This is a genomic window from uncultured Dechloromonas sp. (assembly GCF_945957265.1).
GTDB lineage: Bacteria > Pseudomonadota > Gammaproteobacteria > Burkholderiales > Rhodocyclaceae > Azonexus.
Genome location: NZ_CAMFKO010000006.1, coordinates 1 through 57,367 on the forward strand (window position 1 = coordinate 1; position 57,367 = coordinate 57,367).

Annotated in this window: 50 protein-coding genes (1 of these 50 cut by a window edge); 30 read left to right on the top strand and 20 right to left on the bottom strand. The window is 66.2% G+C overall.

The genetic code is table 11. The annotated features are described in order from the left end of the window. From Q0P59_RS04895 to Q0P59_RS04905, 3 genes are all read left to right on the top strand, one after another. Positions 1-480 (top strand): peroxiredoxin (locus Q0P59_RS04895; RefSeq protein WP_295004166.1); only part of this gene is annotated, 480 nt, incomplete at its 5' end. A 141-nt stretch (positions 481-621) separates the two neighbouring features. After that, positions 622-1,209, top strand: a complete 588-nt coding sequence (locus tag Q0P59_RS04900) for a response regulator (protein WP_295004168.1) — start codon at positions 622-624, stop codon at positions 1,207-1,209. Positions 1,210-1,395: 186 nt separating this feature from the next. Continuing rightward, positions 1,396-2,913, top strand: coding sequence for a methyl-accepting chemotaxis protein (locus tag Q0P59_RS04905; RefSeq protein ID WP_295004170.1), 1,518 nt, complete (start codon positions 1,396-1,398; stop codon positions 2,911-2,913). Between the two features lie 58 nt (positions 2,914-2,971). Here the strand turns inward: Q0P59_RS04905 and Q0P59_RS04910 are convergent, their stop codons facing one another. From Q0P59_RS04910 to Q0P59_RS04920, 3 genes are all read right to left on the bottom strand, one after another. Further along, positions 2,972-3,469 carry a WbuC family cupin fold metalloprotein gene (locus tag Q0P59_RS04910; RefSeq protein WP_295004172.1) on the bottom strand — a complete coding sequence of 166 codons (498 nt, stop codon included), beginning with the start codon at positions 3,467-3,469 and terminating at the stop codon, positions 2,972-2,974. Next, positions 3,466-6,939, bottom strand: a complete 3,474-nt coding sequence (gene dnaE / locus Q0P59_RS04915) for a DNA polymerase III subunit alpha (protein ID WP_295004174.1) — start codon at positions 6,937-6,939, stop codon at positions 3,466-3,468. The genes Q0P59_RS04910 and dnaE overlap by 4 nt, the downstream gene beginning before the upstream one ends. Before the next feature lie 111 nt (positions 6,940-7,050). Further along, positions 7,051-8,010: an SGNH/GDSL hydrolase family protein gene (locus Q0P59_RS04920; protein WP_295004176.1), complete on the bottom strand. Its 960-nt coding sequence runs from the start codon at positions 8,008-8,010 to the stop codon at positions 7,051-7,053. A gap of 251 nt (positions 8,011-8,261) precedes the next feature. Here Q0P59_RS04920 and Q0P59_RS04925 point away from each other — a divergent pair, with 251 nt between their 5' ends. Next, positions 8,262-9,050 (top strand): enoyl-CoA hydratase, encoded by a 789-nt coding sequence (locus Q0P59_RS04925; RefSeq protein WP_295004178.1) that lies wholly within the window; start codon positions 8,262-8,264, stop codon positions 9,048-9,050. 19 nt (positions 9,051-9,069) lie between these two features. Here the strand turns inward: Q0P59_RS04925 and Q0P59_RS04930 are convergent, their stop codons facing one another. Together Q0P59_RS04930 and Q0P59_RS04935 are read right to left on the bottom strand one after the other, a co-directional pair. Then, entirely contained in the window at positions 9,070-9,756 is a 687-nt protein-coding gene (locus tag Q0P59_RS04930; RefSeq protein ID WP_295004180.1) for a 2-phosphosulfolactate phosphatase, read from the bottom strand. A gap of 75 nt (positions 9,757-9,831) precedes the next feature. Then, positions 9,832-11,286, bottom strand: a complete 1,455-nt coding sequence (locus Q0P59_RS04935; protein WP_295004182.1) for a phage tail sheath C-terminal domain-containing protein — start codon at positions 11,284-11,286, stop codon at positions 9,832-9,834. A 274-nt stretch (positions 11,287-11,560) separates the two neighbouring features. On the opposite strand from Q0P59_RS04935, the gene Q0P59_RS04940 reads away from it, so the two are divergent. Genes Q0P59_RS04940 through Q0P59_RS04955 form a run of 4 tightly spaced genes read left to right on the top strand, consistent with a single transcriptional unit; the run spans position 11,561 to position 20,124 of the window. Then, complete coding sequence (locus Q0P59_RS04940) at positions 11,561-12,394, top strand: caspase family protein (protein ID WP_295004184.1); 834 nt, start codon at positions 11,561-11,563, stop codon at positions 12,392-12,394. 44 nt (positions 12,395-12,438) lie between these two features. After that, positions 12,439-17,853 carry a CHAT domain-containing protein gene (locus Q0P59_RS04945; protein WP_295004186.1) on the top strand — a complete coding sequence of 1,805 codons (5,415 nt, stop codon included), beginning with the start codon at positions 12,439-12,441 and terminating at the stop codon, positions 17,851-17,853. Further along, positions 17,850-18,539 (top strand): D-Ala-D-Ala carboxypeptidase family metallohydrolase, encoded by a 690-nt coding sequence (locus Q0P59_RS04950; protein WP_295004188.1) that lies wholly within the window; start codon positions 17,850-17,852, stop codon positions 18,537-18,539. Before Q0P59_RS04945 ends, Q0P59_RS04950 begins: the two co-directional genes overlap by 4 nt. A gap of 7 nt (positions 18,540-18,546) precedes the next feature. Further along, on the top strand, positions 18,547-20,124 hold the full coding sequence (locus Q0P59_RS04955; protein ID WP_295004190.1) for a hypothetical protein: 1,578 nt from the start codon (positions 18,547-18,549) through the stop codon (positions 20,122-20,124). 20 nt (positions 20,125-20,144) lie between these two features. Here the strand turns inward: Q0P59_RS04955 and Q0P59_RS04960 are convergent, their stop codons facing one another. Beyond that, complete coding sequence (locus tag Q0P59_RS04960) at positions 20,145-20,378, bottom strand: hypothetical protein (protein ID WP_295004192.1); 234 nt, start codon at positions 20,376-20,378, stop codon at positions 20,145-20,147. A gap of 80 nt (positions 20,379-20,458) precedes the next feature. Continuing rightward, positions 20,459-20,869: a nucleoside diphosphate kinase regulator gene (rnk, locus tag Q0P59_RS04965; RefSeq protein ID WP_295004194.1), complete on the bottom strand. Its 411-nt coding sequence runs from the start codon at positions 20,867-20,869 to the stop codon at positions 20,459-20,461. A 116-nt stretch (positions 20,870-20,985) separates the two neighbouring features. Here rnk and Q0P59_RS04970 point away from each other — a divergent pair, with 116 nt between their 5' ends. Further along, the gene (locus tag Q0P59_RS04970; protein ID WP_295004196.1) at positions 20,986-21,897 is read left to right on the top strand and encodes a LysR family transcriptional regulator; all 912 of its coding nucleotides are present in this window, start codon (positions 20,986-20,988) and stop codon (positions 21,895-21,897) included. Positions 21,898-21,921: 24 nt separating this feature from the next. Here Q0P59_RS04970 and Q0P59_RS04975 read toward each other — a convergent pair whose 3' ends face one another. Together Q0P59_RS04975 and gdhA are read right to left on the bottom strand one after the other, a co-directional pair. Continuing rightward, positions 21,922-22,140, bottom strand: coding sequence for a hypothetical protein (locus tag Q0P59_RS04975; protein ID WP_295004198.1), 219 nt, complete (start codon positions 22,138-22,140; stop codon positions 21,922-21,924). 24 nt (positions 22,141-22,164) lie between these two features. Further along, positions 22,165-23,508: an NADP-specific glutamate dehydrogenase gene (gene gdhA, locus Q0P59_RS04980; protein ID WP_295004419.1), complete on the bottom strand. Its 1,344-nt coding sequence runs from the start codon at positions 23,506-23,508 to the stop codon at positions 22,165-22,167. Between the two features lie 343 nt (positions 23,509-23,851). Here gdhA and Q0P59_RS04985 point away from each other — a divergent pair, with 343 nt between their 5' ends. Next, positions 23,852-24,754: a LysR family transcriptional regulator gene (locus tag Q0P59_RS04985; RefSeq protein WP_295004200.1), complete on the top strand. Its 903-nt coding sequence runs from the start codon at positions 23,852-23,854 to the stop codon at positions 24,752-24,754. A 33-nt stretch (positions 24,755-24,787) separates the two neighbouring features. On the opposite strand, the gene Q0P59_RS04990 is transcribed toward Q0P59_RS04985, so the two are convergent. From Q0P59_RS04990 to Q0P59_RS05020, 7 genes are all read right to left on the bottom strand, one after another. Beyond that, on the bottom strand, positions 24,788-25,444 hold the full coding sequence (locus Q0P59_RS04990; RefSeq protein ID WP_295004202.1) for a phosphoglycolate phosphatase: 657 nt from the start codon (positions 25,442-25,444) through the stop codon (positions 24,788-24,790). Position 25,445: 1 nt separating this feature from the next. After that, entirely contained in the window at positions 25,446-26,147 is a 702-nt protein-coding gene (gene rpe / locus Q0P59_RS04995; RefSeq protein WP_295004204.1) for a ribulose-phosphate 3-epimerase, read from the bottom strand. 71 nt (positions 26,148-26,218) lie between these two features. Then, complete coding sequence (gene fba / locus Q0P59_RS05000; RefSeq protein WP_295004206.1) at positions 26,219-27,256, bottom strand: class II fructose-bisphosphate aldolase; 1,038 nt, start codon at positions 27,254-27,256, stop codon at positions 26,219-26,221. 9 nt (positions 27,257-27,265) lie between these two features. Continuing rightward, positions 27,266-28,273, bottom strand: a complete 1,008-nt coding sequence (gene gap, locus Q0P59_RS05005) for a type I glyceraldehyde-3-phosphate dehydrogenase (RefSeq protein WP_295004208.1) — start codon at positions 28,271-28,273, stop codon at positions 27,266-27,268. A 109-nt stretch (positions 28,274-28,382) separates the two neighbouring features. Continuing rightward, on the bottom strand, positions 28,383-30,428 hold the full coding sequence (gene tkt, locus Q0P59_RS05010; RefSeq protein WP_295004210.1) for a transketolase: 2,046 nt from the start codon (positions 30,426-30,428) through the stop codon (positions 28,383-28,385). 10 nt (positions 30,429-30,438) lie between these two features. Beyond that, a complete protein-coding gene (locus Q0P59_RS05015) occupies positions 30,439-31,311 on the bottom strand; it encodes a phosphoribulokinase (protein ID WP_295004212.1) in 873 nt (290 codons plus the stop codon). Between the two features lie 81 nt (positions 31,312-31,392). Next, positions 31,393-32,460, bottom strand: a complete 1,068-nt coding sequence (locus Q0P59_RS05020; protein WP_295004214.1) for a class 1 fructose-bisphosphatase — start codon at positions 32,458-32,460, stop codon at positions 31,393-31,395. Positions 32,461-32,638: 178 nt separating this feature from the next. On the opposite strand from Q0P59_RS05020, the gene Q0P59_RS05025 reads away from it, so the two are divergent. The 4 genes from Q0P59_RS05025 (at position 32,639) to Q0P59_RS05040 (ending at position 35,242) form a co-directional block, all read left to right on the top strand. Next, positions 32,639-33,337 (top strand): HAD family hydrolase, encoded by a 699-nt coding sequence (locus Q0P59_RS05025; RefSeq protein WP_295004216.1) that lies wholly within the window; start codon positions 32,639-32,641, stop codon positions 33,335-33,337. A 163-nt stretch (positions 33,338-33,500) separates the two neighbouring features. Further along, positions 33,501-34,175: a CsgG/HfaB family protein gene (locus Q0P59_RS05030; RefSeq protein ID WP_295004218.1), complete on the top strand. Its 675-nt coding sequence runs from the start codon at positions 33,501-33,503 to the stop codon at positions 34,173-34,175. A gap of 15 nt (positions 34,176-34,190) precedes the next feature. Continuing rightward, complete coding sequence (locus Q0P59_RS05035) at positions 34,191-34,568, top strand: DUF4810 domain-containing protein (RefSeq protein WP_295004220.1); 378 nt, start codon at positions 34,191-34,193, stop codon at positions 34,566-34,568. Further along, complete coding sequence (locus Q0P59_RS05040) at positions 34,565-35,242, top strand: DUF799 domain-containing protein (protein ID WP_295004222.1); 678 nt, start codon at positions 34,565-34,567, stop codon at positions 35,240-35,242. Before Q0P59_RS05035 ends, Q0P59_RS05040 begins: the two co-directional genes overlap by 4 nt. Positions 35,243-35,321: 79 nt before the next feature. Here the strand turns inward: Q0P59_RS05040 and Q0P59_RS05045 are convergent, their stop codons facing one another. Beyond that, positions 35,322-38,861 carry an EAL domain-containing protein gene (locus Q0P59_RS05045; RefSeq protein ID WP_295004224.1) on the bottom strand — a complete coding sequence of 1,180 codons (3,540 nt, stop codon included), beginning with the start codon at positions 38,859-38,861 and terminating at the stop codon, positions 35,322-35,324. 305 nt (positions 38,862-39,166) lie between these two features. On the opposite strand from Q0P59_RS05045, the gene Q0P59_RS05050 reads away from it, so the two are divergent. The 10 genes from Q0P59_RS05050 (at position 39,167) to Q0P59_RS05095 (ending at position 50,212) form a co-directional block, all read left to right on the top strand. After that, the gene (locus tag Q0P59_RS05050; protein WP_295004226.1) at positions 39,167-39,742 is read left to right on the top strand and encodes a DUF4337 domain-containing protein; all 576 of its coding nucleotides are present in this window, start codon (positions 39,167-39,169) and stop codon (positions 39,740-39,742) included. Between the two features lie 14 nt (positions 39,743-39,756). Next, entirely contained in the window at positions 39,757-40,854 is a 1,098-nt protein-coding gene (locus Q0P59_RS05055) for a hypothetical protein (RefSeq protein ID WP_295004228.1), read from the top strand. 13 nt (positions 40,855-40,867) lie between these two features. Next, entirely contained in the window at positions 40,868-41,482 is a 615-nt protein-coding gene (locus Q0P59_RS05060) for a TRIC cation channel family protein (protein WP_295004230.1), read from the top strand. Positions 41,483-41,489: 7 nt separating this feature from the next. Further along, positions 41,490-42,065, top strand: coding sequence for an ACP phosphodiesterase (locus Q0P59_RS05065; protein ID WP_295004232.1), 576 nt, complete (start codon positions 41,490-41,492; stop codon positions 42,063-42,065). Positions 42,066-42,222: 157 nt separating this feature from the next. Next, positions 42,223-43,602: a ribulose-bisphosphate carboxylase gene (locus Q0P59_RS05070; protein WP_295004235.1), complete on the top strand. Its 1,380-nt coding sequence runs from the start codon at positions 42,223-42,225 to the stop codon at positions 43,600-43,602. A 29-nt stretch (positions 43,603-43,631) separates the two neighbouring features. Then, positions 43,632-44,435 carry a CbbQ/NirQ/NorQ/GpvN family protein gene (locus Q0P59_RS05075; RefSeq protein ID WP_295004237.1) on the top strand — a complete coding sequence of 268 codons (804 nt, stop codon included), beginning with the start codon at positions 43,632-43,634 and terminating at the stop codon, positions 44,433-44,435. A 3-nt stretch (positions 44,436-44,438) separates the two neighbouring features. After that, the gene (locus tag Q0P59_RS05080) at positions 44,439-46,736 is read left to right on the top strand and encodes a hypothetical protein (RefSeq protein ID WP_295004239.1); all 2,298 of its coding nucleotides are present in this window, start codon (positions 44,439-44,441) and stop codon (positions 46,734-46,736) included. A gap of 70 nt (positions 46,737-46,806) precedes the next feature. Continuing rightward, positions 46,807-47,757, top strand: a complete 951-nt coding sequence (locus Q0P59_RS05085) for a LysR family transcriptional regulator (RefSeq protein WP_295004241.1) — start codon at positions 46,807-46,809, stop codon at positions 47,755-47,757. Positions 47,758-47,789: 32 nt separating this feature from the next. After that, positions 47,790-49,124, top strand: a complete 1,335-nt coding sequence (locus Q0P59_RS05090; RefSeq protein ID WP_295004243.1) for a DUF3422 domain-containing protein — start codon at positions 47,790-47,792, stop codon at positions 49,122-49,124. A gap of 155 nt (positions 49,125-49,279) precedes the next feature. After that, complete coding sequence (locus Q0P59_RS05095) at positions 49,280-50,212, top strand: phosphoribosylaminoimidazolesuccinocarboxamide synthase (protein ID WP_295004244.1); 933 nt, start codon at positions 49,280-49,282, stop codon at positions 50,210-50,212. An 85-nt stretch (positions 50,213-50,297) separates the two neighbouring features. On the opposite strand, the gene Q0P59_RS05100 is transcribed toward Q0P59_RS05095, so the two are convergent. Then, on the bottom strand, positions 50,298-50,732 hold the full coding sequence (locus Q0P59_RS05100) for a hypothetical protein (RefSeq protein ID WP_295004246.1): 435 nt from the start codon (positions 50,730-50,732) through the stop codon (positions 50,298-50,300). A 2-nt stretch (positions 50,733-50,734) separates the two neighbouring features. After that, complete coding sequence (locus Q0P59_RS05105; RefSeq protein ID WP_295004248.1) at positions 50,735-51,361, bottom strand: ORF6N domain-containing protein; 627 nt, start codon at positions 51,359-51,361, stop codon at positions 50,735-50,737. Between the two features lie 123 nt (positions 51,362-51,484). Between Q0P59_RS05105 and Q0P59_RS05110 the strand changes: the two genes are divergently transcribed. The 6 genes from Q0P59_RS05110 to Q0P59_RS05135 all read left to right on the top strand — a co-directional run bounded on the left by Q0P59_RS05110 (position 51,485) and on the right by Q0P59_RS05135 (position 56,585). Continuing rightward, positions 51,485-52,258 (top strand): DUF2189 domain-containing protein, encoded by a 774-nt coding sequence (locus Q0P59_RS05110; protein WP_295004250.1) that lies wholly within the window; start codon positions 51,485-51,487, stop codon positions 52,256-52,258. Between the two features lie 60 nt (positions 52,259-52,318). After that, a complete protein-coding gene (locus tag Q0P59_RS05115) occupies positions 52,319-54,376 on the top strand; it encodes a M3 family metallopeptidase (RefSeq protein ID WP_295004252.1) in 2,058 nt (685 codons plus the stop codon). A 24-nt stretch (positions 54,377-54,400) separates the two neighbouring features. After that, entirely contained in the window at positions 54,401-54,886 is a 486-nt protein-coding gene (locus Q0P59_RS05120) for a glutaredoxin family protein (RefSeq protein WP_295004254.1), read from the top strand. Beyond that, complete coding sequence (gene xth / locus Q0P59_RS05125) at positions 54,883-55,647, top strand: exodeoxyribonuclease III (protein WP_295004256.1); 765 nt, start codon at positions 54,883-54,885, stop codon at positions 55,645-55,647. Before Q0P59_RS05120 ends, xth begins: the two co-directional genes overlap by 4 nt. 6 nt (positions 55,648-55,653) lie before the next feature. Continuing rightward, entirely contained in the window at positions 55,654-56,322 is a 669-nt protein-coding gene (locus tag Q0P59_RS05130; protein WP_295004258.1) for a Crp/Fnr family transcriptional regulator, read from the top strand. Between the two features lie 74 nt (positions 56,323-56,396). Continuing rightward, the gene (locus Q0P59_RS05135) at positions 56,397-56,585 is read left to right on the top strand and encodes a DUF2892 domain-containing protein (protein ID WP_295004260.1); all 189 of its coding nucleotides are present in this window, start codon (positions 56,397-56,399) and stop codon (positions 56,583-56,585) included. 66 nt (positions 56,586-56,651) lie between these two features. Here Q0P59_RS05135 and Q0P59_RS05140 read toward each other — a convergent pair whose 3' ends face one another. After that, positions 56,652-57,367: the 3' portion of a transporter gene (locus tag Q0P59_RS05140; protein ID WP_295004262.1), read on the bottom strand. 280 nt of this gene lie beyond the right edge of the window; the window shows 716 of its 996 coding nt (coding positions 281-996); its start codon lies off the right edge, out of view — the gene reads right to left on this strand; its stop codon occupies positions 56,652-56,654.

Genomic DNA, 57,367 nt, shown 5'->3' on the forward strand with positions numbered 1-57,367 from the left:
TATCCGCTGGACTTCACCTTCGTCTGCCCGTCCGAACTGATCGCCTTCGATCATCGCCTGGAAGAATTCAAGCAACGCGGCGTCGAAGTCATCGGCGTTTCCATCGACTCCCAGTTCACCCACCTGGCGTGGAAGAACACCGCCGTCAAGGAAGGCGGCATCGGCCAGGTCGGCTACCCGCTGGTTGCCGACGTCAAGCACGAAATCTGCCGCGCCTACGACGTCGAACTCGAAGCCGCCGGCGTCGCCCTGCGCGGTTCCTTCCTGATCGACAAAAACGGCACGGTCATGCACCAAGTCGTCAACATGCTGCCGCTGGGCCGCAACATTGACGAGATGCTGCGCATGGTCGACGCCCTGCAGTTCTTCGAAGAACACGGCGAAGTCTGCCCGGCCGGCTGGAACAAGGGCAAACCGGGCATGGTCGCTTCGACCGAAGGCGTTGCCGCCTACCTGGCCAAGAACGCCAAGAAGCTGTAATTCATCCGCTGCGCGCCCCGCTCGAGGCGCCAATGCAAAAAACCTCGGACTTTTTTGCCCGAGGTTTTTTTTCGTTGAAGTTTCCTCCGATATCAGGATAGAATTTGCTGAATTTGCAATTTCATAGAAGACGATCTGATCATGGCGGAATCCGAATACCTCAGTACCCGGCAAGCAGCCCTGCGCTTGGGCGTTTCCCTTGGGACCGTTCAGAACATGGTGGAAAGCGGCGCACTTGAAGCCTGGAAAACCGCTGGCGGCCACCGCCGGATCCCGGTCGCCTCGGTCGAAGCCCTGCTCGCCCGTCGCCGCAACCTGACGCCGAGCGCCCAGGAAAACGGCGGTCAACTCGACATCCTGGTCGCCGAGGATGACCAGACCCTGCAGATGCTCTATCAAATGACCATCGACAGCTGGGGCCTGCCGATCAAGCTGCGCATCGTCGCCAACGGTTTCGACGGCCTGCTGCAGGTCGGCCAGCGCGTGCCGGACATCCTGATCGCCGACCTGATGATGCCGGGCATGGACGGTTTCGAAATGATCCGCCGCCTGCGCGCCAACCCGGACCTCGCCCGCATGGACATCATCGTGGTCAGCGCCATCGACCGCGAGGAAGTCCTCAAGCGCGGACTGCCGGCCGACATCACCATCTTCGGCAAGCCGATCCCCTTCCACGAGATCAAGGGCTTCCTGCTCGGCCGCATCGCCTCCCGCCAGCGCATCGCCTGAGAGCCATCCCTGCCGGCACGATCGCCAAAAGGCCCGGGTCATTCCCGGGCCTTTTCCTTTTGGGGCGCGGCTACACGCTTCAGATTCGTGCAACAGTGTGGCAAGCCCCTTGTCGAAAGCGTATGATCCTGCTGGTTTTGCCCCATCCCGGCAGACGATAAAAACTACACCAGGAGGAGATATTCAATGGGATTTTTCGGACGCAACGCGTCACTCGACAAGGTAGATCGGGATATCGCGGCGATCGCCGAAGGACAGGCCGACCTGTCGCATTCGGTCGGCGCTTCCGGCAGCGATGCGGCGGGACGGATATCCGCCAACATCAACCGCCTCTTCGCCCGTGTCCGTTCGCTGATTTCGCATGCCCGCGAACGCAGCGTGAGCATCGCCGCCGATGCGGCGCGCATGAATCAGCTGGTGCAGCTGACCGACGAGGCCGTGCGGCGCCAGGAAACGCTCGCCGCCAACGTCTTCGAGTCGAGCAACCGCGTGAACCTGGCGGTGGCCGAAGTGGCCATGAATTCCGACGCCATCCAGGCATCGACCCGCAACAATCTCGACCTCGCCCAGCGCTCGCTGGAGCAGATGGAAACCGTTGCCTCGACCATGCGCTCGACCAACGCCCACATCGAGCACTTCTCCTCGACGGTCACCGAGCTGCACACCAGCTCGATGAAGATCAACGAGATCGTCTCGCTGATCAACGATATTTCCGACCAGACCAACCTGCTCGCCCTCAACGCCGCCATCGAAGCCGCCCGCGCCGGCGAGGCGGGGCGAGGTTTCGCGGTGGTCGCCGACGAGGTGCGCAAGCTCGCCGAGAAGGTCAAGACCGCGACCCAGGTCATCGGCCAGAACACGCAGTCGATGATCAACCTGGTGGCCGACACTTCGAACAAGACGCAGACCATCGTCGGCGAGGTGACCAAGGCCAACGGCTACATCGAAACCTCGGCGAGCGACCTGACCACCATGGTCGGCGACTTCAAGCTGACGACCGAGCAACTGTCCACGATCTCGGGCGCGATCTACAACCTGCGCGAAAGCAACCAGGCCATCCACAGCGAGGTGGAGGAGATTCGCGACCATTCGCGCGACATTTCCGGCCGCATGAAACAATGCATCGCGTCGGCCAAGACCCTGCGCGAATCGACCGAAGACCTGCAATGCACGCTGGCCGATTTCCGCACCGGCAACAACATGTTCGACACGCTGCACGACAAATGCGCGCGCTTCCGCGACGACGTGGCCGGCATCCTGCAAAAGCTGGCCGACCGGGGCGTCAACGTCTTCGACCAGGCCTACAAGGAAATCGCCGGCTCGGACCCCAAGCGCTACACCACCGCCTACGACGGCCAGTGCGACGGCGACCTGACCCGGCTGTACGACGACCTGCTGCGCGAAGTGCCCGGCCTGACCTATTCGCTGTCCGTCGACACCAACGGCTACGCCCCGGCGCACAACGGCGTTTTCTCCAACCAGCCGTCGGGCGATCCGGCGGTCGACCTGGTCAAGTGCCGCCACAAGCGCATCTTCAACGATCCGGTCGGCATCAAGCTGGCCAAGAACCAGAAGAGCTCGCTGTTCCAGACCTATGTCCGCGATACCGGCGAAATCCTAAACGACCTGTCGATGCCGATCATGGTCAACGGCCGCCACTGGGGTGGCGTGCGCATCGGCTTCAAGACCGACCTGATCAAGTAATCCGGCTCTGAACCGGCCGCGGCAAGGCGTCTTCGGGCGCCGGGCCGCGAGGCGCCGCTCAGTCGCTCAGCGCGGCGTTGCCGATCCCGCCGCAACCCTCGCGCAAGCCCGCCAGATAGGCGGGCACGCCGGCCTCGCCCTCCTGCGGCGCCCAGGCCGCCCGCTCCTCGGCCGACACCGGCACGTAGGGGCCGGCCTTGGCTTCGAAAAAGACGGTTCCCGGCTCCAGGGCCAGCACCGTGTGGTAGACGCCGTGCGGAATATCGACCCCGAGCCGCTCGCCGCCGGCCTGCAGCACGAAACTGCGCTCCGCCTTGCCGAGGGCGTCGAAGAACACCACGCCCAGGCTGCCGCGCAGGATGAGCAGCGTTTCGTCCTTGGCCGGGCTGAGATGGCGATGCGGCGGCACATAGGAGTCCGATTCCATGGCGATCAGCAGGCGATGCGCCGGATAGTCGTCGCCGGGATGGAAGTTGCGATGCACGCGCCGGCGCGGCGACTGCCGGGCGGCATCGACCAGGCCGGCCATCAGGGTACGGTCGATCAGCGTGATCATTGGTAGACGATCTCCACGTTCTCCGGCTGCAACCAGCCGCCCAGGGCTTCGAGCAGCGCATCGTCGAGGCGGACGCGGGCCGATTCGCCGAGCACCATCTCGCACTCGGCAAGCGCGTTGCGATAGCGGATGCGCACCGCCGCCGGCCCCGGCGCGAAGGGTGAGAGCAGGGATTTCAGTTTGCCGACGTCGGAATTCCCGTTCATCCTGAGCAGGAGGTGCCTGGCAAAACGGGCGCGCGCCTCGCCCAGGGTCATCAGCCGTTCGGCGACGACGGCGTTGCCGCCGGAAAATTCGTCGTAGCGCACCTTGCCTTCGATGACCAGGATCTCGTCGGTGACGATCTTGTCGCGCTCGGCCTCGAACAGCTCGTTGAACACCGAGACCTCGACCATCGCCGTGCCGTCGTCGAGCTGCACGAACAGCATCTTGCCACGCCGGGTCATTTGCGTGCGGATGCCGACGACGATGCCGGCGATGTGAGTGAACTCCTTGGCCGGTTCGAGGCGGCTGAGCGGGCGGCGGATGAAGCGCGACAACTCCTTCTTGCTGGTGTTGTACGGATGGCCGGAGAAGAAGAAGCCGAGGGCCGTCTTCTCCTCCATCAGCCGGGTCTTTTCATCCCACGGGCGGACGTTGACGTATTCCGGCGCATGCTCCTCGGCCACCTCGGCGATGTCGAACAGGCTGGTCTGCATCGCGTTGCGCTCGGCGTGCTCGGCGAAATCCATGGCCACGCCGACGGTGGCCAGCAGTTTGGCGCGATCGGGCCCGGGCGCATCGCCGGCCGTCTGCGGCGCGATCGTGTCGAACGCCCCGGCACGAATCAGCGCCTCGATGGTGCGCCGGTTGACCATGCGCTTGTCGCAGCGCTGGCAGAAGTCGAACAGGTCCTTGAACGGCCCGCCTTCCTGGCGCGCCCTGAGGATGACGTTGACCGCCTGCTCGCCGGTGCCCTTGACCGCGCCCAGGCCGTAGCGGATGGTCTCGCGGTCGACCGGCTCGAAACGGTAGGGCGACGCATTCACATCCGGGCCGAGCATCTTCACCTTGTTGGCGATGGTGTCTTCGTAGAAGATCTTCACCGTATCGGTGTTGTCCATGTCGGACGACAGCGTCGCCGCCATGAAGGCCGCGCAGTGGTAACGCTTGAGCCAGGCGGTGTGGTAGGTGACGACGGCGTAGGCGGCGGTGTGCGACTTGTTGAAGCCGTATTCCGCGAACTTGGTCATCAGGTCGAACAACTGCTCGGCGAGCGCCGGATCGTAGCCGCGCTCGCTGGCGCCGGCGGCGATGGTCTCGCGGTGCTTGGCCATTTCCTCGGGCTTCTTCTTGCCCATCGCCCGGCGCAGCATGTCGGCGCCACCGAGCGTGTAGCCGCCGATGATCTGCGAGATCTGCATGACCTGTTCCTGGTACACGATGACGCCGTAGGTCGGCGACAGGCAGGCGGTCAGGTCGGGGTGGAAATAGTCGATCTTCTGCTGGCCCTTCTTGCGCAGGATGAAGTCGTCCACCATCCCGGAGCCGAGCGGGCCGGGACGGTACAGCGCGAGCACGGCGATGATGTCTTCGAAACGGTCGGGTGCCAGCTTCTTGAGCAGCTTCTTCATGCCTTCCGATTCGACCTGGAAAATCGCCGTCGTATTGGCGTCCTTCAGGATCTGGTAGGCCCCCGGATCGTCGAAGCCGAGCGACATCAGGTCGAGCTTCTCGCCGGTCATGCGGCGGATGTACTCGACGGCCAGCTCAATAATGGTCAGGTTGCGCAGGCCGAGGAAGTCGAACTTGACCAGGCCGGCCTTCTCGACGTCGTCCTTGTCGAACTGCGACACCGGCGAGGCGTCGGCGCCGGTGGCCTGGTAGATCGGGCAGAAATCGGTGATCTTGCCCGGCGCGATGAGCACGCCGCCGGCGTGCATGCCGACGTTGCGGGTCAAGTCCTCGAGGCGGCCGGCCAGGTCGAACAGTTCGCGGATGGTTTCGCCGTCGCCGTCGCCTTCCATCATCTGCTTGAGCTGCGGTTCCTGCTCCAGCGCCTCGGCCAGCGACACCGGCTTGTTCTGGACGATGGGGATGAGCTTGGAAATGCGGTCGCACATCGAGTAGGGCAGCCCGAACACGCGGCCGACGTCGCGGATCACCGCCTTCGACGACATGGTGCCGAAGGTGGCGATCTGGCTGACGGCGTCGGCGCCGTAATGCTCGCGGACGTACTCGATGACGCGCCAGCGGTTGTCCTGGCAGAAGTCGATGTCGAAGTCGGGCATCGACACCCGTTCCGGGTTCAGGAAGCGCTCGAACAGCAGGGCGTAGGCCAGCGGATCGAGGTCGGTGATGCGCAGCGAGTAGGCAACCAGCGAGCCGGCGCCGGAACCCCGGCCGGGGCCGACCGGCACGCCGTTCTGCTTGCCCCAGTTGATGAAGTCGGCAACGATCAGGAAGTAGCCGGGGAAGCCCATCTGCACGATGGTGTTGCATTCGAAGGCCAGCCGCTCGTCGTATTCGGGGCGCCGCTGCTGGCGAACCTCCGGGTCCGGAAACAGCTCGGCGAGGCGGACGTCGAGGCCCTTCTTCGCTTCGTCGACCAGGAACTCGTCGATGGTCATGCCCGGCGGGATCGGGAAATTGGGCAGGAAGTTCTTGCCCAGCGTCATTTCGATATTGCAGCGCTTAGCGACTTCCAGCGTGTTCTCGAGGGCTTCCGGCAGGTCGGCGAAGAGCTCGAGCATCTCGTCCTGCGACTTGAAATACTGCTCTTCGGTGTAGATCTTCGGCCGCCGGGTGTCGCCCAGCACGTAGCCCTCGGCGATGCAGACGCGGGCCTCGTGGGCCTGGAAGTCGTCGCGGTTCATAAACTGGACCGGATGCGTGGCGACCAGCGGAATGCCAGTCTCCCCCGCCAGATCGGCCGTCTGCTGGACGATGGCTTCCTGTTGCGGCTGGCCGTAGCGCTGCACCTCGAGATAGAAGGCGCCGGGAAAGATCGCCTCCCAGGCCCTGGCGCGCTCGCCGGCCGCCTCGAAATTGCCGTTCAGCAGGGCCTCGCCGACGTCGCCGAGATGCGCCCCGGAGAGGGCGATCAGGCCGTCGCAGCCGACTTCGGCAAACCACTCGCGGCGAATCTCGGCCCGGTCGCGCCGGCCTTCGACCAGATAGGCCTTGGTCAGCAGCTCGCACAGCTGCTGGTAGCCCTTGCGGTTACGCACCAGCAGCAGCAGGCGGCTGGCATCCTCGGGCGCGTCCGGATTGGCAATCCACACGTCGGAACCGGCAATCGGCTTCACGCCCTTGCCCCGCGCCCCGGTATAAATCTTGACCAGCCCGAACAGATTGCCGAGATCGGTCAGCGCCAGTGCCGGCATACCGTCGCCGGCAGCGCGCTTGACGGCATCGCCGATGCGGACGATGCCGTCGGTAATGGAGTATTCGGAATGGAGGCGGAGGTGGACGTAGCGCGGGGGATTCATGAGCGCAATTTTACCGCGCCCAGCCCCCCTCACGATGACCGACGACGAGATGAGAGAACAAGGTCCTACCGGGCACCGGAACTGCCCCGGCACCCGCTGGCGCCCAGCCGCTCAGTCCGGGCGGCGACGGGCGGCGAGCAGGGCGCAGCCGGCGAGCAGGATCAGCACCAGGCTGCCCGGCTCGGGCAACTCACGCAGGGCCTGGCGCGCCATCGCGGCATGGGCAGCCGTGGTCGGGTGCAAGCCGTCCCAGAACACGTAACCGCTGGGGTCGTTGATGCACGCGACATCCAGCGCACAGATATCGGTGACATTGGCAAAGCCGTTGGCCTTCGGGTTGGCGACGATGTCGTTCAAACCGGCGTAGGCATCGTACAGATGAACCCCGTCGGTGATCTCGGCATCGAGCAGCGCCAGCGCACTGTCCAGCGCCTGATTCATCAGCGCTGCAAAATAGCTCGCCGCGCTGCTGCCCCCGCGTTGGACCACCAGCGGCGACAAACCGATGTTCGGCACGTTCCAGAGCAGGAACTGCTCGGCGCCGGCGGCGTGCAGCTGGCTGACCATGCTGGCGATATTGCTGGCATAGCCATGGATCATGGCGCTCGGATCGAGTCCCTGCATGACCGCCCCCAGGATATCCCGCGCATCGTTGCCGCCGCCTTCGAGCACATAGAGCGCACTGGCCGATGCCTGGCCCTGGCTGGCGGCCAGGTACATGCCCAATTGATCGAGCATGCCCGGCGGCTGATCAACCGTTGCAAATCCCGAGCGCGCTCCGCCGAAGGCGTAATTGCTGCCGCCCGCCAGCGACGGCGTGGCGCTCAAGCCGAGGCTGCTGGCCAGGTATTGCGTCCAAACAGCCCCATTGGAGTAGGTATTGCTCGCGTAAGGCAGGGCCGCCACGCCGGCACCGCTCACCGGGACCGGCTGTGTCGCCCCCAGCAGTATGGCGTTGTTCCCGCTATCGGCCAGGCTGTCGCCGAATATCACCAGGCTGCTGTACGGCAATGCCGAAGCGCCCGACGACCATAAAACCAGGCCTGCCATCGACACGATGGTCAGCCACATTCTCATTCCCAACTTATTCGACACCGCTGCACCCCTCTGATCTCAAGAAACACCCCCCCGCTACGCAGCGAAAACGCCGGCACCGCAAGGAAGGTGGCGACGCATCGTACATGACAAACGCCACACCCGATAAGCCATTCGCATGAACAACCGCCACCCGGTCGCCAATGGCGGCTCTTGCGCAGGCAGCGGGATGGAGAGTACCGGCATCTGGTAGATTAGCGGTTTCGCATAAAACAAACGGAGACACCATGAGCGACCACGCCCCCCTCGTCCTGCGCACCGACCGCGCCGACGGCCTGACCACGCTGACGCTCAACCGCCCGAACGCCTTCAACTCGCTATCGACGGATTTACTGAGCGCCCTGCAGGCTGAACTCGCCGCCATCGCCGCCAGCGAAACCGTGCGCGTCGTGGTCATCGCCGGTGCCGGCAAGGCTTTCTGCTCCGGTCACGACCTCAAGGAAATGCGCGCCAATCACAGCAAGGAATACATGCAGGCGCTGTTCAAGCAGTGCGGGGAATTGATGCTCGGCATCACCCGCATGCCGCAACCGGTCATTGCCCGCGTCCACGGCATCGCCACCGCCGCGGGTTGCCAGCTGGTGTCGATGTGCGACCTGGCGGTCGCCGCCGATGTCGCCAAATTTGCGGTTTCCGGCATCAATGTCGGCCTTTTCTGCTCGACGCCGGCCGTCGGCCTGGCGCGCAACCTGGGCCGCAAGGCCACCCTGGAAATGCTGCTCACCGGCGACTTCATCGATGCCATGGAGGCCAAGAGCAAGGGACTCATCAACCGCGTCGTGCCGGCCGATGCGCTGGACGCCGAAATCGAGCGCCTGGCCGGCAGCATCCTCGCCAAGAGCGCCGTCGCCATCCGCACCGGCAAGGGCATGTTCTACCAGCAGCTCGAGATGGGCCTGAGCGAGGCCTACGACTACGCCGCCGAGGTCATGGCCTGCAACATGATGAGCGAGGATGCCGGCGAAGGCATCGACGCCTTCATGCAGAAGCGCAAGCCGCAATACACCGGCCGCTAACCACCCACCCGCTGCTGCGTCAGCGGATGACCAGGCCGTCCGCTTCGCACCCGACCGGCATGGCGAAACCGAAGAGGTCCGCGTGCGCGGCCAGTTCGAGGTCGCCGCGCGGCAAATTGGGCCAGGTTCCGGCCGAGAAGCGGCGCCCGAAGTCGGAGTCGCGCACCCGCTGGGCGAAGGGGCCGGCATCCGGCGTTTCGCCGCGCAACAGGGCCTCGATGTAGTCGGCGCAGGCGACGTCCTCGTCGCCGTCGCGATCGACCCACTCGCCGGTAATCACGAAGCAGACCTCGTCGGACCCCGAGGCCAGGATGGCGGCCGCCGTCGCCCGGGCGCACACCAGGCTGGCCGCGTACAGCCGGCGTGCCCGCCGAAAACGCTGGAGGCCGCGCACCCCGGCCGCCGTGGTCATCACCACGCTTTTCCCGCCCAGATCGGCCTGCATCAGCTGCCAGGGCGAATTGCCGAAATCGAAACCGGGAACCGGATCGCCGCCGGCCACCGCGCCGACCGACACCACATCGGGCAGCGCAGCCATCCGGTTCACCGCCGCCGCCACACCCTCGACGGGGTAGACGGCCGCGGCACCATTGGCGAGCGCCACCGCCGCCGTCGTGAACGACCGCAAGACGTCGACCACGACGACCGTGTCGTCGGTACTCGACTGACTCTGCAAGCGGTTCAGGAAAATGCGGGAAAAGTTCATGGCATGCCGGCGATGCGAGGTCGAACCCGTCCAGAATAACGGCTTGCCGCCGCCCCGGCAAAATCCGTTTGGCGCCTATTCAGGCTGCAAGGCCTGCGCAAACCGGAGGACGATGAATTCGGCAGGCCGCAGCACAGCCAGGCCGACCTCGACCAGCAGACGCCCGGCCTGCACATCCTGCGCCGTCATCGTCTGGCCCAGGCCGCATCTGACGAAAAAGGCCTGTTCCGGGCGCGTGCCCATCAGCGCGCCTTCCCGCCACTTCATGAGCAGGTAGTCTTCGATCATCAGGCGCACACGGGTCCAGGTATTGGCATCGTTCGGCTCGAACACGAAGCGGGCGACCGCCTGCCTGAGCGATGCCTCGACCATGATGAAAAACCGGCGCACCGGCACGTAGCGCCATTCGTTGTCGTTGCCGAGCAGCGTGCGTGCGCCCCAGACCTGCCAGCCCTTGCCCGGCAAGCGGCGAATCGGGTTGATCGATTTGCCGGTGCCGGCATCGCTGCCGAGCGCCTCCAGTTCCGAGGCGGTAAATTCGCTCGCCAATCCGGCAATGCCATTCACGACCGTATTCGCCGGCGCCTTCCAGACGCCTCGCTCGCGGTCGGTCCGGGCGTAGATGCCGACCATGGCACCGCTCGGCGGGCATGGGAAGGTCGTCGTCCGGATGCCATCGAGCAGCCCGCGATAGAGCGGGAAAGCCGCCTGCAGATCGTTTTCGGCCTGCTCGATCTCCTCGTCCGAAGCTCCGGCGGCGGTTTCGGCACACAGCGCATCGAGCCGCGCCAGCAGGGACAGGACAGCCGGATCGCCGGTCAGCGAAGACAGCCTGATCGAGCGGCCCGCCCGAAATATCCGCGTACGCAATTGGGCATAGCGCACCGGTCCGCCCGGATGCCGCAGCAACCAGGGCGTGTAGGCCGCGCCATGCTTGAGGTTGTCCACACCGACATTCTCCCGCAAGCCGGCCCCCAGGGGATCGGCCGGGGCCAGGTCGAACACCGCGAAGCGGTTCCCGCGCTGCGCGCACTGCGCCAATGCCGCCTGCTGCAAGCTGCCGCGATGGCGGTCGCCGAGCGTCACCGCATCCGGAAAAAGCAGCAGGTCGGGGCCATCGACGGCGGCAAGCGCCCGCAGCCCTTTCGTCAGCGCCTTGATGCCGGCCTTGCCGCCGCGTGGGAAGCCGCCCACCGAAACGACATGGCAATCGATGCCGCCGTTCGCGTAGAACAGGCGCAGGGCCTCGACCAGGTAGAAGCGCGCGTCGATCTGCGCGGCGACGAAATTGCCGGCCAGGTCGACATCCACCCGGCTCACCGCATAGGGCGCCGCAGCGCCGTAGCAGGCCTCGAATTCGGCCAGCGAGCGAATGCGATGCGGCACGTTGTGCAGGTCGCCCGGCCGGCTCAGGCCGGCCTTCTCCGTATAGCCGACGAAAGCCGGCAGGCCGGTCGCCACTTCGGCCACCGACGGCGGCATGGGGGAAAGCTCCTCGACGAACACTCCCGGCACCCGATATTCAGGCATGGCGACCTCCTTCCCGGCGACAACCGAGTAAAGCACAGCCGCAGGCATTTGTCATTGCAAAAACAGATTTTGTCGTGCGATGGCGACACATTGGCGGCCAGATAAAAGCCGTTTGGCGCCGCAACGAAGAAAATCATTTCGCACCGCATGCGATTGAACTACACTCGGATGACGTATCGATAGCATCTCCAGCAGCACGTTCCGCTTCACGCAGGTTGCTGCACCGCAGTCGGCAACCCTCCGCTCACTCACTGAACCCGGAAGGACATGCACCATGGCAAAAAGAGCGCTCTGCATCGGTATCAACAACTACCCCGGCACCGGCATGGACCTCCAGGGCTGCGTCAATGACGCCGGCGACTGGGCGGCCGAACTCGCCGCCCGCGGCTTCAAGGTCGCCAGCCTGCTCGACGACCAGGCGACCAAGGCGGCCATGCTCAAGGCCATGGGCGACCTGATAGCCAAGGCGGCGAAAGGCGACACGCTGGTCATCAGCTTCTCCGGCCACGGCACCTACCAGCCCGACACCGACGGCGACGAAGCCGACGGCCTCGACGAGGCGCTCTGCCCCTACGACCTGCAGACAAACGGCGAGGCGCTGACCGACGACGAGATCCGCAACCTGTTCCTGACCCGCAAGTCCGGCGTGCGCATCGCGCTGATTTCCGACTCCTGCCACTCCGGCACCGTCACCCGCGCCGCCAGGGCCGAGAAGGACGCCGACAGCCGGCCACGCTTCATGCCCATGGGCAACTGGCTGCCTGACAAGCTGTTGCCGAAGAACCGCAGCGGCAAGGTCGCCGCCACGATGAGCGGCCCGGCCGGCAGCTCGCCGCTGCTTGCCGCCTATTCCAACAAGCTCGGCGACCTGCTGCTCTCGGGCTGCAAGGAAGGCCCCAACAACTTCAGCTACGACGCCCGCATCAAGGGGCGTTTCAACGGCGCCTTCACCTACTACGCGCTGAAGGCGCTGAAGACCATGAAGCCCGGCGCCACCTACGCCGACTGGCACGAGGCCATCGCCAAGTACCTGCCGTCGGCCAGCTACCCGCAATCGCCGCAGATCGTCGGCAGCGCCGGCGCGCGCAAGGGCAAGATTTTCGAATAAGCGGCAGCGACAACACCAAACCGGCCTGACCGGAGGAGGACACCATGTCCCAACAGAGCTTCAAGCTGCGTGGCCAGCGCGAGGAAATCCGCCGCCGTGGCATCAGTGGTCCGCAAGCGCTGTTCCGCCTGACCCCGGGCGCCGCCCGCGACGGTGCCGGCGAAACGGTCGAAGTCAGCGGCGACACCGTCGTTCGCGTCGAACTCGACAACGGTTTCGTGCTGTGGAGCCGGATGGACGACCTGTCCCGCGACTTCGGCACGCCGCCGGCCCGCGATGGCGACGGCTGCTGGGAAATCAGCCGCCTGACGCCGCGCCGCGCGGCCGCCAGCGAGCGCGGCCTGGCCGGGCTGGCCGTGCGCATCCTCGACTTCTTCGGCATCGATCTCGCCGAAAAATCGGCCGCCGCGCTCGGCGAACACTTCGAGGAAAAGCTGATCGGCAAGCACCCGCCGGGCTTCTATCGCCTCGACCTGGCCGGCGAATTCGCGCTCAAGCCGGTGGCCGACGACGAGGCCATCCCGGCCGATGCCGGCCCCACCCTCGTCTTCCTGCACGGCACCGCCTCGTCGGCCGAAGGCAGTTTCGGCAAGCTGTGGGACGGCGGCAACCTCGAAGGCGCCCGCCTGCGCCAGAGCCTGCTGCCGACCTACGGCGACCGGGTCTTCGCGCTCGAACACCGGACGTTGACCGAAAGCCCGATCGCCAACGCGCTGGCCCTGGCCAAACGCCTGCCGGCCGGCGCCGACGTCCACCTGGTCAGCCATTCGCGCGGCGGCCTGGTCGGCGAAGTGCTGTGCCTGGCCGATTGCGCCGATCTCGCCAGGACGCTCACTCCCGAGCAGGTGCACACCCTGTTCGCCGCCGACCGTACCCTCGCCCCGCAACTCGGCCTGATGCCGCTGAGCGAGGCCCAGATGAAAGCGCGCGACGCCGCCTACGACGCCGACCGCCAACGCCTGCTCGACCTGGTCGCCGAACTCGACCGGAAGCGGCTGCGCATCGGCCGCTTCGTTCGCGTCGCCTGCCCGGCGCGTGGCACGACGCTGGCCTCGGGTCGTCTCGACCGCTGGCTGTCGGTCCTCGATTACGTCGCCACGGCGGCCACCGGCGGCGGGCTGTTCACCGACGGCCTCGACTTCCTGCTCGCCGTGGTCAAGGAACGCACCGACCCGCGCACCCTGCCCGGCGTCGAGGCGATGATGCCCGGCTCGGCGCTGACCCGGCTGCTCAACGCGACGCCCGAGCTGATCACGACGGCCGACCTGTCGGTCATCGCCGGCGACATCGAGGCCGGCGACGGCCTGTGGAACACCTTGAAGGTACTGGCCACCGACTGGTTCTACAGGAACGAGCACGACCTCGTCGTCGACACCGCCTCCATGCTCGGCGGCCTGCCGCGCCTCGGCGGGGCGGCGCGCTATCGCCAGGACCAGGGGCCGAAGGTCAATCATTTCCGCTATTTCACCAACGACCAGAGCGTGCGCTGGCTGGGCGCCGGGCTGTCCCGCGCCGACGGCGACAACGCCGGTTTCCTGAGCCTCGCCCCCAAGCCGGCCGCCGCGCCGCGCTGCGCCGCCGCCATCGCCCGCAGCCGTGGCGGCAACAAGCCGCGGCCGATCGCCGTCGTGCTGCCTGGCACCATGGGCAGCGAGCTGACGGCCGGCGACGATCCGGTCTGGCTCAACTACTGGGCCTTGCTCAAGGGCGGCCTGAAGAAGATCGCCATGGGCCGCGACGGCATCGCGCCGGTCGGGCTGGTGGACCAGTTCTACGGACCGCTGGTCGAATTCCTGGCGCGCAGCCACCAGGTCGAAATCTTCCCCTACGACTGGCGCTTCTCGGTGCGCAAGGCCGCCGCCCGCCTGGTCGGCACGCTGGAGCCGCTGGTCGCCCAGGCCGAGCGCTCGGGCCAGCCGCTGCGCCTGGTCGCCCATTCGATGAGCGGGCTGGTGGTGCGTTCGATGATCGCCGACGGCGGCGCCGGCACGGCGCTGTGGAAGCGCATCACCCAACTGCCGGGCGCCCGCTTCCTGATGCTCGGCACGCCCAACCTCGGCTCCTACGAGGCCGTGCGCTGGCTGACCGGCTTCAACCCGACGCAGGCCAAGCTCAGCCTGCTCGACATCACGCAGAGCACTGACCAGATCATCAACCTGGTGGCGCGCTATCCCGGCCTGCTCGAACTGCTGCCCTTCGCGCCCGACGATCCCGACTTTACCGACACCACCCGCTGGCAGAAGATGCGCCAGGAACTCGGCGCCCGCTGGGATACCGCCCCGGCCGCCGACCTGCAGGAAGCCGGCGCTACCTGGAAGTTCCTCAAGGCCGCCGCCCCCGATCCGCGCTTCATGGCCTATGTGGCCGGCTGCCAGCCGGCCACCGTCGTCGACTACCGGCTGACGCCGGGCCAGGTGATGTTCCGCCCCGACCTCAAGCGCCTCGAATTCATCGCCACCCGCGAGGGCGACGGCACGGTGGCCTGGTCCTCCGGCCGGCTGCCCGGCGTGCCGTTGTGGTACGTCGACAACACCGCGCACGACATGCTGTGCGCCCAGCCCAAGGCCTTCCCGGCCTATCTCGACATCCTGGTCAATGGCCAGACCACGCTGCTGCCGAGCAGCCCGCCGGCCCGTGCCCGCAGCGCGGCCGGCGAGGAACGCTTCGTGCTGCCGGCCACCCCGCCGGCCGACGGCATGCCGGCGCCGGAGGACATCGCCAGCCTCGGCTTCTCCGGGCAGCTGCCGGAAGCGGTCGAGAACGAACAGGCGACGCCGCGCATCGCCGTCAGCATCCGCCACGGCAACCTGACCTACGCCCGCCACCCGGTGCTCGTCGGCCATTACCAGGGCGACACCGTGGTCAGCGCCGAAGCCGCGCTCGACCGCCAGCTCAACGGCCACCTGACGCGCCGGCTCGACCTCGGCATCTACCCCGGGCCGCTCGGCAGCCACAGCGTTTTCCTCAACGATTCGCCGGTCGCCAAGCCGATGGGCGCCATCGTCGTCGGCCTCGGCGAAATCGGCGGGCTCAGCCCGGGACAACTCGAAGCGGCGATTCGCGATGCCCTGCTCGACTACGCGCTGAAGGTCGCCTACTGGCCGGATGCCCGCTTCGGCGAGGCCGGCCGGCCGCGTTCGGCGGCGGTCACCTGCCTGCTCGTCGGCACCGGTGGCGGCGGGCTGCCGGTCGGCGATTCGCTCGAAGCGATGCTGCGCGCCGCGGTCGCCGCCAACCAGACGCTGGCCGACCAGGAGCTCGACGGCCGCGTCCTGATCGACCGCCTCGAACTGCTCGAACTGTACGAGGACGTCGCCATTGCCGCCGCCGAAGCCCTCGGCCGCGTGTTGCAGAACGAGGCGCTGGCCAACGCCGTCGCCTGGCCGGCCGGCGCCGTCGAAACCGCCCAGGCCGGGCGCCGCCGGGTGCGCTTCGACAGCGCCAACGAGTGGTACCAGCGCCTGGAGATCGTCCGCCAGGAGGACAAGCTGCGCTTCCTCTTCCCGACCGACAAGGCACGCGCCGAGGAAACCCTGGCCACCGGCCAGCTGGCCCTCGCCGATGCCTTCGTGCAGGCGGCCAGCCGCGACACCGGGCGCAACTCGGAAGCGACCAAGACGCTGTACGAAATGCTGCTCCCGCTGCGCCTGCGCGAACTGGCGCCGCAGCAGGGCAACCTGGTCGTCATCGTCGACCGCCAGTCGGCCCGCTACCCGTGGGAACTGCTGGAAAACCGCTGGAGCAACGGCGAGCGCCCGCCCTCGGTCGGCGCCGGTTTCGTCCGCCAGTTCCGCACCGACAGCTTCCGCCAGCGTCCGCTGCACAGCCCGGGCAACACCGCGTTGGTCATCGGCAACCCGGACCTCCAGGGCAGCCCCGACTTCGCCGACCTGCCCGGCGCCCGCGACGAGGCGCAGGCCGTCGCCGACCAGCTGTCGGGCGAAGGCTACGATGTCATCGACTGCATCGACCAGGCGGCGACGCCGATCATGGAGGCCCTGCACAAGAACAGCTGGCGCATCCTGCATCTCGCCGCGCACGGCGTGCATGAACACCCGACCGCCGGCGGCAAGGTTTCCGGCATGGTCATCGGCCCGGCCAGTTTCCTGACGCCGGGCGACATCGCCCAGATGCGCTACGTGCCCGAACTGGTCTTCATCAACTGCTGCCACCTCGGCCGCGTCGACGGGGCTCGCCCGCTCGACCGCCTGGGGCTGGCCGCCAACCTCGGCGAGGAATTCATCGCCATGGGCGTGCGCGCCGTCGTCGCCGCCGGCTGGGCCGTCGACGACCGCGCCGGGCAGGCCTTCGCCGCCACCTTCTACCGCGCCATGCTGGCCGGCGAAACCTTCGGCGAGGCCGTGCGCGTCGCCCGCGAGGACGTCTGGCTGCGCTTCCCCGACGTGAATACCTGGGGCGCCTACCAGTGCTACGGCGACCCGGATTTCCGTTTCCACCGCGACACGGCGGCGCCGCGCCACAACCAGACGCCCTTCGCCACCGCCCACGAACTGGTTTCCGAACTCGACAACCTGGCCGCCGACCTGCGGGCCGGCGCCACCGACGACGCCGAAGGCAAGATCGAGCGGCGCCTGGGCCGCATCCCGGCCAACCAGAAGGACGGCTGGCTGGCCCGTGCCGACGTCCAGGCCGCGCTCGGCCTGGCCTGGGGCGAAGCCCGCCGCTGGCCGGAAGCCATCGCCGCACTCGAAACGGCGCTCACCGCCGACAAGGGCGACTGCTCGATGAAGGCATTGGAACAGTACGCCAACTACCGCGTCCGCCACGCCGCCGAGCTGTGGCAGAAGGCCGGCCGCCAGTCGGCCAGGAATCGCGAAAAGACGCGGCAGGAGCAGATCGAACGCATCGAATCGGCCATCCTCGACCTCGACACCCTGTGCCGCCGCGCGCCGACCGTCGAGCGCCTGAACCTGCTCGGCAGCGCCTACAAGCGGCTGGCGCTGATCGAGGACGAAGGGCCGCGCCGCACCGAGGCGCTGGTCAACATGGCGCAGCATTACCGGCTGGCCTACGAGCGCAAGCGCGATGCCTACGCCTTCACCAACTGGCTGGCCGGCAGCCTGCTCACCCGCCAGCGCGGCGAAACGCTGGCCACCGCCGACCCCGCCGGCCAGCAGCGCGAACTGGAAGGCCTGCTCCGCGAGCTGGCCCAGCGCAACGAGGCCGACCCCAACTTCTGGGACAGCGCCAGCCTGGCCGACCTGCAGCTGGTCCGCCTGCTCGCGCAACCCGCCGCCCCGCCCCGCAAGCGCGGCGACACCGGCCTGCCGCCGGCGCTGGCCGTGCTCGCCACCTACCGCAACGCCATCGCCCGCGGCGCCAGCCCGCGCGAGGTGTCGTCGGTGGCCGAGCACATCGCCTTCCTGATCGCCCTGTGGTCGCCTGACGACAAGCCGAAACAGCGCATCCTGCAACAGATCCAGGAGAACCTGTCATGAGCCCGCGCCGCCGCACAACCGAAACCGCCGCCCCCAAGGCCACGCCGGCCGTCGCCAAGGGTCGTCCCATCCGGCGCAGCCAGCCGCGCAGCAGCCCGGCCCTGCCGCGCGATGCCGGCGCCCCCGATTACGCGCGCACACCGCTCGACGCCATTCCGCTCGCCGGCCTGCCGCCGCGCGCGCTGATCGCGCCCAACTTCCGGCTCTACGAGCTGACCAAGTCCGACCTCGCCGCCCGCCTCGGTATCGACAACGGCTTCGCCAGCGAGGCCGAGCTGCGCGCCGCGATCCATCTCGCCCGCAATGTGCTGCAGCCGATCCGCGATGCCTTCGGCTCCTTTTCGCCGAACAGCGTCTATCGCAGCCAGCGCCTCGAGCGCGCCCTGAAGAACAAGCCGGCATCGTGGCTGAGCACCAGCCAGCACGCCAAGGGCCAGGCCTGCGACGTCGAGATCGTCGGCCAGCCGACGCTGGAACTGGCGGCCTGGGCCAAGGCGCACCTGGCCGATTTCGACCAGATCATCTGCGAGTGCTACGACCCGGCCAAGGGGCCGAACTCCGGCTGGGTGCACATCTCGCTCAAGCCGCCCGGTGCCGGTGCCAACCGCAAGCAGTGCCTGAGCTACGTGCGCGACCCGGCGAGCGGCCGGCTGGTCTACGTGACCGGCCTCAGCGCAATGGGCTGAGGCAAACATGCTGCCCGGCAAGATCGCCACCCTGCTGATCATTGCCACGGCGCTTTCGTTCTTTGGCGCGCTGATCGTCGCCGCACGCTACCGGGCGGCCATGAAGGCGCTGATGAAGGCCCCCGTCGATGCCGCCACCGCGCCCCCCGGCAAGCCAGCCAAGCCTTTGCCTCATACCGCCGGCAACCCGGCCGTGCCGGTCACCCTGGCCGGCAACCGCGAGGCGGCGCGGCAGCTGATCCTCGCCTTTCTCGGCATCACCCTGGTCATTTCCCTGAACCGGACGCTGCTCACGCAGGTCATGTTCGACGGGCCGATCACCCTCATTTCCGTGAGCACCCTGTGCGCGGCGTATGCCTGGCCGGTGGTGCCGGTCATCGCCGTCATCCACCGCTGGCCGCGCCGGCGCTTCGTCGGCACCCTGCTGCTCTGGTTCGTCGCCGCCGTCGCGCTGCTCAGCTGGCGTACCAACGAGAACATCGGCTTCGCCCAGGTCTTCGGATGGATGCTGTTCGATATCGGCCTGCCGCTGATCGTCGTCAGCGCCCTGTGCCTGGGCAGCGCCACGCGCGCCGTCGCGCCGTGGCTGGCGCCGCTGTTCATCGTGCTGTGCTGGGCCTCGCAGGCCGGCATCGACCTGCTCGCCGCGTTGGTCGAGCAACAAAGCCCGCTCGCCTACTGGCTGGCCAGCCATATCGGCGCCGTCACCGCCATCGCGCTGTTCGCCCTGCTCCCCTGGCTGTTCGCCTGGTGGCCGGCGCGCGCCATCGGCCGCTGGCTGGGGCAGGCCTACGCTGCGCGCCGGCTGTCCGAACTGTTCTACCTGTTCACCGCCGTCTGGGTCATCGCCCTGGTCGGCCCCGCCCTCGGCGCCATCGCCAGCGAAGGCTGGGGCGCCCTGCTCCATTTCCTGCCCCTGGTCTGGATACCGCTCGGCGCCTGGCTGCTTCACCTGCGCACCGATCACCGCCCGCCCGGCCGCCCGCCGACGCTGCTCGTACTGCGCGTCTTCCAGCAGGACGCCAACGTGCTGGCGCTGTTCGACCGCGTCATCGAACGCTGGCGCCTGACCGGCAACACCGTGCTCATCGCCGGCACCGACCTGGTCGACCGCACCATCGACGCCGACGACATCTTCACCTTCCTCGACGGCCGCCTCGCCGAACGCTTCATCCGCCGCCCGGAAGAAGTCGCCCCCCGCCTCGCCGCCTTCGAATGGCGACCCGACATCGAGGGCCGTTACCGGGTCAACGAATGCTACTGCCACGACACCACCTGGCAGCAGGCGCTGACCGAACTGCTGCGCGTCAGCGACGTGGTGCTGATGGACCTGCGCAATTTCGTCGCCGCCAACCAGGGCTGCCTCTACGAGCTGCAAACCCTCGCCGCGACCCCGGAACTGCGCCGCGTCGTGGTGCTGATCAACGACCGCACCGAGCTGGCACCGGCCCGGGCGGCCGTCGCCGGCGCGCCGGCCGGCAGGTTTGTCTGGCTGGCGCAGCGGGGCGACACCCCGCCGGACACCGAAGAGGCGCTGGGCGCCTTACTCGACGGGCCTTCCGAAGCCCTTCCCGCCAAGACATAGCGCACGCCTGAAAACCAGGGTCAATCGCCACCCGACTTGAAAAGGGAATGGGGAACGAAGGCACTGTCCATGACCAGGCAAGCGTCAAGGCAGGCCTTCGTCATCGCGGCGGATTGCTCGCAAGCGCTTCGCGTCAGCTCGATATTGAGCAGCATCGCTCTCTCGGTAACGACCAGGACACTTTCGGCAAAGGCGCCAGCGGCGGCCAGCGTGGTTTTCTGTGTTTCGGCAACGGTTTCGATGGCGAATTTCATTGAAGTCTCCGTGGATGGGTAATGGACGAACAGCCAGCCCGGCTTGCGGGCCGGCCAAGGGAGGCCGCCGATGGGCGACGCTAGGCGGCGCTTTTACGGACGCCGGTGACCTTCAATCGGCGCACCGAGCCGTCGGGGAAATCCCACGCGATGTCCTGGCCGACCCGCAAACCGATCAAGGCGCTGCCGACCGGCGTCAGCACCGATACCTTGCCCGCCGCGGGGTCAGCCTCCTCGGGAAAGACCAGTTCGATTTCGCGCTGCGTTCCCAGGCGCTCGTCCAGATAGACGCAACGGACGTTCATGGTCACCACATCCTCCGGAACCTGTTCCTTTTGAACTACAATTGCCCGATCCAATTCGTCCGCCAGTTCATCGTTCAGGGCATATCCGCGTAAGCGCGCGTAGTCTTCGAGGCTCAGGACAGGCTCTCCGAATACCGGGCAATCTTTGGGCACGGCGGATGTTTTGGCAAAATTGGCTGCATTCATGGGATGACATGCTACTGCCCCGGCAAGCATCCCGATAGCCGTTAAACCGGCATCAAAATGGTTCCCACAAGGAAACAATTGCAAGACGCGATGATGAACAGGAGCCTCAGGCACCCATGGCCGACTTGAATCTGATGGCTGTTTTCGCCCGGGTGGTCGAGGCGGGCAGTTTTTCCGAGGCGGCCCGGCGGGCCGGGACCTCCCGCTCGGCAATCAGCAAGGCGGTAGCCAAGCTGGAAAAATCGCTCGGCGCGCATTTGCTGAACCGGACCACCCGCCATCTCAGCCTGACCGAAATCGGCACCGCGGTTGCCGAGCACTGCGCCCGCATCGTGGAAGAAGCAACGGAGGCCGAGAAGCTGGTCGGCAGCCTCAGCAGCGAGGCGCGGGGCGTCTTGCGCGTCAGCGCCTCGGTGGCCTTCGGCACCCTGCATGTCGCCCCGGCCCTGGCCGAGTTCCTGCCGCACCACCCGGAGCTCAAGATCGACCTGAGCATTACGGACCGCTGGGTCAACCTGGCCGAGGAAGCCTACGACGTGGCCATTCACGTCAGCAGCGACCCGCCGCCCAACCTGGTGGCGCGCCCGCTGGCGCCGGTGCGGCGCCAGTTATGCGCGACCCCCGACTACTTCCGCCGGCGGGGCATTCCCCGCACGCCGGCCGACCTGGTCACGCACAACTGCCTGGATTACACGCGCTCCGGCGAGCCCGGGCGATGGCGCTTCACCGGGCCGGAAGGGGAGATTTCCGTGCCGATCAACGGCCCGCTCCACGTCGATGACGACGAGGCCTTGTCGCAAGCCGTCCTCGGCGGACTGGGGGTCGGACTGCTGCCCACGTTCATCGTCGGCAAGGCGCTGCAGGACGGCAACCTGCAGGCCGTCCTGTCCGAATACATCCCGGTCGAGCGCCACGTCTACGCCATGTATTTGCCGACGCGCCACCTGCCGAACAAGGTCCGGGTCTTCATTGATTTCATGCTCTCCCATATCGGCGCAGAGCCCTACTGGGACCGGCCGGCCACCTGAAACACCCCGTCGCCGGCAGTCGACTCACGCCGCCGGGGGTGCGGCATTCTCCCGGTTGGCCAGCAACAGTTCCCGCAACAGGCTTCTTGCCAGATCGTCCGGCTGGCGGTTGGCCAGCTGGCGGCTGGTGCCGCCGGATGCCGTCGATACGACGAGAATCATGCCCGCCACCCAGTAGTAGCCCGAAAGAACCTCGCCATCGATTTCGCAGCTGACAGGGTGCCTTTCGTAGCGCCGGTGCATGGAACCTCCCTGGCTGGCGAGCGCTTAAACGACGCCCTGAGCCAGCATGGCGTCGGCGACCCTGACGAAACCGGCGATATTGGCGCCATTGACATAGCTGACCTTGCCGTCCGCCGCCCGACCGTAGGTCAGGCAGGCTTCATGGATATTGACCATGATTTCGCGCAGCCGGGCGTCGACCTCGTCGCGCTGCCAGGAGAGGCGCATGGCGTTCTGGCTCATTTCCAGGCCGGAAGTCGCCACGCCGCCGGCGTTGCTGGCCTTGCCCGGCGCGTAGAGCACGCCGTTGCCCTCGAACACCTTCACCGCATCGGCGGTCGACGGCATGTTGGCGCCCTCGGCAACGCAGATGACGCCATTGCCGAGCAACATCTTCGCATCCTCGCCGTCCAGCTCGTTCTGCGTGGCGCAGGGCAGGGCGACATCGACCGGCACGTGCCAGGGGCGGACACCGGGCTGGAAAACGGCGCCGACCCGCTTGGCGTAATCGCTCACGCGGCCGTAGCGATGGTTCTTCACATCCATCAGCTCGGCCAGCTTGTCCGGCGTGAAACCGCCGTCATCGACCACCGTGCCGCTCGAATCGGACACCGTGACGACCCTGGCGCCCATCGCCATCGCCTTTTCGATGGCGTACTGGGCGACGTTGCCGGCGCCGGAAACGCTGACGCGCAGACCGTCGAAGCTGCGCCCCCGCTGCCTGAGCATCTCCTCGGCGAAATAGACGGTGCCGTAGCCGGTTGCCTCCGGCCGGATCAGCGAACCGCCGAAGCTCAGCCCCTTGCCGGTGAACACGCAGTCGGCGCGATTCGCCAGCTTCTTGTACATGCCGGCCATGAAGCCGACCTCGCGGCCGCCGACGCCGATGTCGCCGGCCGGCACATCGGTATTGGCACCGACGTGGCGGAACAGTTCACTGACGAAGGCCTGGCAGAAGCGCATCACCTCGCCCGGGCTGCGCCCCTTCGGATCGAAGTCCGAGCCGCCCTTGCCGCCGCCCATGGGCAGCGTGGTCAGCGCGTTCTTGAAGGTCTGCTCGAAGGCCAGGAACTTGAGAATGGACAGGTTGACCGAGGGATGGAAGCGGATGCCGCCCTTGTACGGCCCGATGGCCGAGGAATGCTGGATGCGGTAGCCGCGATTGACCTGGACCTCGCCCTTGTCGTCGACCCATGACACGCGGAAGACGATGATGCGCTCGGCCTCCAGCAGACGATCGAGCAGGCCGTGTTCGGCATATTTCGGGTGTTGGGCAATGTACGGCCACAGGCTTTCGATGACTTCGCTCACCGCCTGCAGGAACTCCGGCTGCCCCGGATTGCGCACGGCCACCTGCCGGATGAAATCCTCAAAACTCTGGTAACGCATCATTGCTCCCTGGTTCGTTGTCAGCGGCCAACTGTCGGAAAGCGGCGCGCACCGCCGCATCGGGCGCAAGAAAATGCGCCAACATTGATAGCGGTTCGGCAACAATCAAACCGCAGGCTTGATGCGGAAAACCGAGCCGCCGTCATGGCGAACGAAAAATCCGCCGAGAACGAGCGCGCGCAATGAACCGACGGTTTGAATCCCCACTGATTCCTTGGGGTTTTTCCGAGAAGGCAAGCTGGCCGCTTTTGGAATATCGGATCATAAAGTCGGAAGCCAGGCTTGATAAGCCACCGAATCTGAACAAAACTGTTTCTGTTTCGATAACAATACGCACACCCCCATGCACGACATCAACGACCTGCTTTTCTTTGCCCACGTGGTCAAAGTCCGCAGCTTTTCGGAGGCGGCGCGCCGTCTCAACGTCTCGAAATCGCGCGTCAGCAAAGCCGTCGCCCGCCTGGAAAGCGACCTGGGGGTGCGCCTGCTGCACCGGAGCACCCGCAGCCTGAGCCTGACCGACGTGGGCGAGGCCTATTTCGAGCACTGCGACCGGATACTGGAGGAGCTCAACCAGGCGGACACGACGATTTCACGACTGCACCAGGAGCCGCGCGGCAAGCTGAAGATCAGCGCCCCGGTCGCCTTCAGCACCATGCACGTGGCCTCGGCCCTGCCCGACTTCATGGCGCGCTACCCCGACCTCAGCGTCGACCTGACCATCAGCGACCGCCTGGTCGACCTCGCCGACGAGGGCTACGACATCGCCCTGCGCATCACGCGCGAGCCGGGCCAGAACCTCGTCGCACGCCAACTGGCGCCGATCCGCCGCAAGATCTGCGCGAGCCCTGCCTACCTCGCCCGGCGCGGCATTCCGCTCGCCCCGGAAGACCTGGCCCGGCACAACTGCCTGGACTACACCTTCATGAACACGCAAGGGATGTGGCACCTCAACGGGCATCACGGAGACGTCTCGATACCGGTCTCCGGCACCCTGCGCATCAACGACGACGAGGCCTTGTCCCAGGCGGTGCTCGGCGGCCTCGGGCTGGCCCTGCTCCCCACCTTCATCGTCGGCAAGGACCTGCAGGAAGGACGCCTGGTCGAAGTCCTGCCCGGCTACGTGCCCACCGAACGCTTCATCTACGCCGTGCACCTGCCCAACCGGCACTTGCCGCTGAAAGTCCGGGCCTTTATCGAGTTCCTGATGAAGCGTTTCGGGCCGACTCCGTATTGGGATCGTTGAACCGGCGATGCCTGCCGCCCCCGAGCGCCTGACTCATCCCGGCGGGGCAAGCGCCGCGCAGAACGAATCCAGCAGCCGGTCGCAGTCCTCCGCGCGGAGCGCCCGCCCCTCGTTATAGCCGTAGGTGACGCAGTAAGCCGTGCTCCCCGCCGCCCTCGCCGCGTGAACGTCGTGGATCGAATCGCCGATGTGCAGGTTGCGTTCCGGCAGGCTGCCCATGGCCCGGCAGGCATGGAGAAGCGGCGCGGGGTGGGGTTTCTTGTACGGCGTGGTGTCGCCCGAGACGACGGTCGCGAAGTAGCCGCTCAGGCCCATGCGCTCGAGCAGCGGCCCGGTGAAGGCGGCCGGTTTGTTGGTGACCACGGCGAGCGGCAGGCCGGTCGCCCGCCAGGCGTCCAGGCCGTCGATCACGCCGGGAAAGACGCGGCTTTTTGTGCCGTTGATGGCGGCGTAGTGGCGCTGGAAGATGGCGATGGCGCGATCCAGCACCTCGCCCTCGGGAACGACGCGGTCGCGCAGGCAGCGCAGCACGAGCACGACGACGCCCTGGCCGACGAAGTCGCGGACCTCTTCCTCGCTGCGCAGTTGCAGGCCGAGTTCGGCGAGCATGGCGTTGCTGGCGGCGTGGAGGTCGGGAACGGTATCGAGCAGGGTGCCGTCGAGGTCGAAGGTGACCGAATTGAAGCGCATGTCAGATGTCCTTAAGCTGTTGGCGCAGCGCCGCGATGATCGAGTCGTAGCGATGCGCGTCGCTGTCCTTGCCGGCGCCATAGACGGCCGAGCCGGCGACGAAGGCATCGACACCGGCGCGGGCGATCTCGGCGATGTTGCCGACATTGACGCCACCATCGATCTCCAGCCGGATGCGCCGGCCGGTCTGCTGTTCGTAGGCGTCCAGCTTGGCGCGAGCCTGCTTCGCCTTGGCCAGCGTGCCGGGAATGAACTTCTGGCCGCCGAAGCCGGGGTTCACGCTCATCAGCAGGATGACGTCGAGCTTGTCCATGACGTAGTCCATGTGGTCGAGCGGCGTCGCCGGGTTGAAGACCAGGCCGGCCTGGCAGCCGCCTTCGCGGATCAGCGACAGGCTGCGGTCGATGTGGTGCGAGGCTTCCGGGTGGAAGGTGATGATGTTGGCCCCGCCTTTCACGAAATCGGGGATGATGCGGTCCACCGGCTTGACCATCAGGTGCACGTCGATCGGCGCCGTGGTGCACGGCCGGATCGCTTCGCAAACCAGCGGCCCGATGGTCAGGTTGGGAACATAATGGTTGTCCATCACGTCAAAGTGTATCCAGTCGGCCCCCGAGGCGATGACGTTGGCCACTTCTTCGCCCAGCTTGGCGAAATTGGCGGACAGAATGCTCGGTGCAATGACGTATTGCGGTCGGTTCATGGCGGGCTCCAAAAAAACGGCCCCAGACTTCGGGGCCAAAGCAGACTACCGCAGTAGAGAAAACGGCTAGATCAACGGTACAGCGCGGTCATTTTTTCCAGCGCCACGGGCTTGATGCGGCTGGCCTGGCCGGCACTGCCGAAGGCCTCGAAGCGCTGGCGGCAGATGTCGCGCGCCGCCGCCACCGCCGCCTTGAGGAAGGCGCGGGGATCGAATTCATCGGGCTTCTCGGCCATCGCCTGGCGCATGGCGCCGGTCATGGCGAGGCGGATATCGGTGTCGATATTGACCTTGCGCACGCCGTGGCGGATGCCCTCGACGATCTCCTCGACCGGCACGCCGTAGGTTTCCTTCATCCGGCCGCCGTACTGGCGGATGACGGCCAGCCATTCCTGCGGCACGCTGCTCGAGCCGTGCATGACCAGGTGGGTGTTGGGAATGCGCGCGTGGATGGCCTTGATGCGGTCGATGGCGAGGATTTCGCCGGTCGGCGGCCGGGTGAACTTGTAGGCGCCATGGCTGGTGCCGATGGCGATGGCCAGCGCGTCGACCCCGGTGCGCTCGACGAAATCGGCAGCCTCTTCCGGGTCGGTCAGCATCTGCGCGTGGTCGAGCTTGCCGGCGGCGCCGATGCCGTCCTCCTCGCCGGCCTCGCCGGTTTCCAGCGAGCCGAGGCAGCCCAGCTCGCCCTCGACCGAGACGCCGATGGCATGGGCCATCTCGACCACCTTGGCGGTGACCATGACGTTGTAGGCGTAGGTGCTCGGCGTCTTGCCGTCGGGGCACAGCGAGCCGTCCATCATCACGCTGGAGAAGCCGCTGCGCATCGACTGCTGGCAGACGGCCGGCGAGGTGCCGTGGTCCTGGTGGAGGCAGACCGGGATATCCGGGTATTGCTCGATGGCAGCCTCGACCAGCTTGCGCAGGAAAGGCTCGCCGGCGTACTTGCGGGCGCCGGCCGAGGCCTGCAGGATGACCGGGCTGGCGCAGGCTTCGGCGGCCTGCATGATGGCCTGGATCTGCTCCATGTTATTGACGTTGAAGGCGGGCAGGCCGTACTGGTGCTCGGCGGCGTGGTCGAGCAGCTGGCGCAGGGAAATGAGAGCCATGATTCCTCCTCAGTGCATGACGTGGCGCACCAGGCGCAACAGGTTGCAGGTGTAGCCGTACTCGTTGTCGTACCAGGCGACGACCTTGACGAAGCTGGCGTCGAGCGCGATGCCGGCGTCGGCGTCGAACACCGAGGGCAGGCCGCAGCCGCGGAAGTCGGTGGACACCACCTTGTCGCGGGTATAGCCGAGCACCCCCTTGAGCGGGCCGGATTCGGCGGCGGCCCGCATGGCGGCGCAGATGTCCTCGTAGCTCGTCTCGCGCTCCAGCTCGACGGTGAGGTCGACCACCGAGACATCCGAGGTCGGCACCCGGAAGGCCATGCCGGTCAGTTTCTTGTTCAATGCCGGGATGACCTTGCCGACGGCCTTGGCGGCGCCGGTCGAGGACGGGATGATGTTTTCCAGGATGCCGCGTCCGCCGCGCCAGTCCTTGCCGGACGGGCCGTCGACCGTCTTCTGCGTGGCGGTCGCCGCATGCACCGTGCTCATCAGGCCGCGCTTGATGCCGAACTTCTCGTGCAGCACCTTGGCCACCGGGGCCAGGCCGTTGGTCGTGCAGGATGCGGCCGAAACGATGGCCTCGCCGGCATAGCGGTCGTGGTTCACGCCGTAGACGAACATCGGCGTCTCGTCCTTGGCCGGCGCCGACTGCACCACTTTCCGCGCCCCGGCTTCGAGGTGCTGGCGGCAGCTATGCTCGGTCAGGAACAGGCCGGTCGCCTCGATCACCACGTCGGCGCGCACGCCGTCCCACTTCAGCTCGGCCGGGTTCTTGACGGCGCTGAGGCGGATGCTGCGGCCATTGACGATCAGCTTGTCGCCATCGACCACGATGTCGCCGGCGAACTTGCCGTGCACCGAGTCGTGCTTGAGCAGGTAGGCGAGATACTCCGGCTCGAGCAGGTCGTTGATGGCGACCACCTCGAGATCGGCGAATTCCGCCTGTTCGGCGATGGCCCGGAAGGCCATGCGCCCGATGCGGCCGAAGCCGTTGATTGCCACCCGTATAGGCATGGAAAGTCTCCTGATAGTTGTGAGTAATTAGTGATTGGTTGCCAGCTCGGCCCGTCGTCGTTGTGAGCTTGTCGCTCTTGCTAACGACCAGGGGACTAACGACTAGCAACTAAAAATCCCCATCGGCGCCGCCGGCGCGCACCACGGCGCGCAGCACGGTCTGCACCAGGTTGTCGACGGTCAGGCCGAAGTGCCGGTAGAGCGCCGGCGCCGGACCGGATTCGCCGAACTCGTCGATACCGAGCACCTCGCCATCGAGCCCGACGTACTTGCGCCAGATGTCGGTCTGCCCCGCCTCGACGGCGACACGGGCGATCTCGGCCGGCAGCACGGCGTTCTTCCAGCTCGCCGGCTGGCGGTCGAAGCGCCGCGTGCAGGGCATCGATACGACGCGCACCGCGACGCCCTGCGCCTTCAGCCCATCGCGCGCCTGCATGGCCAGCGATACTTCCGAGCCGGTGGCGATGATCACCGCCTGCGCCGGGCCGTCGGCCTCGGCCAGCACGTAGCCGCCCCGGCTGGCACCTTCCGCCCGGCGGGCTTCGCCACCATACTGAGGCAGGTTCTGGCGCGACAAGAGCAGGGCGGAAGGTCCGTCGCGGCGTTCCAGCGCCTCGCTCCAGGCGACGGCCGTTTCCAGCTCGTCGCAGGGGCGCCAGACATCGAGTCCGGGAATGACGCGCAGGCTCGCCGCATGTTCGATCGGCTGGTGGGTCGGCCCGTCCTCGCCGAGGCCGATGGAATCGTGGGTCAGGACATGGACGACGCGCTGCTTCATCAGCGCGCTCATGCGGATGGCGTTGCGGGCGTAGTCGGAGAACACCGCGAAGGTGCCACCGTAGGGAATCAGCCCGCCGTGCAGCGCGACGCCGTTCATGATCGCCGTCATGCCGAATTCGCGCACGCCGTAGGAGATGTAGTTGGCGACCTCGCCCTCGGCGGCGGCATGCAGCGCGCGGCTGCCCTTGCCGGCGGTCAGGTTGGAGCCGGTCAGGTCGGCCGAGCCGCCGAGCAGTTCCGGCACCCGGTCGACCAAGAAATCGAGGCTGTTCTGCGACGACTTTCGGGTGGCGATGGCGGCATCCTTGGCGCCGGCCATGGCAAGCAGCGCCTGGCGGATTTCCGGCCACTTCTCGGGCAGGCCGCCGGCCTGGGTGCGCTCGAATTCGGCCGCCAGTTCGGGGTACTGCCGGCGATAGGCAACGAACCTGACCTGCCAGTCGGCCTCGGCGGCGGCACCCGACAGCCGGGCATCCCAGGCCTCGCGCAGCGCCCCCGGCACCTCGAACGGTGCATGCGACCAGTTCAGTGCGGCGCGGGTGGCGGCCACCTCGTCGGCGCCGAGCGGCGCACCATGCACATCGTGGCTGCCGACCTTGTTCGGCGAACCCCAGCCGATCTGCGTGCGGCAGACGATCAGCGTCGGCTTGCCGGCGGCCCTGGCCTCGACGATGGCGGCGCCGACCGCGGCGGCGTCATGGCCGTCGACCGGGCCGACGACATGCCAGCCGTAGGCGCGGAAGCGGGCCGGCGTATCGTCGCGGAACCAGCCCTCGACGTGACCGTCGATGGAGATGCCGTTGTCGTCGTAGAAGGCGACCAGCTTGTCCAGCCCCCAGACGCCGGCCAGCGAGCAGGCCTCGTGGCTGATGCCTTCCATCAGGCAGCCGTCGCCGAGGAAGACCCAGGTGCGGTGATCGACGATCTCGCAGTCCGGCCGGTTGTAGCGTCGGGCGAGCAGCTTTTCGGCCAACGCCATGCCGACGGCGTTGGTCAGGCCCTGGCCGAGCGGGCCGGTGGTCGTCTCGACGCCCGGCGTATGGCCGACTTCCGGATGCCCGGCGGTCTTGCTGCCGAGCTGGCGGAAATTCTGCAGCTGTTCGAGTGGCAGGTCGTAGCCGGTCAGGTGGAGCAGCGCGTAGAGCAGCATCGAGCCGTGGCCGTTGGACAGCACGAAGCGGTCGCGATCCGGCCACTGCGGGTTGGTCGGGTTGTGCTTGAGGTGGTCGCGCCACAGCACTTCGGCGATGTCGGCCATGCCCATCGGCGCGCCGGGATGGCCGGACTTGGCCTTCTCGACGGCATCGATGGCGAGGAAGCGGACGGCATTGGCCAGTTCGCGGCGGAAGGCGATTTCGGTGTGGTCTCGTTCCATGGCTTTCTCCTCAGGCACGGCGCTTCAGGTCCATCAGGCGGAGGACCATGGGGGTGAAGATCATCTGCATGGCGAGGCCCATCTTGCCGCCGGGCACGACCAGGGTGTTCGGGCGGGTGAGCATGGAACCGTGCAGCATGGAGAGCAGGTATTGGAAGTCGATGCCCTTGGGGTTGGCGAAACGGATGACCACCATGCTTTCGTCGGCCGTCGGGATGTCGCGGGCGATGAAGGGGTTGGAGGTATCGACGATGGGCACGCGCTGGAAATTGACGTGGGTGCGGCCGAATTGCGGACAGAGGTGGCTGACGTAGTCCGGCATGCGGCGCAGAATGGTGTCGGTGACCGCCTCCTGCGAATAGCCGCGCATCTTCTGGTCGCGGTGCAGCTTCTGTATCCACTCCAGGTTGATGATGGGCACGACGCCGACGCAGAGGTCCACCTGCTTGGCGATGTTGATGCCCTCGCCGGCCCAGGCGCCGTGCAGGCCTTCGTAGAACATCAGGTCGGTGGCATCGGGAATGTCCTGCCACGGCGTGAAGGTGCCCGGCTCCTGCTTCCACGGCTCGGCCTCGCCGGCATCGTGCAGGTACTTGCGCACCTTGCCGCTACCGCTGCTGCCGTAATCGACGAAGAGCTGTTCCAGCTCGGCCAGCAGGTTGGCCTCCGGCCCGAAATGGCTGAAGTTCAGGTTGCCGATTTCCTCCTGCGCCTTCATCTCGGCCCGCATGCTCAGCCGGTCGTAGCGGTGGAAGGAATCGCCCTCGACGATCTGCGCCTTCAGCCCTTCGCGGCGGAAGATGTGCTGGAAGCTCTGCATCACCGTGCTGGTGCCGGCACCGGATGACCCGGTGATGGCGATGATGGGGTGTTTGACGGACATGGATTTCTCCTGCGGATGTGAATTCTTTACCCGGCAAGGCAGCCCGAAACGGGCGCTACGCCGGCATCGCCAAGGGCTGCTTCAAGCGGAATCGCGGAACAGCGAGCGTTCGGAGAACAATGGCGAAACGAAGGGACGGTCGGCGCCGGTGTCGTATTCCTGGTGGTAGCGCTCGACCCGCTCGACCTCTTGCTTCGACCCGAGGATCACCGGCACGCGCTGGTGCAGGGCATCCGGCTGCACGTCGAGGATGCGCTGGCGGCCGGTGCTCGCCGCGCCGCCGGCCTGCTCGATGAGCATGGCCATCGGGTTGGCTTCGTAGAGCAGGCGCAGGCGGCCGGGCTTCTTCGGGTCCTTGTTATCCTTCGGGTACATGAAGATGCCGCCGCGGATCAGGATACGATGTACTTCGGCGACCATCGAGGCGATCCACCGGGTATTGAAATCCTCGCCGCGCACGCCGGACTTGCCGGCCTTGCACTCGGCCACGTAGCGCTGCACCGGCGGCTCCCAGAAGCGCTCGTTGGAGGTGTTGATGGCGAATTCGCGGGTCTCTTCCGGCACCCGAATGTTGGCATGGGTGAGGATGAAGTTGCCGCTCTCGCGATCCAGCGTGAAGCCGTGCGTGCCGTCGCCGAGGGTCAGCACCATCATCGTCGACGGGCCGTAGATGGCGTAGCCGGCGGCAACCTGCTCGCTGCCCGGACGCAGGTAGTCGCCCGGCTCGGCATCGCCGGCGCTGGGCCGGGTGAAGATGGAGAAGATGGTGCCGACCGAGACATTGACGTCGCTGTTCGACGAGCCGTCGAGCGGATCGAAGACCAGCAGGTAGCGGCCGCGCGGATACTCGGCGGGAATCCGGTACGGATCGTCCATCTCCTCCGAGGCCATGCCGGCCAGCTGGCCGCCCCACTCGCAATGGTGCAGGATGGCTTCATTGGTGAGAACATCGAGCTTCTTCTGCACCTCGCCCTGGACATTGGTGCTGTCCAGCGCGCCGAGGCTGCCGCCGAGCGCGCCCTTGGCGACCATCGCCGAGATGGTCTTGACGGCGGCGGCGACGTCGATGAGCAGGGCGCCGAGTTCGCCATGGCTGGCGCGGGTATGTTCGATGACGAACTTCGAGAGGGTCGTACGGCCGAATTGCATGGTGTCTCCAATCATTCTTGTGTTACCGCATTGGTAGCCACGATAAGTGACCCGTTAATTAAGTAACAGTCAGATTTTCTTAAGCACTGATTCAGCCATCGTTTAATAAACATCCCCTTATCACCCACGTCAGAACACCTGACTGGATAGGCCGCCGGGAGCGGGCTAGGGTGTGCGCATGAACGCACTCCAGGCCCTGATCTTCGACGTCGATGGCACGCTCGCCGAAACCGAGCGCGACGGCCACCGCCCCGCCTTCAACGCCGCCTTCGCCGAGCACGGGCTGGACTGGCACTGGGATGCAAGCCTGTACGGCGAGCTGCTCGCCATCACCGGCGGCAAGGAGCGCATGCGCCATTACGCCGAGCGCTACGCGCCCGAGGTCGCCGCCCGGGCCGATGTCGACACGCTGATCAGGCAATTGCACGCCGCCAAGACGGCGCATTACGTCCGCCTGGTCGGCACCGGCCACCTCGCCCTGCGCCCCGGCGTCGCCGAGCTGATCGCCGAGGCGCGCGCCGCCGGCATCCGGCTGGCCATCGCCACCACCACCTCGCCGGAAAACGTCGGCGCCCTGCTCGACGCCAGCCTGGCGCCGGGTTCGAGCGACTGGTTCGAGGTCATCGGCGCCGGCGACGTCGTCGCCGCCAAGAAACCGGCCCCCGACATCTACCGCTGGGTGCTCGACCGCCTCGCCCTGCCCGCCGGCGCCTGCCTGGCCATCGAGGATTCCGAAAACGGCCTGCGCGCGGCGCTGGGCGCCGGGCTGCGCTGCCTGGTCACGGTCGGCGAATACACGCGGGGGCAGGATTTTTCGGGGGCGGCGGCGGTGCTCGACAGCCTGAGCGACACCTCGCTCGTACGCCTGCCCTCCTGACCGGAAGCGGGCCGGCGGTACGCCGCACGCCCGCCCCGCCCCTGGCGGCCCTCGGCCGACAATCCGCTTTTCCGGCATCGCCATTTGGATACTACAATTGCATCTTTCCGGAGGCGCCTTGCGCGACAGGTCCGGATGTACCGCCATCCTCGAGGAGAGAAGCATGTTCAAGAAAAACATCCTGGCCTGCGCCTGCGTTGCCGTGGTCGCCACGCTTTCCGGTTGCGCGACGGAAGATTCCCGCACCCTGGTGCCGCAACAGACGGCCGCCGCCGCGCGCCCCTACGTCGGCGTCCGCCAGCCGATTTCCGTCGGCAAGTTCGACAACCGCTCGAGCTTCATGCGCGGCATCTTCACCGACGGCGTCGACCGTCTCGGCAGCCAGGCCAAGACCATCCTGGTTTCCCATCTCCAGCAGACCAACCGCTTCTCGGTGCTGGACCGCGAGAACATGTCCGAAATCAGGCAGGAAGCGGAAATTGCCAAAAAACAGCAGGCGCTCAAGGGCGCCCGCTACGTGGTTACCGGCGACGTCACCGAATTCGGCCGCAAGGAAGTCGGCGACCACCAGCTGTTCGGCATCCTGGGGCGCGGCAAGCAGCAGATCGCCTACGCCAAGGTGACGCTGAACGTGGTCGATGTGCAAACCTCGGAAGTCATCTACTCCACCGCCGGCGCCGGCGAATACTCGCTGTCCAACCGCGAGGTGGTCGGTTTTGGCGGTACGGCAAGCTACGACTCGACCCTCAACGGCAAGGTGCTCGACCTCGCCATCCGTCAGGCCGTCGATGGCCTGGTCAACGGCATTGAAACCGGCGCCTGGCGCCCGGGCAACTGATACCCGGGAAGACGCATGCTTCGAACCCACCCGAAACAGGGCCCGCTGTTGCTGACGGCCCTGCTGGCCGCGACGCTCGCCGGCTGCGCCACGCGCCAGCAACCGCTGTATTACTGGGGCAACTTCCAGGATCAGCAATACGCCTACTTCAAGGGCGACAAAGGGCCGGAAGACGGCATCCAGAACCTGGAACGGGTCCGCGAGGAGGCCCGTTCGCGCGGCCGCCCCGTGCCGCCGGGCTTTCAGGCGCACCTCGGCATGCTGTACGGGCAGACCGGGCGAACCGACCTGTTCGAACAGAACCTGCTGGCCGAAAGGCAGCAGTTTCCGGAAAGCGCCGTTTACGTGGACTTCCTGCTGAAGAAGCAACAAAAACAGGAAGGCAGCCGATGAAAAGCATCCACACGCTGCGCGGCGCCGTCCTGGCGCTGGCAACCCTGCTGCTCGCCGGCTGCGCCACGCAACAGGCCTACGACTACACGGCCTTCAAGGAAGCGCGCCCGGCGTCGATTCTCGTGCTGCCGCCGCTCAACAGCTCGCCCGACATCGCCGCCACCTACAGCATGATGTCCCAGACGACGGCGCCGCTCGCCGAATCGGGTTACTACGTTTTCCCGGTGACGCTGGTGGACGAGAGCTTCAAGCAGAACGGCCTGACCGTGCCGGCCGACATACACGCCGTGCCCATCGGCAAGCTGCGCGAGATCTTCGGCGCCGACGCGGCGCTGTACATCAACGTCAAGCAATACGGCACCTCCTACGCGGTGATCGCCAGCGAAACCCGCGTCACCGCCGAAGCCCGGCTGGTCGACCTGCGCAGCGGCAATGTGCTGTGGTCCGGCGCAGCGACCGCCTCCAGCGCCGAAGGCAGCAACAACAACAGCGGCGGCCTGATCGGCATGCTGGTCAATGCGGCGATCCGCCAAATCATCGAAACGATCAGCAGCCAGGGGCATCTCATCGCCGGCCGGACCAGCGCCAGGCTGCTCAGCGCCGGCCGCCCCAACGGCCTCCTCTATGGCCCCCGCTCGCCGATGTATCTCAAGGAAGGCGTGCCGGCGCAGTAAGGACTACGCCGCCACCGCGCGAACGGCGAGTCGTACGAGTCGCCGTTCGCGTAGGCAGCAGCAGACCCCGGGCGGGCGATCAGATCGTTTTCCAGGCCTCGGCCTCGGCCCAACTTCCGCACCAGGAAGGCATCAGGCCGGCCGGCATGGGTTTGGCGATGCCGTAGCCCTGGGCCAGGCGGCACCCCATCTTGCGCAAAGCCGAACCGTGGGCCATGGTTTCCACGCCCTCGGCGATCACCTCGTGATGGAAAGCCGAAGCGAGCTGGATAACGCTGTGAACGATGCCCAGGTCGTCGGGGCTGTCCAGCATGTCGCGGACGAAACTCTGGTCGATCTTGAGCGTATTGATCGGCAGTTTGCGCAGATATGTCAGCGACGAATAGCCGGTGCCGAAATCGTCCAGGGAAAACCTGACGCCAAGCGCCATGCAGCGCTCCAGAATCTGAACCGCCTTGTCCAGGTCGCTCAAGGCTGCGGTTTCCAGGATCTCCAGCTCCAGCATCGCCGGCGAAACGCAGGCATGGCGCGCCAGAGCACATCCGAGCCGGTCGACGAAATTGGGCTGCAGCAGGTGGTTGGCGCTGATGTTCACGCTCACCGTGATCTGCAGATCCATCGCCATCCAGCTTTTGATCTGCCTGAGCGCCGCCTCGATCACCCATTCGCCGAACGCGCATTCGAGATCGCTGCCATGCAGGTCCGGGAGGAACTCGCCGGGCGACAGCAAGCCGCGCTCCGGATGCTGCCAACGCGCCAGCGCCTCGGCGCCGATCACCTCGCCGCTCACCAGGTCGACCTTGGGCTGGTAGAAGAGCAGGAATTCGTCTCGCAACACCCCTTGCCGCAAGCGATCCAGGTGAGCCCGGTGACGCTGGGCAATGCGATCGTTCTCCGGGTCGAAAAGCTGATAGCGGTCCTTGCCGGCCAGCTTGGCCAGATACATCGCCTGATCGGCATGGCGGAGCAAGGTATCGGGATCGGCGTCATCCGCCGGATACAGGCTGACCCCGATGCTGGCGGAAATCAAAAGTCGATATCCTTCCACGTTGACCGGCTTGCGTACCGCCAGCAGCAGGCGGTCGAGAACCTGCGTGCATTCCTCCGGCGAGGCGATATCGCTGAAGAGGACGACAAACTCGTCGCCGCCCAGGCGGGCCAGGGTATCGTCAACCCGCAGCACCTGTTTCAGGTGTTCGCTGACGCCCAGCAGCAGCTGGTCCCCTGCCGCATGGCCATAGCGGTCATTGATCGTCTTGAAGCCGTCGAGATCCATGAAGCAGATCGCCGACAACTTCCCGCTCCGCATCGAGCGGGCCAGCGACTGCCGGAGGCGATCGGAGAGCAGGCGCCGGTTCGGCAGTGCGGTCAGCGAATCGTAGTTGGCCGCCCGGTCCAGCTCCACCTCATGCGCCTTGAGCTGACTGATGTCGGAAAAGACGCTGATGTAGTGCTGAATGCGGCCTTGGTGATCCCGCGCCACGGAAACCGACTGCAAGGCGACAAAGAGCTCGCCGCTCTTGCGCCGGTTCCAGATTTCGCCCTGCCAGAAATCGTGCTGTTGCAACGCCGCCCAAAAGTCCCGGAAGAAACTCTCGTCGTGTCGCCCGGAAGCCAACACCCCGGGAGACTTTCCGATGACCTCGTCGCCGCCGTAGCCGGTGATGCGCGTGAACGCCGGATTGACCTTGGCAATCTGGCCATCGGCATTGGTCACCATGATGGCCTCGTAACAATGTTCGAACACCGAGCTCGCTTCCAACTGCGCCAACTCAAATTTCTTGCGCTCGGCGATATCGGTATGGGTACCCGACATGATCAGCGGCGTACCATCGCCGGCTCGCTCGACCACGCTGCCTCGCGTCAGGACCCAGAGCCAGTCGCCCTGCTTGGTCAGGCACCGGATTTCGGCCTCATGCCGATCCGACTGCCCGCTCAGATGACGCTCGATGGAAGCAATCGCCGACGGAAAATCGTCCGGATGCACCAATGCGGGCCAATTGCCGGTGGATACATCCATCTCGCCGGGCTGATAGCCAAGCATGGTTTCCCAGCGCCCGCTCACGCTGAATTCATCGGTCTTCAGATTCCAGTCCCAATACCCCTGGTCGGCCCCTTCCAGAACCCTGGCCAGGCGTTGCTCGCTGTCGCGCAGGGCGCTTTCGGCCCGGCGTCGCCCGGTAATATCCGTGCCCAGCACGTAATACCCGACGATCAGCCCCTGATCGTCGTACTTCGGCGCATAGTTGATGACCTGCCAGACGCCCGGGAAGGGCTCCCAATCGTAGCTTTGCGGTTCGCCCCGAAGAACCTTGGCAATCAGCGGCGCAGCGATCGCGTAGCGCTCGTCGCCCAGGATCTCCCGCACCGTGCAACCGGCAATGTCCGGCCTGCTCAGCGCGAAGCACTCCCGATACTGCCGATTGACATAGACATAGCGCTGCTCGGTATCGACAAAGGCGATCAGCGCCGGAACATTGTTGATGACTTCCCGCAGGTGGCCTTCGCTTTCATGCAGCTGTCGCGTTCGCTCCCTGACCCGCTGCTCCAGCAGCATGTTTTGCTCGCGAATCGTCCGCTGGGCTTCGCGGGCGGCCGACTCGTCGTGAAAAACGATCACCGAGCCGCGTACGTCCCCGGCTGCGCCTCTGATCGGTGCGGCGCTGTCTGCAATGGGCAACACGGTGCCGTCGCGGGCGAGCAGCGCGGCATGATTGGCCTGCCCGCCAGGCTGGCCGCTCCCGGGCGCCTCGTTCGCGAGCGGCGGTTCGCCGGGTTCGTCGGCCAGGCGAAAAACCTCGTCCAGCGAACGCCCTTGCGCCTCGGCAAAGGGCCACCCGGTCATTTGCTCGGCCGCCGCGTTCATCCGGGTAATCCGGCGCTCGATATCGGTCGCGATCACCGCATCGCCGATGGAACGCAAAGTGATCGACAAATCCTCCTCGCTCTCGGCCAGCGCCTGCCGGCTGGCGTACGTTTCGTTCACCTGGCGGCGGACAAGAAAGTAGGTGCCGACCAACAAGGCAAAAAGCGCCGTCGAGGCCAAGGCCGCGATGAGCAGCATTCGGTAGCGGGCCTTCGATTGATCCGTGGTACGCAGGCCGAGCAGCTGACGCTCCTGTTCGTCCATGTTCGACAGCACCTGCCGGATCCTCGCTCGCGTTTCCTGCAGCGGAGCCGACGCGACAAACGCATTCGCAGCCTCGGCGCCCTGGGTCTTGCGCAGGAACTCGACTTGCCTGGCCATGCCGAGACGCTGATTGATGACCTCCTGCAATTGCTCCCAATGGGTTTGCTGCTGAGGATTGTCGAGTATGAGCGTGCGAAGCTGCCGCAACAAACCCTCCCGCTCCACGATGGCCGTGTCTCGTTCGGCCAGGTGCTTTTCGTTACCGGAGATTCGGAAGTTTTGGGTGGTGATTTCAATCTGCAGCGTATCGGCCCGGATGCGCGCCAATTTATGAAGCACCTCCTGGGAGTGGGCGACCCGATGCACCGATTCCGTCGCATCCGCCGCCACTTTCCAGGTAATGCCGGAAAGCAGAACAACCACCGCAAGAGCAAGCCCGAAGGCCGCCAGGATTCTTTGTTTGAATTTATTCAACTGTCGCACGACCATCACTCGTCAAAGATTCGATGCCGCCTCGCCAAATTCCGGAAATATCCGGCTGAAGAGAAGAAACACGCTTTCGACCAGGCATTGCATAAATACCGACATCACTTAACCCAGCAGAGGAGACAATTAAAAACCACAAAAGTTTCTTTTCTGATAACCCAAATCAATTTTTTTTGTAACACTGATACACAACCTGCCAGACCAGCACCGCCCCCCCACCGCCCCGAAACAAGCACCTGCCCGACAGACCGCGCATCCCAATATAGAATTGGCGTCTCACAATAACTACCTCCATAAAGGATTCCCCAATGTCCGGTCACGGTTTTCACGTTCATGGCCCGCACGACCACGAGGTCGAGCACGTCGCCCAGCATGGCGGCGACAACTTCACGTCGCGCATCGCGGTGCTCACCGCCATCCTGTCGACGGTCGGCGCCATCTTCGGCTACATGGGCGGCCACTCGCAGAATGCCGCGCTGCTCTACAAGAACGATGCCGCCATCCAGAAGACGGCCGCCTCCAACCAGTGGAACTACTACCAGGCCAAGAGCAACAAGCAGAACCTGGCCGAACTGTCGGTGACGCTGACCACCGGCGAGGCGCAGGAGAAGTTCAAGGCGGCCATCGAGCGCTACAAGAAGGAAAAGGAAGAGATCAAGGTCGAGGCCGACAAGCTGGAAGCCGAGGCCAAAGCCTCGGACGAGCACAGCAACAAGGAAATGCACGTCCACGAACGCTGGGCGCTGGCCACCACGCTGATCCAGATCGCCATCGCGCTGTCGGCCATCACCCTGCTCACCCGCAAGCGCTGGATGCTGGTCGGCGTCTACGGCGCCTCGGCCCTCGGCCTGGTCGCCGGCGTCATGGGCTACCTGCACCTCTGAACGGCGTGCCGCCGATGCCCACGTTGCGCGCCCTGCTCGCCGGACTGGCCGGCTGCCTGCTGGCCGCCGTCGCCACCGCCGGCGAACCCTGCCGCGTCGCCTTCGACATGGGCTCATCCGGCATCCGCGCCGGCCAATCCGGCCGCCCGGAGGTGTTGCGGGCGGATATCGACTACCTCGCCCCGCTGGCGGCCGGACGCGGCCTGGGCGAAACGCTGCCGCCGACCGTCGCCGCGCTGCGCGACCTGCCGGCGCAAGGCGGCTTCGACCGGGGCTGCCCCCGTCTGGGCGGCGGCTTTTCCGCCTGGCGCATGGCGGCGCAGGAAGACCGCCGCAAGCTGGCCGGCGATCTCGAAGCCATCCGCAACGCCAGCGGCGTGGCCGTGCTGGTCATCCCGCAGCGCCAGGAAGGCGCCTACGGTTACCTCGGCGCCCGCCAGCTGCTCGGCCAGCGGCTGACCACCAGCCACATTCTCGACATCGGCGGCGGCAGCCTGCAGATTGCCGGCGAAAGCCACTCCTTCGGCGCGCTGTTCGGCCAGAAGCTGTGGCATCGCGAACTGTGCAAGGCGCTGCGCAACAGTGCCGAGCTGCCCTGCAAGCTGCAGCCGATGAGCCCGGCCGAACTCGACAGCGCCCGCCAGTTGCTGCGCACCCGCCTGCAAGGCATCGCCCGCGACCTGCCGGGCGGCGCCCGGATGACTGCCATCAGCCGCCCGGTGACGCGCGGCGTCGCGCCCGCCGTGGCCCACCTGTTCAACCGCCCGGCCGGCATCGACGAACTGTCGCCGGTCATGCTGCGCGCCACGCTCGAACTGCACGCCGGCCTCGGCCTCGACGACATGGCCGAAGGCCTGGGCATCGAGCGCAAACACGCCGCCTACCTGATCTCCGACCTGCTGCTGGTCGAGGGCCTGATGCAGGCCACCGGCAACCACAAGCTGCGCATCGCCGAACTCGACCTCACCAACCTGCCCGGCCTGCTCGCCGACGACCGCGGCTATCGCTGGGCGGCCAGCCACGACTGCTACCTGCAGCGCCTGCGCACCATCGGCGTCGGCGCCTATTTCAGCGACCCGGCCACCTGCGCCGCGCCGGCCGCGAAGCGCTGAGCGCAAGCCCGCCATGGAAAACCTGCTCTACTGGACCGCCCTCGTCGCCGTCGGCGTCAACGCCCTGACCGGGGTGCTCGACGCCGGCCGCAAGCAGATGGACCTGGTCGGCGCGGTGATGGTCGGCACGGCCACGGCGCTGGGCGGCGGCACGGTGCGCGACGTGCTGCTCGACCGCAAGGTGTTCTGGATCGCCGACCAGACCTACCTGCTGGTCGCCATCGCCACCACGCTGGCCGTCTTCTTCGTCGTGCGCGGCCTGAAGCTGCCGCAGCGCCTGTTCCTGATCCCGGACGCCGTCGGCCTCGCGCTGTTCACCATCACCGGCACCCAGGTCGCCCTCGAATGGCAGGCGCCGTGGCTGGTCGCCAGCCTGCTCGGCGTGACCACCGGGGTCGTCGGCGGCGTACTGCGCGACGTGCTGTGCAACGAAGTGCCGCTCGTCTTCGTGCGCGGCGAACTCTACGCTTCCGCCGCCTGGGCCGGGGCACTGGCCCTGATCGGCCTGCAGACGCTGGGCGTTTCGCCGGTCATCGCCGCCTGGGCCGGCATGGCCATCATCCTGCTCGCCCGCCTACTGGCCATGGCCTTCCGCATCACCGTGCCCACCTACAGCGAACGCCAGTAGGCGACCGATGAATTTCCTCGCCCATGCCGTGCTGGCCGGCGACGATCCGGCGCTCATCGTCGGCGGCGTGGTCGGCGACTGGATCAAGGGGCCGCTGCCCGGCCTGCTGCCGCCCGACCTGGCGCGCGGCGTAGCCCTGCACCGGGCCATCGACAGCCATGCCGAGACGCACCCGGCCTTCCAGCGCAGCCGCAACCGCGTCGCCGCCGACCGCCGCCGTTACGCCGGGGTGCTCGTCGACATCTTCTACGACCACCTGCTGGCCCGGGAATGGGCCCGCTTGCGGCCGACGCCGCTCGACAGCTACTGCGCCGCCGTCTATCGCCACATCGACGCCCGCCTGGCCGATCTCCCCGAGCATGCCCGCCCTGCCATGCAATTGATGGCCCGCGAGGACTGGCTGTCCAGCTATGCCGATCTCGCCGGCATCGCCGACGTGCTGCAGCGCATGGCGCGCCGCGCCCGCCAGCCCAACCCGCTGGCCGGCGGGGAGCAGGCATTCAGCGCCGACGCCGCCGGTTTCGCCGACGACTTCGGGCAGTGGTTTGCCGACGCGCAGGACTTCGTCGCGCGCCGGCCGTAGTCCGCTGCCGGCAGCCTCCCCCGCCCGGGCGACGCCAGGCAACACATCAGCCATCGCTGACCAATCCCGTAAAAATACGTGACTGTTATTTATCAGTAGCCCCCCCTAGCATTCAGTCCATCAGTTGCCCCGACGAACAAACCCTAGGAGACCAACGATGGACCAATCGAACCGCTATGCCGACCTCAGCCTGCGCGAAGAAGACCTGATCGCGGGCGGCGCGCATATCCTGTGCGCCTACCGGATGAAACCCAAGGCAGGTTACGGCTACCTCGAGGCGGCCGCGCACTTTGCCGCCGAATCCTCCACCGGCACCAACGTCGAGGTGTGCACCACCGACGAATTCACCAAGGGCGTCGATGCGCTGGTCTACCAGATCGACGAGGCCGCCGAGGAAATGCGCATCGCCTACCCGATCGACCTGTTCGACCGCAACATCACCGACGGCCGGATGATGATCGTTTCCTTCCTGACGCTGACCATCGGCAACAACCAGGGCATGGGCGACATCGAGTACGCCAAGATGATCGACTTCCACGTGCCGCCGCGCGCCATCCAGCTGTTCGACGGCCCGGCCAAGGACATTTCCGACCTCTGGCGCATTCTCGGCCGGCCGCTGCAGGATGGCGGCTACATCGCCGGCACCATCATCAAGCCCAAGCTCGGCCTGCGCCCCGAACCCTTCGCCCGCGCCGCCTACGAATTCTGGCTGGGCGGCGATTTCATCAAGAACGACGAGCCGCAGGGCAACCAGACCTTCGCCCCGATGAAGCAGGTGATTCCGCTGGTGGTCGACGCCATGCGCCGGGCCATGGACGAAACCGGCCAGCCGAAGATCTTCTCGGCCAACATCACCGCCGACGACCATTACGAAATGATCGCCCGCGGCGAGTACATCCTCGAAGCCTTCGGGCCGGATGCCGACAAGGTCGCCTTCCTGGTCGACGGCTACGTCGGCGGGCCGGGCATGATCACCACCGCCCGCCGGCGCTTCCCCAACCAGTACCTGCACTACCACCGCGCCGGCCACGGGGCCGTCACCAGCCCGCAGTCCAAGCGCGGCTACACCGCCTACGTGCTGGCCAAGATGTCGCGCCTGCAAGGGGCTTCCGGCATCCACGTCGGCACCATGGGCTACGGCAAGATGGAAGGCGAGAAGGACGACCGCGCCATCGCCTACATCATCGAGCGCGACAGCTACACCGGCCCGATCTACCACCAGGAGTGGTACGGCATGAAGCCGACGACGCCGATCATCTCCGGCGGCATGAACGCCCTGCGCCTGCCCGGCTTCTTCGAAAACCTCGGCCACGGCAACGTCATCAACACCGCCGGCGGCGGCTCCTACGGCCACATCGACAGCCCGGCCGCCGGCGCCAAGTCGCTGCGCCAGGCCTACGAATGCTGGAAAGCCAAGGCCGATCCCATCGAGTGGGCGCGCGAACACCCCGAGTTCGCCCGCGCCTTCGTCTCCTTCCCGGGCGATGCCGATGCGCTCTACCCCGGCTGGCGCGACAAGCTGGGCATCCACAAATAAAACCGCCCCACCCCGACAGAGAAACCGCCATGACCAGCGCCGATGCCTACCGACTCCGCAAGCAGCCCTTCTACCAGCCGCAGGACAACGAAGTCGCGCTCTACGAGGCGGCCTACGCCGCCCGCCTGCCGGTCATGCTGAAAGGGCCGACCGGCTGCGGCAAATCGCGCTTCGTCGAGTACATGGCCTGGAAGCTGGGCAAGCCGCTGATCAGCGTGGCCTGCAACGAGGACATGACGGCCGCCGACCTCGTCGGCCGCTACCTGCTCGACGCCGGCGGCACGCGCTGGCAGGACGGCCCGCTGACCCTGGCCGCCCGCCTCGGCGCCATCTGCTACCTCGACGAAATCGTCGAGGCCCGGCAGGACACGCTGGTGGTCATCCACCCACTGACCGACCACCGGCGCACCCTGCCGCTCGACAAGAAAGGCGAGCAGCTGGCCGCGCACCCTGATTTCCAGCTGGTCATTTCCTACAACCCCGGCTACCAGAGCCTGGTCAAGGACCTCAAGCAATCGACCAAGCAGCGCTTCACCGCCTTCCAGTTCGACTACCCGCCGGCCGCGCTGGAAGAGCGGATCGTCGCCGCCGAGACGGGCATCGCCGCCCCCCTGGCCGAACAGCTGGTCGCCGTCGCCCACGCCGGGCGCCGCCTCAAGGGGCACGGGCTGGACGAAGGCATCTCGACCCGCCTGATCGTCTATGCCGCCACCCTGATCGCCCAGGGCATCGCCCCCGCCGACGCCTGCCGCATGGCGATGGTCCGCCCGATCACCGACGACGCCGACGTGATCGACACGCTGGACCATGCCATCGCCGCCGTGTTCGGCTGAGCCATGGCCGTCCCCGGCATCCGCAACGTCGCCGACGCCCGCCGGCGGCTGATGGCCACAGCCGACTCGCAAGCCGCCTGGAGCGCGCTCGACTGCGGCTTCGCGGCGGTCGCCGACGTGTTCGACGAATGCCTGGCCGCCGCCCGCCAGCACATCGCGGCCGACGAACTGCCGGCCTTCCTCGACGCGGCGCGCGCCATCGGCAAGCTCGGGCGCGGCGCCGAACCCCTGCTCGCCTTTCTCGAATGCTGGCCGCGCGTGGTCGCCACGCTGGCCGTGCGCCAGTCGGCCATCCTGCCGACCCTGCAGGAGAGCATCCGGCGGCTGCAGAAATCGCCCAACGCGCCGGCCATAACGCCGCTGCTGCAAACGCTGGGCGCCGTCGCCGAACGCCTGCGCAGCGCCGACGCCCTGGCCGACTACCAGACGCTGGCGCTCGATCTCGCCGAGCGGACCGCCGGCTCCATCCACGGCCGCCAGACGACGCACCCCAGCCCCTCGCTGCCGGACTTCCTGGCCCAGGCGCCGCGCCTGCTCGGCCTGCTGTCGCTGGCCGGCCTGCGCCGCTGGATGGAACAGGGCATCCGCCTGACGGCCGAGCACCCGGAACAGCAGCGCGCCTATTTCGCGCTCGCCTCGCCGGAAAGCCGGGCCATGCTGCAGCGCGAACGCGAAGGCACGCTGTTCGCCGACGTCGAGCGCCGCCTCGCCCTGAGCCTGAGCGCACTGTGGGCCGACGACAGCCCGCTCGTCCCCTACTCGACCGCCTTCGCCGCCCCCGGCCTGCGCCCCTACCTGGCGACCGACGGCATGCGCCTGCCCGATGCCCTGGACAGCCTGTCCGGCATCGACGGCCTCGGCCGCTATCGCGCCATGCTCGCCCACCTCGCCGCCCACCGGCAATGGAGCCGGCCGCTCGTCGCCGACAACTGGAGCCCGCTGCAGCGCCTGGCGGTGGAAACGCTCGAAGACGCCCGCGTCGACCTGCTCCTGCTCCGCCGCTTCCCCGGCCTGCGCCCGCTGCTGCTGGCGTTGCACCCGCAACCGGCCGAGGACGCCTGCGATCCCGACCGGGTCAACACCCTGCGCCACCGCCTGACCTGCCTGTCGCGCGCCTGCCTCGACCCGGAGCATCCCTACACCGCTGCCGCGACCAGGGAATTCGCCACCCGCCTGCACGCCCTGCTTGCCGACGGCCCGGCCTCCACCCGCGCCGTCGCCGAGCTGGCGCTGGCCTGGGCGACGCGTACCCGGGTGCCCAGCGACCAGTTCGCCAACGTGCATTTCGCCGACACCGAGGTCGATTACCGCGACGACAACCGCCACCTGTGGACTTTCATCGAAGCCGGCGACGAGGAGGAAAGCTTCGAGCCGCGCCCCGCCCCGGCCGACCCGGAAGCGGCCGGCCTGCCGCCCCGCCACTATCCGGAATGGGATGCCGCGACGCAGAGCTTCCGTCCCGACTGGGCGGCGGTCTACGAAGCCCTGCACCCGGCCGGCGAGGCGGCGGACATCGACCGCCTGCTCGCCAAGCACGCCGTCCTCGCCCGCCGCCTGAAGCGCCTGCTCGACCGGCTCAAGCCGCAGGAGCGGGTGCGCCTGCGCTACCAGGAAGAAGGCAGCGAACTCGACCTCGATGTCGCGGTCCGCGCCTGGACCGACTGGCAGAGCGGCCAGCTGCCCGAGCCGCGCATCAACGTCAGCCACCGCACGGACGGCCGCGACATCAGCGCGCTGCTCCTCCTCGATCTTTCCCAATCGCTCAACGCCCGCCTGCCCGGCAGCGACCAGCGCATACTCGACACCGCCCGCGAAGCGGTCGCCCTGCTCGCCTGGGCCATCGGCGAACTGGGCGACGCCTGCGCCATCGCCGGTTTTCACTCCAATTCCCGGCACGAAGTGCGCTACCACCATATCAAGGGGTTTTCCGAAGCCTGGGACGAACCCGTCAAGGCCCGGCTGGCGGCGGTCGAGGCCGGCTACTCGACACGCATGGGGGCGGCCATCCGCCATGCCGGGCACGCCCTCTCCGGGCGGCGCAGCGAAAAGCGCATCCTGCTCCTGCTCACCGACGGCGAGCCGGCCGACATCGACGTCAGCGACCCGGACTACCTCATCGCCGATACCCGGCAGGCCGTCGAATCGCTCGCCGCCGAAGGCATCTCCACCTTCTGCTTGAGCCTGGACCCGAATGCCGGGCGCTATGTCGGGCGTATCTTCGGCCCCCACTGGCGGGTGCTCGACCGCATCGAACGCCTGCCGGAACAGCTGCCGATGGTGTACCTGAACCTGACACGCTGATTGACGCCGGCCGGCCCGGCTTCTAAAGTCAGGCATCGCTGAGCCCATACCGACCAACCTTCAAGCATCCATGAACTTTGTCCGCTCCCTGACCCTGCGCCAGCTGCAAATCTTCGTCGTCGCCGCCCGCCACCTGAGCTATGCCCGCGCCGCCGAGGAACTGCACCTGACGCCGCCGGCCGTGTCGATGCAGCTCAAGCAGCTCGAGGACAACGTCGGCCTGCCGCTGTTCGAGCGCATGGGGCGCGGCGTGGCGCTGACCGACGCGGGCGACATGCTGGTGCACCACGCGCTGCGCGTCCTCGGCGAGATCAAGGACGCCGAATCCCACCTCCAGGCGCTGCTCGGCGCCGAGGTCGGCCAGCTGTCGGTCGGCCTGGTCAGCACGGCCAAATACTTCATGCCGCGCCTGCTCGCCAAGTTCTCGCAGGAACACCCGGGCATCGAGGTGCAGTTCTCGGTCGGCAACCGCGAAAGCCTGCTCCAGAAGCTGCAGGACAACGCCATCGACCTCGCCGTGATGGGCCGCATCCCGACCGAGATCGACGCCCACGCCGAACCGATGGCCGGCCACCCCTACGTCCTCATCGGCCCGGCCGACCACCCGCTGCGCGACGCCCGCCGCTTCGACATGCACGAGCTGCGCCACGAAACCTTCCTGCTCCGCGAGGAAGGCTCGGGCTCGCGCCGCGTCGCCGAGGAAATGTTCAAGAACCACCTGTTCACGCCGCCGCGCACGATCAGCATGGGCAGCAATGAAACGATCAAGCAGGCGGTGATGGCCGGCATGGGCGTGGCGCTGATGTCGCTGCACACCCTGCCGCTGGAGTTGAAGACGGCCGAGGTGAGCATTCTCGACGTCATCGGCACGCCCATCGACCGCACCTGGTACGTGGTGAACATGAATGCCAAGCGCCTGCTGCCGGCCGGCCAGCGCTTCCGCCAGTACCTGCTGGAACAGTCGGCCATCGCCCTCGAGCAGGAATTCGGGCGTTACGTGATTCCTCGCACAGCAAGCTGATTTTGTTGGGCTACAATCTGGTGCACCGCAACATGACCTCTCCGACGCCGATCATGCATCCCCGCCTCGCGCTTTCCGAACTGACCGAACACCCGCTCCGCCAGCGCCTGAACAACGAGTTCCACGCCCGGCCGCCGGTGCCGCTGGTCGGCCCGGTGCTCGTCTCGCACCTGGTCTTCAAGCACAGCACCGAGAAAGCGCCGGCGGCCCGCGACAACCTGGGCAAGCTGTGCCAGGGCCACGTCTGCAATTCGATCGACAGTTCGGATTCGCACATGATGATCGACACCGGCGCCTTCCGCATGCGCTGGGAGTTGCACACCGAGTTCTCCAGCTACACCTTCTTCCGCTCGCTGACCACCGGCGAGGAGCTGCATCCGGACGTCACCGCCTTTGACGCCGTGCATCCCGAATGGATCGCCGGCATTCCCGGCAAGCTGATCGTCGCCACTCACGTCGAACTGCGCTCCACCGACGAGATCAGCCCCGACTCCGTGCTCGCCAGCCTGACGCCGAACGGCCGCACCATGGTCGCGGCGCGCGTCGCCGACGAAACGGCGTGGATCTTCACCGACTTCAAGATCGACAACGGCTTCTCGCGCTTCCTCGTCCTCAACGCCAGCATGACCCAGCGCCAGACCGGCCGCACCGTGCAGCGCCTGGTCGAGATCGAGACCTACCGCATGATGGCCCTGCTCGGCCTGCCCGTCGCCAAGGAAGTCGGCAAGTGGCTGTACAAGGGCGAAAAGGAACTCGCCGAAATGATGGACCACATCGGCCAGGCGCGAAGCGCCGACGACGAGCGCAACATCCTCGCCTCGCTGTCCCGGCTCGCCGCCGAAGTCGAGCACTCCGTCGCCCGCACCACCTTCCGCTTCGGCGCCTCCCGCGCCTACCACGGCCTGGTCATGCAGCGCATCGAGGAACTGCGCGAGCAGCGCATCTCCGGCCTGCCGACCTTCACCGAATTCATGCAGCGCCGCCTGCTGCCCGGCATGAACACCTGCGAAGCCATCGCCCGCCGCCAGGAAGAACTCTCCGCCCGCGTCGCCCGCAACAGCCAGCTGCTGCGCACTCGTGTGGATATCGAACTGGAACGCCAGAACCAGGAACTGCTCGCCCAGATGAACCGCCGCGCCAAGCTGCAGCTGCACCTGCAGGAAGCGGTCGAAGGCCTCTCCGTCGTCGTGCTCACCTACTACGGATCGCAGCTGGTGCAGTACATCGCCAAGGGGACGAAGGAACTGCATCACCTCAACACCGATGTGATCACGGCTGTTTCGATTCCGGTGATTGCCGGCTTGGTGGCCTGGGGGACGCGGCGGATGCGAAGGAAGCTGGCGAAGGAAGAAGGGGCGGCGGTCTGAGGGCTGGTTGGTAGTTTTCTGCTCGTTCGAGCGTTGTTTTCCGCCCTTGCGGGGCGGAAAACAACGCTCGAACAAACGCACAACACCCCAACCACGAAACCAACCCCCCGCAATAATTTATAATCCCCACCTTTGCTCATTTCGGGAACCCGATCGTGACCGCTCCGCTCTTCGAATCCACCATCACCAGCCTCCCCCTCATCAACAAGGGCAAGGTCCGCGACATCTACGCCGTCGATGACGAAAAGCTGCTCATCGTCACCAGCGACCGCCTCTCCGCCTTCGACGTCGTCCTCCCGGACCCGATCCCGCGCAAGGGCGAAGTACTGCAGGCCGTGGCCAACTTCTGGTTCGACAAGCTCGGCCACATCGTCCCCAACCAGCTGACCGGCATCGACCCGGAAACCGTCGTCGCCGAAAACGAGCGCGACCAGGTGCGCGGCCGTGCCGTCGTCGTCAAGCGCCTGCGCCCGCTGCCCATCGAAGCCGTCGTTCGCGGCTACGTCATCGGCTCCGGCTGGAAGGATTACCAGCAGACCGGCGCCATCTGCGGCATCGCCCTGCCGGCCGGTCTCCAGATGGCCGCCAAGCTGCCCTCGCCGATCTTCACCCCGGCGACCAAGGCCGCCGTCGGCGACCATGACGAAAACGTTTCCTTCGCCACCGCCCAGGCCAACTGCGCCGCCGACCTCGCCGACGTGCTGGCCGGCACCGGCAAGAACGGCGCCGGCCTCGCCGACGAAGCCCGCATCGCCGCCATCCGCCTGTACGAGGAAGCCTCGGCCTACGCCCGTGGCCGCGGCATCATCATCGCCGACACCAAGTTCGAGTTCGGCATCGACAAGGCCGGCACCTTGCACCTGATCGACGAGGCCCTGACCCCGGACTCCTCCCGCTTCTGGCCCGCCGACCAGTACGAGGAAGGCAAGAACCCGCCGTCCTACGACAAGCAGTACGTCCGCGACTACCTGGAAACCCTGGACTGGGGCAAGGTCGCCCCCGGCCCCAAGCTGCCGGCCGACGTCATCGCCCGCACCAGCGCCAAGTACATCGAAGCCTACGAAAAGCTGACCGGCAAGACGCTGTAAGCGAAAGCCGCTTCAACAAAAACGCCCGCTGCATGCGGGCGTTTTATTTTGTCAATTTGAAACTCCGGGATCGCAAACTTTCGGGTTATTTACCTTTCCCGACGATGGATTCGAGGCTTGTCGGTTTTACCGCCAGTTCAAGAACCTCATCGCCCATCAGCGTGCCGCATCCTGGACATTTGCACCAATACTCCATGATCTCCGCATGCGGAACTCCACGCCCTTCCTTGATTTCCCAGCCATAACCACACTCGGGGCAGCGAGCCGGAACGGGAATCAACTTCCTTTCAAAAAAGTGAAGACATACAAGCGCCGCAGTGTAGCCCACGATCAGACCCACCAACATTTTCGTTCCCGATGTGCGTGCTGCGTTTGGCTCGATCAAGACCCAAGCAATCGCACCTCCAATTCCCAACAGATATCCAATCAACAGGACCGTATTTCGTATTGAACGATTTCGTCGCGCCAAGGCTTTTGCTTGAATCGTCTGTATTGCGACCTCTGGTGCAATGTACGGCATGACTATCGAATATCCATCAATGAATAACCCGGGCGTTGGACAACAAGCTGTCTTAGCCCTTGGCTTCCGGTTTCACAAACCCAATCGGCCGCTTCGGCGCATCCGGTGGCGTCATCAATTCGCGAATTGCCGCGAAAACCTGCCTCAGTTGAGCACGGGTGTTGTGCGCGAAATTGTCTTGTTGCAGCGCCAGCATTTCGGTTTTTTTCTTCAAGTTCGCCCAGCCGCTTGGCCAAGTCGCCATGCGTGTTGGCGAGTTCGCGTACGCGCACGAAAGTACGCATGATCTCGATGTTGATCGCGATGGCACGCGGACTGCTCAACACCGATGAAAGCATGGCGACGCCTTGTTCGGTAAAGGCATAAGGTGCCGTCCGACGACCACCACGCCCAGGCTTTGAGATCACGGCCTGTGATCTCAAAGCCGCAACATCCTGATTATTAAGCTGGAACATGAAATCATCCGGAAACCGATCCTGGTTACGTTTGACCGCTTGCACCAGAACCCGCGTCTCGACACCGTAGAGCTCCGCCAAGTCGCTATCGAGCATTACCCGCTGCTCGCGAAGCACCAGAATACGACTGCCAATCAAAGACTGCACTGGAATGCTTGTCTGACTCACACTCATTTTCGCCCCTCCCACCACATTCTATCCACAAATACGATGGCATACGCCCAGCTTTTCCAGAGCAACTGAACCCCGCCCCCGCTTCCCGGTCAAACCTCCGTAATCCCGACCCCGGAGGCTGCGATGAAACACGTTTCCGATTTCCATGCGCACGGCTTGTCCTTGCCCGCCGTCCGGCACATTGGCGCCGACCGCCCCTTGGCCTGGCTCAAGGCCGGCTGGCATGACCTCAAGGCCAACCCACTGCCTTCGCTGGCCTATGGCCTGCTCTTCGCGTTGTGCGGCGACCTGATCATCCTCGCCACGCTCAACCGGCCGCACCTGCTCACGGTGTCGGTTTCCGGTTTCTTCCTGGTCGCCCCGCTGCTCGCCGCCGGGCTGAACGAGTTGAGCCGCCAGCATGAGGCGGGAAGGAAACCGTTCTTCATCGATTCCATTCAGTGCTTCCACCACAACGGCGAATCGCTCGCTTTCTTCGGCCTGTTGCTCGCGCTGGTCGGCCTGATGTGGGAGCGTTTCTCGGCGATCGCCTTCGCCCTGCTCGGCAGTTCCACCGGGATCGATGCCCGCGCCTTCATCGTCAGCCTGCTGCTCAGCGGCGAGCACAATGCCTTCATCGGCACCTGGTTCGCCCTGGGCGGCGTGCTTGCCCTGTGTGTTTTCGCCATTTCGGTCGTCACCGTGCCGATGATGCTCGACCACGACGCCGACATGCCGACCGCCACCGTGACCAGCCTGCGCGCCTTCCTGCTCAATACCGGCCCCTTGCTGCTGTGGGCCGCCTTGCTGGTGGCCCTGACCCTGATCGGTTTCGCCACCCTGCTCTTCGGCCTGGTGGTGATCATGCCGATTCTCGGCCACGCGACGTGGCACGCCTATCGCGACCTTGTAGAATAGCCTGCTGAACGCCAATCCACGGGCGGCGCAGACCGCCCGTTTTTATTGCCCCCGACGACCATGACCCAAGCCCACAATCCGCTGCTCGACTTCTCCGACTTGCCCCGCTTCGACCTGATCCAGCCGGAACACGTCAAGCCGGCCATCGAATCCCTGCTCGCCGACGGCCGCGCGCTGGTCGAACGCCTCACTGCCGAAGGCTCTCCGGCCACCTGGGCCGACTTTGCCGGCGCGCTGTCCGACGGGCTGGAAGGCTTCGGCCGCGCCTGGGGCGTGGTCGGCCACCTGCACTCTGTCAACGATGTGCCGGCCTGGCGCGAGGCGTACAACGAGATGCTGCCCGAAGTCTCGCGCTTCTACACCGAACTCGGCCAGAACCTGGCCCTGTTCGACAAGTACCGCGCCCTCAAGGCCGGAACGGAATACGCCACCCTGAGCGCCGAACGCCGGAAGATCGTCGATAACGAAATCCGCGACTTCCGCCTCGGCGGCGCCGAGCTGCCGGAAGACCAGAAGCCCCGCTACCAGGCCATCATGGAAGAACTGTCGCAGCTGGCCGCCAAGTTCTCCGAAAACCTGCTCGACGCGACCAACGCCTTCGGCGAAGTCGTCACCGACGAAGCGCTGTTGGCCGGCCTGCCCGACTACGCCCGGGACGCCGCCCGCGAAGTCGCGCAGAAGGCCGGTCTCGAAGGCTGGAAATTCACGCTGCACGCCCCCTCCTACGGCCCGGTCATGCAGTATGCCGAGAACCGCGAGCTGCGTGCCCGGATGTACCGCGCCTACGCCACCCGTGCCGCCGAGATCGACAACGGCTATTCCAAGCCGGAATGGGACAACGGCCCGCTGATGAAGCGCATCCTCGAATTGCGCGAGGAAGATGCCAAGATGCTCGGCTTCGCCAACTTCGCCGAGGTTTCGCTGCTGCCCAAGATGGCCGACACGCCGGAACAGGTGCTCGCCTTCCTGCGCGACATGGCGAAGAAGGCCAGGCCTTTCGCCGAGAAGGACATGGCCGAATTGCTCGCCTTCGCGAAGGACGAACTGGGCATCGCCGATTTCCAGCCCTGGGACGCCGCCTACGTCTCCGAAAAGCTGCAGCAGGCGCGCTACGCCTTCTCGGCGCAGGAAGTGAAGCAATACTTCACCGAACCCAAGGTTGTCGCCGGCCTGTTCAAGGTCATCGAGAGCCTGTTCGCCGTGAAGGTCAAGGCAGACAGCGCGCCGGTATGGCACGAGGACGTGCGTTTCTACCGCATCGAAACGCCGGCCGGCGAACTGGTCGGCCAGTTCTACATGGATCTCTACGCCCGCGAAACCAAGCGCGGCGGCGCCTGGATGGACGAGGCCCGGTCGCGCAAGCGCAGCGCCGGCGGCATCCAGAAGCCGATCGCCTACCTGAACTGCAACTTCGCCCGCCCAGTTGGCAACAAACCAGCCACCTTCACGCACGACGAAGTGATCACCCTGTTCCACGAAGCCGGCCACGGCCTGCACCACCTGCTGACGCGCGGCGAGGAACTGGGCGTTTCCGGCATCCACGGCGTCGAATGGGATGCCGTCGAACTGCCCTCGCAGTTCATGGAAAACTACTGCTGGGAATGGGAAGTCCTGCAAGACATGACCGCCCATGTCGACACCGGCGCCGCGCTGCCCCGTGCGCTGTACGACAAGATGCTGGCCGCCCGGAACTTCCAGAGCGGCATGATGACCGTCCGCCAGCTCGAATTCTCGATCTTCGACATGCGCCTGCATGCCGAATTCGACCCGAGGGGCACGCCATCGGTCATGGACCTGATCGCCGAAGTCCGCCGGGAAGTCGCCGTGCTGATCCCGCCCGAATGGCACCGCTTCCCGAACAGCTTCTCGCACATCTTCGGCGGCGGCTACGCGGCCGGCTACTACAGCTACAAGTGGGCCGAAGTGCTGTCGGCCGACTGCTACGCGGCCTTCGAGGAGGCCGGCAGCCCGTTCGATGCCACGGTCGGCAAGCGCTACCTCGACGAAATCCTGTCCAAGGGCGGCTCGCGCCCGGCGCTGGAGAATTTCCGGGCTTTCCGCGGCCGCGAACCCAGCCCCGACGCGCTCCTCCGTCATAGCGGTATGATTGCGGCCTGAGCGGTTCACGGGGAGAGAACGACAATGCGTTACCTGCTGACACTTTGCCTGCTGCTGGCAGGCCCGGCGGCCATGGCCGAAACCTACAAATGGACCGAAGGCGGCAAGACCGTGATTTCCGACACGCCGCCCCCGGGCAAGGCCACGGCGGTCACCAAGGCGGGCGCCACGGCCGAACCCGGCGACAACATGCCCTTTGCCGTCAGGAAGGCGATGGAGGCCTTTCCGGTCACCCTGTTCACCACCGCCGACTGCATCAGCGAATGCAAGCAGGCGCGTGACCTGCTGAATGCCCGCGGCGTTCCGTTCACCGAAAAACTGATCCAGAAACCCGAAGAAGCCGAAGAGCTGAAGCAACTGGTCGGCGATCTCTTCGTGCCGTCGATCAAGGTCGGCAGCCAGAAATTCCGCGGCATCGAGGCAGGCGCCTACAACAACCTGCTCGACCTCGCCGGCTACCCGAAAACCGCACCCTACGGCAGCAAACCCTCCGCCGGACCGAACAAGTGAAGATCGCCGCCTGGAACGTCAATTCGCTGAAAGTCCGCCTGCCGCACCTGCTCGACTGGCTCGCCACGGCCACGCCCGATGCGCTGTGCCTGCAGGAACTGAAGCTCGAAGACCACAATTTCCCGAAAGCCGAAATCGAGGCGGCCGGCTACCATGTCGCCTTCTCCGGCCAGAAGACCTACAACGGCGTCGCCCTGCTCGCCCGCGAGCCGATCCGCGACGTGGTCTGCGGCAACCCGCACTTCCCCGACGAACAGAAGCGCCTGATCAGCGGCACCGTCGGCGACACCCGCGTCGTCTGCGCCTACATGCCCAACGGCCAGGCGGTCGGCAGCGACAAGTACGACTACAAGCTGCGCTGGCTCGATGCGCTGGCGGTCTGGCTGGGCGAAGAACTGGTCAAATACCCGAAGCTGGCACTTTGCGGCGACTACAACATCGCCCCCGACGATCGCGACGTGCACGACCCGAAGCGCTGGGCCGGCGAAATCCTCTGCTCCGAGCCCGAGCGCGCCGCCTTCCAGCGCTTCATCGGCCTCGGACTGAGCGACAGCTTCCGGCTCTTCGAGCAGCCGGAGAAAACCTTCTCCTGGTGGGACTACCGCATGCTCGGCTTCCAGAAGAACCTCGGCCTGCGCATCGACCATATCCTGCTTTCGGCGCCGCTCGCCGAAAAATGCTCGGTGGCCGGTGTCGACCGCGCGCCGCGCAAGCTGGAGCGCCCGTCCGATCACGCCCCGGTGTGGGCCACGATCGACTGACGCGCCATGCCGACGACCGCCGCCAGCGAGCGCCTGCTCAGCCTCTACCCGGCCCTCGCCGGCCTGCCGGCCGAACGCCTGGCCGCGCTGACGCAGCCCCAGGCCATCATGCACCTGCCGGCGGGCCGCCAGGTTTTCGCCGAACACCAGCCCTGCCAGGGCTTCCCGCTCCTGCTCGAAGGCAGCATCAAGGTCATCAAGCTGGCCGCCAGCGGACGCGAGCTGATGCTCTACCGCGTTGCACCGGGTGGTTCCTGCATCATCAGCTCGAGTTGCCTGCTGGCCCATACCGACTACAACGCCCGCGGCATCGCCGAAACGCCGCTGACGCTGCTCGCCCTGCCGGTTGGCGAGTTTTCCCGCCTGCTGGTCGAGCATGCGCCGTTCCGCGATTTCGTCTTCCACCTGTTCACCGACCGCATCGCCGAACTGATGCAACTGGTCGAGGAGGTCGCCTTCGCCCGTCTCGACCAGCGCTTGGCCAAGCTGCTGCTGGCCCGTAACGAAAACACCCTGAACGTCACCCACCAGCAGCTTGCCGACGACCTGGGCAGCGTGCGCGAAATCGTCAGCCGGCTGCTCAAGGGATTTGCCGCGCAAGGCCTGGTCACGCTCGGCCGCGAACAGCTGAGCATCATCGACCGCTCCGGCCTGCAGAAAATCGCCGCTGTGTGACTGCAGTTACATACGAGGCCATGCCGCAGCGGTAAAGTGACATCGTCCACACACAACCTGACGGAGAAAACACCATGGCAAATGTTGGCGGAATCGACAAAACCCTGCGTATCGTTGCCGGCGCCGGCCTGATCGGCGCCACCGTGGCCGGCCTGCTGCCGGCCTGGGGCTACATCGGCATCGTGCCGCTGGCTACCGGCCTGATCGGCTGGTGCCCGGCCTACACGCTGCTCGGCATGAACAGCTGCCCGAGCAAGAAGTAAAGCGGCGAGCAGATGGCAAAAAACCCGCCGATGGCGGGTTTTTTCTTTCCGGAACCAGCTTTCGCTTCAGAAACGCTGGTTCAACCCCAGCGTGGCAGAGTAGCGGGCAGCCAGTTGGCCGGATGCCGGATCGCCCGGAGCGCCATTCAGGTATTGGACGATGGGCCGCTGAATGTAGGCATACAAGGCGGCTTGCGGCGTCAGGGCGTAGTTCAGCCCCGGACTCAGGCTGATCGAATGGCCGCCCGATGCAGGATTGGCATTGATGCCGGAATCGCGGGAACGGCGCAGCGCATTCGCTTGCAGCAACAGATTGAGGCCGTGGGCTACTTCGTAATGCATGCCGACATCCAGCGTCAGCTCATTGCCCGGGCGATAGCCGTCCTTGATCGCCAGGGCCGTCTGGATCTGAGTACTGACGAACCAGCCCAGATCGTTGCCCGGGCGATTCTGGAAATAGTAGGCACCGAGGATACCATCCGTGCTGCCACTGCCCGGCTGGCTTGAACGCTCCAGCTTGTAGGGCGTATCCGGATCGTCCGGCGAATTGGGCGTCATCACCTTGTTGGTCGCCCCGGTCGGCAATTTGGCCCCGAAACGCAGGCCGGCGCCTGCATCCGGGTCGGGCAAGGCAAACTTGTATTTGCCGACGACCTTGATGTCGCCGAGTTCGCTGAATTTCGCCTGCTGGCCGACCGGATCGGCGCTTTGCGCATCCAGCGTGTGAGCATGATCGCGCATGACGAAGGGCAGCCCGAGGGCAACGCCCCATTGCCGATTGA

Coding starts and splice junctions, on each gene's coding strand:
- Q0P59_RS04900 (WP_295004168.1), top strand. CDS start 622: ATGGCGGAATCCGAATACCTCAGTACCCGGCAAGCAGCCCTGCGCTTG.
- Q0P59_RS04905 (WP_295004170.1), top strand. CDS start 1,396: ATGGGATTTTTCGGACGCAACGCGTCACTCGACAAGGTAGATCGGGAT.
- Q0P59_RS04910 (WP_295004172.1), bottom strand. CDS start 3,469: ATGATCACGCTGATCGACCGTACCCTGATGGCCGGCCTGGTCGATGCC.
- dnaE (WP_295004174.1), bottom strand. CDS start 6,939: ATGAATCCCCCGCGCTACGTCCACCTCCGCCTCCATTCCGAATACTCC.
- Q0P59_RS04920 (WP_295004176.1), bottom strand. CDS start 8,010: ATGTGGCTGACCATCGTGTCGATGGCAGGCCTGGTTTTATGGTCGTCG.
- Q0P59_RS04925 (WP_295004178.1), top strand. CDS start 8,262: ATGAGCGACCACGCCCCCCTCGTCCTGCGCACCGACCGCGCCGACGGC.
- Q0P59_RS04930 (WP_295004180.1), bottom strand. CDS start 9,756: ATGAACTTTTCCCGCATTTTCCTGAACCGCTTGCAGAGTCAGTCGAGT.
- Q0P59_RS04935 (WP_295004182.1), bottom strand. CDS start 11,286: ATGCCTGAATATCGGGTGCCGGGAGTGTTCGTCGAGGAGCTTTCCCCC.
- Q0P59_RS04940 (WP_295004184.1), top strand. CDS start 11,561: ATGGCAAAAAGAGCGCTCTGCATCGGTATCAACAACTACCCCGGCACC.
- Q0P59_RS04945 (WP_295004186.1), top strand. CDS start 12,439: ATGTCCCAACAGAGCTTCAAGCTGCGTGGCCAGCGCGAGGAAATCCGC.
- Q0P59_RS04950 (WP_295004188.1), top strand. CDS start 17,850: ATGAGCCCGCGCCGCCGCACAACCGAAACCGCCGCCCCCAAGGCCACG.
- Q0P59_RS04955 (WP_295004190.1), top strand. CDS start 18,547: ATGCTGCCCGGCAAGATCGCCACCCTGCTGATCATTGCCACGGCGCTT.
- Q0P59_RS04960 (WP_295004192.1), bottom strand. CDS start 20,378: ATGAAATTCGCCATCGAAACCGTTGCCGAAACACAGAAAACCACGCTG.
- rnk (WP_295004194.1), bottom strand. CDS start 20,869: ATGAATGCAGCCAATTTTGCCAAAACATCCGCCGTGCCCAAAGATTGC.
- Q0P59_RS04970 (WP_295004196.1), top strand. CDS start 20,986: ATGGCCGACTTGAATCTGATGGCTGTTTTCGCCCGGGTGGTCGAGGCG.
- Q0P59_RS04975 (WP_295004198.1), bottom strand. CDS start 22,140: ATGCACCGGCGCTACGAAAGGCACCCTGTCAGCTGCGAAATCGATGGC.
- gdhA (WP_295004419.1), bottom strand. CDS start 23,508: ATGCGTTACCAGAGTTTTGAGGATTTCATCCGGCAGGTGGCCGTGCGC.
- Q0P59_RS04985 (WP_295004200.1), top strand. CDS start 23,852: ATGCACGACATCAACGACCTGCTTTTCTTTGCCCACGTGGTCAAAGTC.
- Q0P59_RS04990 (WP_295004202.1), bottom strand. CDS start 25,444: ATGCGCTTCAATTCGGTCACCTTCGACCTCGACGGCACCCTGCTCGAT.
- rpe (WP_295004204.1), bottom strand. CDS start 26,147: ATGAACCGACCGCAATACGTCATTGCACCGAGCATTCTGTCCGCCAAT.
- fba (WP_295004206.1), bottom strand. CDS start 27,256: ATGGCTCTCATTTCCCTGCGCCAGCTGCTCGACCACGCCGCCGAGCAC.
- gap (WP_295004208.1), bottom strand. CDS start 28,273: ATGCCTATACGGGTGGCAATCAACGGCTTCGGCCGCATCGGGCGCATG.
- tkt (WP_295004210.1), bottom strand. CDS start 30,428: ATGGAACGAGACCACACCGAAATCGCCTTCCGCCGCGAACTGGCCAAT.
- Q0P59_RS05015 (WP_295004212.1), bottom strand. CDS start 31,311: ATGTCCGTCAAACACCCCATCATCGCCATCACCGGGTCATCCGGTGCC.
- Q0P59_RS05020 (WP_295004214.1), bottom strand. CDS start 32,460: ATGCAATTCGGCCGTACGACCCTCTCGAAGTTCGTCATCGAACATACC.
- Q0P59_RS05025 (WP_295004216.1), top strand. CDS start 32,639: ATGAACGCACTCCAGGCCCTGATCTTCGACGTCGATGGCACGCTCGCC.
- Q0P59_RS05030 (WP_295004218.1), top strand. CDS start 33,501: ATGTTCAAGAAAAACATCCTGGCCTGCGCCTGCGTTGCCGTGGTCGCC.
- Q0P59_RS05035 (WP_295004220.1), top strand. CDS start 34,191: ATGCTTCGAACCCACCCGAAACAGGGCCCGCTGTTGCTGACGGCCCTG.
- Q0P59_RS05040 (WP_295004222.1), top strand. CDS start 34,565: ATGAAAAGCATCCACACGCTGCGCGGCGCCGTCCTGGCGCTGGCAACC.
- Q0P59_RS05045 (WP_295004224.1), bottom strand. CDS start 38,861: ATGGTCGTGCGACAGTTGAATAAATTCAAACAAAGAATCCTGGCGGCC.
- Q0P59_RS05050 (WP_295004226.1), top strand. CDS start 39,167: ATGTCCGGTCACGGTTTTCACGTTCATGGCCCGCACGACCACGAGGTC.
- Q0P59_RS05055 (WP_295004228.1), top strand. CDS start 39,757: ATGCCCACGTTGCGCGCCCTGCTCGCCGGACTGGCCGGCTGCCTGCTG.
- Q0P59_RS05060 (WP_295004230.1), top strand. CDS start 40,868: ATGGAAAACCTGCTCTACTGGACCGCCCTCGTCGCCGTCGGCGTCAAC.
- Q0P59_RS05065 (WP_295004232.1), top strand. CDS start 41,490: ATGAATTTCCTCGCCCATGCCGTGCTGGCCGGCGACGATCCGGCGCTC.
- Q0P59_RS05070 (WP_295004235.1), top strand. CDS start 42,223: ATGGACCAATCGAACCGCTATGCCGACCTCAGCCTGCGCGAAGAAGAC.
- Q0P59_RS05075 (WP_295004237.1), top strand. CDS start 43,632: ATGACCAGCGCCGATGCCTACCGACTCCGCAAGCAGCCCTTCTACCAG.
- Q0P59_RS05080 (WP_295004239.1), top strand. CDS start 44,439: ATGGCCGTCCCCGGCATCCGCAACGTCGCCGACGCCCGCCGGCGGCTG.
- Q0P59_RS05085 (WP_295004241.1), top strand. CDS start 46,807: ATGAACTTTGTCCGCTCCCTGACCCTGCGCCAGCTGCAAATCTTCGTC.
- Q0P59_RS05090 (WP_295004243.1), top strand. CDS start 47,790: ATGACCTCTCCGACGCCGATCATGCATCCCCGCCTCGCGCTTTCCGAA.
- Q0P59_RS05100 (WP_295004246.1), bottom strand. CDS start 50,732: ATGCCGTACATTGCACCAGAGGTCGCAATACAGACGATTCAAGCAAAA.
- Q0P59_RS05105 (WP_295004248.1), bottom strand. CDS start 51,361: ATGAGTGTGAGTCAGACAAGCATTCCAGTGCAGTCTTTGATTGGCAGT.
- Q0P59_RS05110 (WP_295004250.1), top strand. CDS start 51,485: ATGAAACACGTTTCCGATTTCCATGCGCACGGCTTGTCCTTGCCCGCC.
- Q0P59_RS05115 (WP_295004252.1), top strand. CDS start 52,319: ATGACCCAAGCCCACAATCCGCTGCTCGACTTCTCCGACTTGCCCCGC.
- Q0P59_RS05120 (WP_295004254.1), top strand. CDS start 54,401: ATGCGTTACCTGCTGACACTTTGCCTGCTGCTGGCAGGCCCGGCGGCC.
- Q0P59_RS05130 (WP_295004258.1), top strand. CDS start 55,654: ATGCCGACGACCGCCGCCAGCGAGCGCCTGCTCAGCCTCTACCCGGCC.
- Q0P59_RS05135 (WP_295004260.1), top strand. CDS start 56,397: ATGGCAAATGTTGGCGGAATCGACAAAACCCTGCGTATCGTTGCCGGC.